Here is a 43,485-nt window from a genome sequence, read left to right on the forward strand (position 1 = left end):
GGGGCGTCGGCCAACCCCGGTTCCCCGCCGTCCTCCGCACGCCTGCCGGACAGGGCGTCGAGCAGGCGCACGAGTTGGCCGCGGTCGTCCCCGTCGAGGCGGTCCGTGAACGGCGCGAGGGTCGTGCGGACCTGCTCCTCGACCCGTTCCGTGAGCGCCCTGCCCTCCGGGGTGAGGGCGACGTCGGTCGCGCGGCGGTCCAGCGGTGACTTCCGCCGGGTGACGAGACCCCGCCGCTCGGCCCGCTCGACCAGGCCGGACATCGTGGACTTGTCGAGCCCCAGGAACGCGGCGAGGTCCGTCATGCGGGGACGGCGGTCGCGCAGCAGGCCGAGCAGCCGCAGCTGGGTCAGCGACAGGTCGTGCTCGGCGCCGATGCGGGTGAGCACGGCCATCACCCGGAACGAGATCCGGACCAGGGCGTCTTCGAGGTCGTCGTCGGGCGCGGCCACGGCGTGATCCTACTTGACATGGTTTGTAGTACCAACCACACTGCGGATAGTTGGTATTACAAACCACTTCGCGAGGAGACGCCATGCACGCCGCCGTCGTCACCGGCCCCGACGCCCCGCCCCGCTACCGCGAGCACCCCGACCCCGTCGCCGACGGCGGGCACGGGCTGGTGGTGGAGGTGCTGGCGGCCGGGCTGCACCGCCTGGTCCGGGCGCGGGCCAACGGCACGCACTACAGCGGCGCCGGCACGTTCCCGCTGGTCCCCGGCGTGGACGGCGTCGTGCGCGACGGGGACGGCAACCTCCGGTACGCGGTGCTGGAGGACACGGCGCTGGGCACGTTCGCCGAGCGGACCGTGATCGACCCCCGCCGCAGCGTGGCGCTGCCCGCCGACGTCGACCCGGTGCTCATCGCCGCCGCGATGAACCCGGCGATGTCGTCCTGGGTCGCGCTGCGCCGCCGCATCGCGTTCCGGGAGGGGCAGAGCGTCCTCGTCCTGGGGGCGACCGGCAGCGCCGGGCGCATGGCGGTGCAGATCGCCAGGCGGTTCGGGGCCGCGCGGGTGATCGCCGCCGGCCGGGACGCCACCCGCCTCGCCCCGCTGGTCGACCTGGGCGCGGACGAGGCGGTGACGTTCGACCGCGCCGCCCGCGTCGCCGACGTCGACGTGGTCCTCGACTACGTGTGGGGCGAGGCGTCCGCCCGCGTGATGACCGCGGTGGTCACCGCCCGGCGCGACCGCGGCGCACCGCTGGAGTGGGTCCAGATCGGGTCCGTCGCCGGCGAGACGAGCCCCGTGCCCGCCGCCGTGCTGCGCGCGTCCCGCCTCCGGCTCCTCGGCAGCGGCATCGGCTCGGTGCCGGCCCGCGACTTCCTCGTCGAGCTGCCGGAACTGGCCCTGGCGGTGCACCGCGGCGCGATCGACGTGCGGGCGCGGGCCGTGCCCCTCTCCCGGGTCGCCGAGACGTGGGACGCGGAGACGGACGACCGCGTCGTCTACGTCCCGTGACGTCCCGGGGGGCGAGCGGCCGCCGCCCCGGCGAGCCATCGCTAGGATCCGCCCGGTGATCGGACTTCGGGGGGTTCCGGCGCTGTGGCGCCGGCACGCGCTGTGGTACCCGGTGGCGGGGGTGTCGCTCTTCGTCGGGTCGCTCGTGCCCGCGCTGCACAACCACGGCACGCACTTCGGCGGCGTGCCCGCCCGCCCGTTCGACGCGCTCGCCATCGTCGCCATCGCGTTGCAGTGCGCCCCTCTGCTCGCGTGCCGCCGGTGGCCCGTCGCGTGCCTCGCCGTGGTGTCGCTGGGTTTCGCGCTCGACCAGCTCCGCGGCTACCACACGTTCGCGGGCACGGCGCTGGTGATCGCGGTGGTGACCGCGGCCTCGCGGCTGGAACGGCGGCGGGGCGCGGCGGCGCTGGTGTTCTCGCTGGCGTACGCGGGCTTCGCGTGCCTGTTCCCGTTGCGGGGCGCGGGGGAGCCGCTGGTCGAGGTGGTGACGTTCTACGGCGCGCTGGTGCTGTTGGCGACCCTCGGCTCGTGGCTGCGCGCCTCCAGGATCGCGGAGGCCGAACGCCGCCGCCGGGTCGCCGAGGACACCCGCGCCGCCGAACGCGCCCGCGTCGCCCGCGAGCTGCACGACGTCGTGACCCACCACGTGACCGCGATGGTCGTGCAGGCGGAGGCCGCCCGGTACCTGTCCGCGAGACCCGAGCGGCTGGACGAGTCGCTGACCGCCGTCGCCGACACCGGGCGGCAGGCGCTCAGCGACCTGCGGCACCTGCTCGACGTGCTGAACCCCGCGACCCCGTCCGCCGTCGGCCTGCGCCCGCTGGTGGAGCGGACCCGCCGCGCCGGCCAGCCGGTCGAGTTCACCGAGGACGGCACGGCCAACCCCGGCGGCAGCGCGGGTCCGGTCGTGTACCGGGTGGTGCAGGAGGCGCTGACCAACGCCCTCAAGCACGCTCGCGGCAGCCGCACCTCGGTGCACGTGAGCCACGGCGAGCGGGACGTCACCGTGCGGGTCAGCACGGACGGCGGCGCCGCCGCGCCGGCCGTCCCGCCCGGCGGCGGGCACGGCCTCGCCGGGCTCCGGGAGCGGATCGACGGCTTGGGCGGCGAGTTCAGCGCGGGCCACGACCCGGACGGCGCCTTCCACGTGCGCGCCCGCGTGCCGGAGGGCGTGCCGTGATCCGCGTGCTGGTCTGCGACGACCAGGTGCTGGTGCGCACCGGGCTCGTGACGATCATCGACGCCCAGCCCGACCTGGAGGTGGCCGGCGAGTGCGGTGACGGGCAGGCCGCGGTCGACCTCGCCCGGCGGCTGGAGCCCGACGTCGTCGTGATGGACGTCCGCATGCCGGTGCTCGACGGCATCGCGGCCACCCGCCTGCTCGCGGGCGCGGACGTGCGGCGGCCGGTCAAGGTGCTCGTGGTGACCACGTTCAACCTGGACGAGTACGTGTACGAGGCGTTGCGGGCCGGGGCGAGCGGGTTCCTGCTCAAGGACGCGCCGCCGGACCGGCTGCTGCACGGGATCCGCACGGTGGCGTCCGGCGCGGCGCTGCTCGACCCCGAGGTGACCCGGGAACTCGTCGGCCGGTTCGCCACGCGCATCCGGCCCGCCGCGCCGGACCCGAACGGCACCCCGCTGACGCCGCGCGAGCTGGAGGTGCTGCACCTCGTCGCGGACGGCCTGTCCAACCGCGAGATCGCCGCGGCGCTGGTGCTCAGCCCGGAGACGGTGAAGACGTTCGTGTCGCGCATCCTCGCGAAGCTCGGCCTCCGCGACCGCGTCCAGGCCGTCGTCTACGCCTACCGGCACGGCCTGGTCAGCTGACCGGCCCGGGTCGGGTCGCGCCCGGCGGACGCCGCCCGACCGGGCACCGCGCCGAAGACGCGCGCGGGGTCGTCGCGGACCTCCTCGCCCTCGCGCCGCCACGTGCCCGACCCGGGGCGGTAGGGGTTCTTGCGCGCCGGGGCCGCGACCTCCGCGACGTGCCGGCGCAGCGCCACCCGGAGCGGCCGGGCGAAGCCCCGGTACAGCGCCTCCCGCAGGTACGGGTGGCGGAACGCCAGCTCGTCGCCCGCCTCGACCAGCACCGAGGCGCGCACCGCCTCCTCCAGCACGCCCACCAGGTCCGGCGCGGAGCGCCCGGTGACCGCGCACAGCGCGTCCACCCGGAACGCCACCCCCAGCAGCGCGGCCGACCGCAGCACCTCCCGCGTGGCGGGCGACACCGAGTCCAGCGCGCGGTCCACCACGCCCGGCAACGACGGCGCCCGGTCGACGGCGGCCCGGTCCACCACGGCCACGCCGTCCACCACGCGCACGGCCCCGTCGCGCACCAGGGCGTGCGCGACCTCGTGCGCGTAGAGCGGGTGGCCCGCGGTGCGGCGGGCCACCTCGCGCAGCACCTCGCCGGGCCGCCCGCCGACCACCCGCCCGACCAGCTCCTCGGTGTCCCGGGCCGCCAGCGGTCCCAGGGCGAGCACGTGCCCGTGCCGCGCCTCGACGCCGCGCCGCAGGCCGGTCAGCTCCCGGCGGGCGGGATCGGGGCGGGACGCGGCGACCAGCAGCAGCGGCAACCGGCGCGTGGCGTCGAGCAGCCGGTACCACATCAGCAGGCCGGCGTCGTCCGCCCGGTGCAGGTCGTCGAGCACGAGCAGCAGCGGGCCGTCGGCGCAGATCCGGTCCACCAGGCCGAGCAACCGGTCGACCGCGGCCGGGAGCGGGTCCTGGCGGGTGCGGTCTTGGTGGGCCGGGTCGTGGCGGGCCGGGTCGTGGCGGGCCGGGGCGTGACGGGTCGGGTTCCGGTGGTCCGGGACGTGGCACGGCCGCCCGTCCGGGCGCAGGTCGAGGCAGTCGTGGACGGCCTGGAGCGGGAACCGCCTGCCGGACTCGTCGGCGACCGCCCAGCCGACCTGGCAGCCACGCCGCGCCGCGTCCGCCAGTGCGGCGGTCAGCAGCGCGGACTTGCCGATGCCCGCCTCGCCCTCGACCCACACCGCCGCGCCGCGCCCGGCCGCCACGTCCGCGACCAGGCCGCGCAGCAGCGCGATCTCGTCCCGCCGGCCGACGAACCCGTCCGCCCCGCCACCGCCACCCGCCGCCCCCGCCTCGCAGACCCGCTCCGCTTCGCCGTCCGGCACGCCCACGCTCGCCGCTCCGGTCTCCCGGGCCGCCCCGGCCACGTCCACTGCTCCGACTTCGCCGGCGAGCCCGGCCATGCCTCCCGCTCCGGCGTCCCGGGCCGTTCCAGGGGTGCGCGCCGCCTCGGCCACGTGCGGCGGCACGGTGAGCAGGCGGCGGTGTTCCGGTGTGCCGGTGACGATCCGCTGGTGCAGGTCCCGCAGCACGCGCCCCGGCTCGACCCCCTGCCCGTCCACCAGCGCCCGGCGCGCCTCGCGGAACGCCTCCAGCGCCTCGGCCTGCCGCCCGGAGCGGTCCAGCGCCACCATCAGCACCTCCCACAGCGACTCGCGCTGCGGGTGCTCGCCCACCAAGCCGCCCAGCTCGGCCACCACCTCCCGGTGCGCGCCCAGCTCCAGCGCCGCACGGGCCTTCAGCTCCACGGCGCTCAGCCGCAGCTCCTCCAACCTCCGCCGCTCGACCTCGGCGAACGGCCCCGGCACGCCGGAGTACGCCTCGCCGTGCCACAGGCCGAGCGCGTCCTCCAGCGCGGCGCGGGCGGCGCGGTGGTCGCCCGCGTCCAGGCGCAGCCGGGCGTCGGACCTGGCCCGCGCGAACACCTCCGCGTCCACCGCGCCGACCGCCAGGCGCAGCGAGTAGCCCGACGTCTGCGACACCAGCACGTCACGCGCCGGTCCGAGCGCCCGGCGCAGCCCGGACACGTAGGTGTGCAGGCTGCCGACCGCGCTGGCGGGCGGCGCGTCGCCCCACAGGCCGTCGACCAGCTCGTCCCGGGAGACCAGCCGGTTCGCCCGCGCCGTCAGCAGGCCCAGCACCGCCCGCTGCCGGGCGGGCCCCAACGGGCGCTCCTCCCCGCCGAGCCAGGCCCGCACCGGGCCCAGCACGCTCACCCGCACCCCGTCTCCGGAACTGGTCGACATCCCGATCCCCCGATCCCGTGATCCGCTCGTCAGACGGGTGCACGGGACTCCCGCGGATCCGGTTCACCTCTCGCGCCGCGTTCACCCGGCCGGCGCAGGGCCGCACCCGATCGCCCGGTCGGGCGAGGCAGAACCGGGGGTAAGGACGGGCAGAACGGGCCGCCCGGTCTTCTCCTCGGCGCGCGGCGTGTGGTGGGGTCGGTGCACATCCCCGGTACGGGGCGAACCTGGGGGCCGGGTCGCGACGGTGACCGGTTCCCGCGCGGAGGGTGCGATGGACGTGCGGTCCGATGGCGAGACGGGTGGCCCGGGTCGCGCCTCCCCGCCCGAGCGGTTCGCCGGCGACCTGTTCCTCCAGCTCGCCCGCCGCGGGTGGCTGGTGCTGGAACCCGCGCAGGCGCAGCGCGTGATCGGCGAGCTGGAGCGGACGCTGGACGAGGTCCGGTCGCGGCTGCGCAGGCTGGAGCTGTCGCGCAGGCTGCGCGACGCGTCCGGGGACGACGTGGCTCCCGACGTGGACCGGCTCGTGGTCGACGCGGTGTTCGCCGGGCAGCTCAACTCCGACAGCTGGGAACGGGCGCTGGTCGAGCTGCCCAAGTACATCGAGGCCCTGCGGATCGCGGGGCGCAACGCCGGGCGGCCGCGGTGACCGTCCCGGGACCGCCCGAGCCCGCGCGGTCGGAGCCGGACGGTGGCCGGGTCGAGCTGTCCCGGCTGGACCTGTGCGCCGAACTCGCGGCCGCGGCCGCCGAGCTGCGCCACCACCTGCTGCGGGGCGACCGCGACGTGGCGAACCTGCTCGGCGCGTGGATCGACACGCTGCTGGACGAGTGGAACCGCCGCCGCGACTGATCGCCGTGCCGCGCCACCGGACGACCCGGTGGTGGGCTCGCCCAGGACGTAGATAAACGCCTTCTCGGCCATGTGGATGGCGAGCCTGAGCCGTGCGCGGCGAACCCCTGTCCTCCCACGGCCGCCCTCGGGAAGGCTTGCCACCCCGCCGAAGACGGCTCGTCACGCACCCGGCAGCCCCGGCATGTGCGGCAACCACTCGCGTCGTGCCGGCGGACCGCGCCTTCGCGCACTCGTCGGGGCCGGGCCGGGGAGCACCCCGACCCGACCCCGACGCGGACCCGGACCACCTCGGGCCCGTCCCCCTTCACCCCCGCGGCAGGTCCGCGAGCGTGCCGCTGACGTTGAGCAGTTGCAGGCAGTTCGGGGCCTGCCGCCCGCCGGCCGGGGTGCCCGGCCGGGCGCACGTGACGGTCGCGCTCACCGCGCTGTTCTCCGGCACGTCGATCGGCGTCACCCAGTGGTAGTCCTGGTTGCGGAACGTCTCCAGCGCGATCGTGGTCACCGTGCGCTCGCCGAAGACGATGGTCAGCACGCCCTCGTCGCCCTGGTGGTTGGCCAGCACGAGGTCGGTGACGCGGAAGACCTTCCCGGCGGGCACGACGTAGCTGCCGGTGCCCTGGTCGCCGGTGTTCGTGCGGACCTCGATGGTGCCGGAGCTCTGCTGGCCGCCGCCCGTGGCGTTGCCCTGGCCCGGCTGCCCGGGCTGCCCCTGCTGCTGACCGCCCGGCGTCTGCTCGCCGCCCGGTTGCTGCCGCGGCTGGGTCTGTGAGGCGGCGGCCTGCTGCTCGCCGACCTCCACCAGCTCCTCGGCCCGGTCGTCGGCGGCCTCGCGCGCCGCGCTCTGCACGGCCGGCCGCACCAGCATCAGCCACGCCAGCACCAGGGCCAGCAGCAGCGCCAGCAACGCCAGCAGCCACTTGGGGAACACCGGGAGTTGGAGCAGCTCGCCCTCCAACTCCTCGGCGTGCGCGGTCTCGGCGGACGCGGCGGCGGCGTCGGCTGAGGTCGCGGTCACCCGCACCGGCCAGGACACCGGCGCGCCGAACCACAGCACCTTGCCGACGCGCACCCGCACCGGCAGCTCCACCCGCACCCCCGGCCCGGCGATCGCGGGCCGCTCGGGCACCGTGACGCGCAGCCGGTCGTCGGCCTCGGCCGCGACCAGCCCCACCGCGATCGGGGTGTTGCCGTCGTTGCGCACCTCGACGTGGAACCGCGCGCTGCGCCAGGCCCGGCGGCGTTCGGGCACCAACTCGGCGTGCTGCTGGAGGAACGGCTCGACGACGACCGTGGTCTCGGAGACCACCGCCGTGTCCGGCCGCTCCGCCGGCAGGACGCGCACGCCCAGCGGCACCTCGCCCGCCCGCACCTCCGGCGACCGCGGCGGCCGCAGCACCACGGTCACCTGCTCGGACGTGCCGGGGTACAGCGAGAGCCGCGCGGGCTCGACCGAGGTCCACGGTGCGCACTCGCCCACCACCTCGAACTCGTACGCCTCGACTATGTCGCTGTCGTTGCGCACCGTCAGCTTCGTGCTCGCCTCCGAACCGGGCGTGACAACCACGGTCGGGAGACCGAATTCGGTCGTTGTGGTCACCGGTCGAACGGTAGGCAGGCCGGAACCCCTTGCGGCAGGGAGAAAAGGGCACACCGGGGGCAAACAAGTGCACCGGCTGCCCCCGGACCTCCCGCGGCCCCGGCCCCGGTGCGCAGGATGGCGGCACGGGGACCGCCGGCGCGGTCCCGTTCTCGCCAGGGAGGCGGTCATGACGAGGATCCCGGTCGCGGTGTACGCCGAGGACCCGGTGCTGCGCACGGGTGTCACGCACCAACTGCGCCCGCGACCCGAGGTCGAGGTGCTCGACCCGCGCGAGCACGACCGCGCGCAGGTGTCGCTGGTCGTGGTGGACGAGGTGGACGACGCGGCGGCGTTCCTGCTGCGGCGGCTGCGGCGCTCGTCCGGCACGCGCACCGGGGTCGTGGTCGGCCGCTTCGACCAGGACGCGCTGCAGACCGTCATCGACTGCGGCGTGGCGGCGGTGGTCCGCCGCGTCGAGGCCGACCAGGACCGGTTGGTGGCCACCGCGGTCGCGCTCGCCAAGGGCGAAGCGGTGCTGCCCGGCGACCTGCTCGGCCGGCTGCTGGACCACGTGGGCCGGTTGCAGCGCGGCGTGCTCGACCCGAACGGGCCGACGCTGTCCACTTTGACCACTCGTGAGGCGGACATGCTGCGGCTCGTGTCGGAGGGGTACGACACCGCGGAGATCGCGACCCGGATGTCGTTCTCCGAGCGCACGGTGAAGAACGTGCTGCACGAGGTCACCACCCGGCTCCAGTTGCGCAACCGGGCCCACGCCGTGGGCTACGTGATGCGCCACGGCCTGATCTGACCCGCCGTGCCCCGACCGTTGCCCGAACAGCCCCCGGGGTCTTCCCCGGACGTGCCCCACCGGACCTGTCGGGCGCACGCCGCCCGCGGCGACGATCGCCTGCGACAGGCCCGTGACCGGAGGTGGAACCTTGTCCAGAAGGGCGCGTACCCGCACCCTCGCCGCCCTCGCGGCGGTCGTGGTGGCGTGCGGGGTGATCGCGGTGGTGCGTGGCGTCACCGACCCGCCCGAGGCGTCCGGCCAGCCGGGCGGGCCGCCGTCGCCCGGTCGCATCGCCTACGCGGGCACCGGGCACCGCAGCCTCGGCTACGCGGTCGACCCGCAGCCGGACCGGCTCGACCCGACCACGCCGGTGATGGGCGACGGGCCGGCCCACCACGACGACCACGTGTCGGCCCGCGGCGGCCTGCTGGTGTTCACCAGCCTGCGCGACGAACCCCGGCCCCAGGTGTACGTGCGGGGCGCGGACGGCGGCGTGCGCAAGCTGACCGAGGGCCACGACGCCGCCAACCCGCAGCTCTCGCCCGACCTGCGCACCGTCGTGTTCGCCTCGCGCGGCGACCTGTGGCTGGTCGGCGCGGCCGGCGGCGAGCCGCGGCGGCTCACCGACACCGACGCCGACGAGTCGTGGCCGACGTTCTCCCCGGACGGCTCCCAGGTCGCCTACTCGGGCGACCGCGACGGCGGTCGGGAGATCTACCGGCGGCCGGTGGCGGGCGGTCCGGAGACCCGGGTGACCGACGAGCCGGTCGGCGACGCCGACGAGCCCGCGTGGAACCCCGTGGACGGCCGCATCGCCTACACGCTGCGGGTCGACGGGGTGCCGCGGGTGCGGGTGCTGAGCGGGACCGGGGTCGGCACCCCGCTGCTGGGCGGCGACCAGGCCGCGTGGCGGGGCCACTGGCCCGCCTGGCTGCCCGACGGGACGCGCCTGCTGTTCCTGAGCCTCGACCAGACCTGCTCCTGCACGGCCGACCCCGCCGCGGTCAAGGTCTACCGGGCCGACACCGCGCCCGGACTGCCGCTCACCGCGCCGCCCGACGTGCTGCTGGGCGAGAACCGGCAGCTCAGCTCGCCGAGCTGGCAGGACGACGGCTCGGGGCCGCGGCTGCTGGTGTCCCGCACCAGCGCCCCGACCTGGTTCACCGCCACGCTCCAGGACATCCGCCCGGACGGGTCCGACCCGCGCGACCTGGGCGTGACCGTGCTGCGCGAGGACCCCGAGGCGGTCGACGACCCCAACCTGCTGTTCCGGCCCAGGGCCGGGTTCGACACGTGGGCGACCCGCCAGTCGTACTCGCCGGACGGGCGGCGGATCCTGCTCAGCCGGTTCGAGGACGAGGGTGGGCGGCGGGTGCAGCGGCTGTGGTTGGTGGACGCCGACGGCGGCAACCCGCGCCGGGTGCCCGTGGCCGACCGGCAGCCCGCGGACTGGGAGTTCGACGCCACCTTCTCGCCCGACGGCCGGTTCATCGCGTTCGCGCGGCGCTCGCCCGGCGGTGTGCGGCCCGACGGCTCGGCGAGCCGGATCGTGGTCGTGGAGGCCGACACGGGGACAGTGGCCGGTGTGCTGCGGCCGCCGCCCGAGGTCGCCGACCAGGAGGACACGCAGCCCGCGTGGTCGCCCGACGGGACCACGATCGCGTTCACCCGCGGCGTCATCAGCGACGGGCCGACCGGCGAGGTGCGCGACAACCACATCTGGACGGCGCGGGCCGGCGCGCTGGACCGGCAGCGCGACCTGAGCGCGTTGGCGTGCGGTGGCGACTGCGCGGTCACCGACGACAGCTCGGCGTTCAGCCCGGACGGGCGCGAGCTGGTGTTCAACCGCGAGTCCGACGGCCTGCTGCGGGTGCCGCTGGACGACCCGGGCCGCTGCGAGGTGCTGCTGGGCGGCGGCACGTGCGCCGGGCCCGTGGCCAACCCGGCCGGGCCGTTCCAGCCGCGTGACGCCGCGTACGCGCCGGACGGCCGGATCGTGCTGACCACCCGGCGGGCCGGCGACGCCCGCTCGCCGGAGGAGCTGGCCGTGCTCGACCCCGGCACCGGGGCGCTGGAGCGGATCGCCACCCGCCTGCCCGGCAGGCAGAAGGAGCCCGCCTGGCAGCAGTCGGTGGACCTCGCGGTGGACGCGCCGCCCGCCGCGTCGGTGGACGTGGGCGAGACCACGCCGGTCACCGTGGCGGTGCGCAACCGGGGCCCGGCGGCCTCACCGGGCACCGCGCTGACCGTGGCCGTGCCCGGCGGGGTGCGCCTGGGCGGGCTGCGCGCGTCGAGTGGCACGTGCGTGGCGGAGGAGCTGCGCTGCGACCTCGGCGTGGTGGGGCCCGGCGCGTCGGTCGAGGTGGTGGCGGACGTGGTCGGCGTGGTGCCGGGCGAGCACCGGCTGGACTGGTCGGTCACCGGTTCGGTGCTCGACGCGCTGCCGACGGACAACGCGGACGACACCGTGCTGACCGTGGACGAGCAACCGACTCCCACGACCGTGCCGCCGACCACCACGACCACCACCGCGTTGCCGCCGCCACCGCCCGCGCCGCCGGCCGGGCCCGCGCTGGCCGTCGTGGTGCAACCCCAACCGTCCTATGTGGGCGGTCGGGCGGTGGTGGGCTTCACCGTGCGCAACGGCGGCGGAGCGCTGGCGACCGGCCTGCGGCTCGACTTCGCGCTGCCCGCGCGGGTGCCGGTGGCGAGCCTGCCGCCGGGGTGCGCGCCGACCAGCTGCGTGCTGCCCGACCTGCCCGTCGGCGCGGCGCAGGTGGTGCAGATCGTGCTCGCGCCGGACGCCCCGGTGCGGACCGAGGTGCGCGGCGTGCTGCGCACCACCGGCACCGACGCCGACCCGGCCGACAACACCGCCGTCGCGCCGATGACCGTGCTGCTGCCGAGGATCGTGGCCGTGCCGCCGATCGGCGAGCCGGGGTTCGTGACCTCGGTGCGCGGCGAGGACTTCCCGCCGGGCGCTCCGGTGGCGCTCACGTGGTCGCCCGGCATCACCGCGGCCGCCGCGCCGACGGTGCCGCGCCCGGACGGCCGGTTCACCGCCCAGCTGCTGATCCTGGCCAAGGACCAGACCGGACCCCGCACGATCACCGCGACCGGACCCGGTTTCCGCCCGGTCGGCACGCCGTTCCTGGTGGTGGCCGCGTCCATCGGGCCGCCGGACATGGTGGCGCGCCGGTGACCCCGACGACGAGGAGGCGTTCGTGATCCACGAGGTGGACGAGGCGATCCGGCGGATGCTGACCGCCGCCGGGGTGCCCGGCGGCGGGGGCGAGCTGTCGTTCGACGCCCCGACCAAGGACTGGTCCGCGCGCCGCAACGCCCCCACGGTCAACGTGTTCCTGCACGACATCCGCGAGGACGTGGCGCGCCGGCACGCGGGCGGCATGGAGGTCCACGACGACGACGGCGTGCTGGTCGGCTGGCGCGGCCCGGCGCGGTGGTTCGAGCTGGCGTACCTCGTGACGGCGTGGACCAACCGGCCGCAGGACGAGCACCGGTTGCTGTCGGAGGTGCTGGCGGTCCTGGTGCGCACCGAGCGGATGGCGAACGAGTGGCTGACCGGGACGCTGGCGGAGCTGGGGCTGGGCGTGGTCCTGAACTCGGCCCAGCCGCCGGACGGGCGGGCGACCTCGGAGATGTGGTCGGCGCTGGGGGGCGAGCTGAAGCCGTCCATCGACCTGAAGGTGATCGCGCCGCTGGCCGGCGAGTGGACCCAGGCCGGTCCGCCGGTGACGGAGGGCGTCGTGCTGGAGGCGGCGCAGGCGGGCGAGCGCTCACGGCGTCTGCGCTACGAGGGGCCGACGACCGCGGAGGGCGACGGTTTCGCGGCGACCAGGCCACGGCCCGTGCCCGGTCCGAGGCGGCGTCGCGGGGGAGCGATCCGATGACGGAGACGATGACCGGCGAACCGACCGTTGACCCGGGGCCGGTGCTCGACGGCCACGCCGCGCCGGCCGGTTCCGCCCGCGAAGCGGACCTGCTCTACCTCTGGGCGCGGCTGGGCGCGGTCGAGTGGCGGGTTCGGCAGGCGGTGGCCGAGGCGGCCGCCGCCGACCCCGAGCACCACCGCGACCCCTACCGCGGCCTCTACCTCACCCCCGACGCCGTGCGCCGGGTCCTCGACGGGCCGCGTCGGCCGCTCTTCCCGCCGCGCGACGACCTCGACCTGGACGCGTTCGCCGCCGACGTCCCGCCACCCGGCCCCCGCCTCGCCGCGCTGGCCGAGGACTTCGCCCTCGACCCGCTGGACGTCGAACTCCTGCTGGTGGCGCTGGCCCCCGACGTGGACGCCCGCTTCGAACTGCTCTACGCCTACCTCAACGACGACGTCACCCGCCGCCGGGCGACGGTCGGCCTCGCCCTGCGGCTGTGCGGCGCGCCCGCCGCCGGACCGGGCCGGTTCCGGCTGAGCGCCACCGCGCCCCTGGTCGCGGGCGGCCTGGTCGAGGTGCGCGACCCGGCCGAACCCGCGCTGGGCCGGTCGCTCCGCGTGCCCGACCGGGTGGTGGCGCACCTGCTCGGCGACGACACCCCCGACCCGGCCGTGACCGCGCTGGTCCGGATCGTGCCCCACCGCGACGCGCCGGCGGCCGAACTGCCCGCGCGGCTCGCCACCGGGCTGCGCGCCGGTCCCGTGCACCTGCGCGACACCGGCGGCACCGCGGGGGCCGCGGCCGTGGCGGGACTGGCCGCCGCCGGGAGGGGCACGGTGGTGGTCGACGTGATCGCGTTGGCCGACCACGAGCGGCCCGACCTGGCCGCGGTCGTCCGCGAAGCACGCCTGCGCCGCGCGGGCGTCGTGCTCGGACCGCTGGACCCGCTGGTGCCCGAGCGGACGCGGGTGGTGCGCGAGGCGGTCGCGCTCGCCGGCGACGTGCCGGTCGTGCTGCACAGCCGGCAGCACTGGGACCCCAAGTGGACCACGCGGCCCGTGCTGTCGCTGCCCGTCCCGTCACCGCTGCCCGCGGAACGGGCCGCGTGGTGGACGCGCGCGTTCGGCGGCGAACCGGCCTTCCTGCCCGACCTGGCGGGCTACCGGCTCGGCGCCGAGGAGGTGGACCGGGCGGTGGTCGTGGCCACCCGGCTGGCCGCCGTCGAACGCCGACCGGTGGCGCTGGAGCACGTGCGGGCCGGGGTGCGGGCGCAGAACGGGGCCGGGCTGGACCGCCTGGCCCGGCGGATCGTGCCCGGCGTCGGCTGGGACGACGTGGTGCTGCCCGAGCAGACCCGCGGTCAGCTCGCCGAACTCGTCGTGCGCGCGAAGCACCGCGAACGGGTGCTCGGCGAGTGGCGGATGCGGCCCGGCGGTGGCCGCGGGCGCGGGGTGGTGGCGTTGTTCGCGGGCGAGTCGGGCACCGGCAAGACCATGTCCGCCGAGGTGGTCGCCGCCGAGATCGGCATGGACCTGTACGTGGTGGACCTGTCGACGGTGGTCGACAAGTACGTCGGCGAGACGGAGAAGAACCTGGAGCGGATCTTCACCGAGGCGGCCGGCGTGCACGGGGTGCTGCTGTTCGACGAGGCCGACGCGGTGTTCGGCAAGCGGTCGGAGGTGCAGAGCGCGCACGACCGGTACGCCAACGTCGAGTCCGCGTACCTGTTGCAGCGCATGGAGTCCTTCGACGGCATCGCCGTGCTCACCACCAACCTCAGGTCCAACGTGGACGAGGCGTTCACCCGCCGCATCGACGTGATCGCCGACTTCCCGGTGCCGGACGCGGCGCAGCGCCTCGCGCTGTGGGACCGCTGCCTGGGCCTCGCGCTGCCCCGCGCCGACGACCTCGACCTGGAGTTCTGCGCGGAGCGCTTCGAGCTGGCCGGCGGGTCGATCCGGGCGTGCGCGGTGACCGCGGCCTACCGGGCCGCCGCCGGCGACCGGCCGGTGTCCATGGCCGACGTGGTCACGTCGGTGCACCTGGAGTACCGCAAGCTCGGCCGGCTCGTGCTGGAGAGCGAGTTCGGGCCGTGGTTGTCGCGGTCGAGTTGACGGTTCGTCCCGGCGGAGGTGGGCGATGAGGCACGACCATGATCACCGGCCCGACGAGGGCGCGCGGCCCGTGGTGGCGCGGTACCCTGAGGAGGGGGAACGAACCCCGGGCGGGCTGGTGGAGCTGCAACGCTCCGCGGGCAACGCGGCGACCAGCCGGCTCGTGGACGACGTGCTGGGCGGGCGGGGCGAGTCGTTGCCGTCCGACGTGCGGCGCGTCGCCGAGGCGGGCTACGGCGAGGACTTCTCCGGGGTCCGGGTGCACCGGGACGCCGCCGCGACCCGGTCGGCGGAGGAGTTCGACGCGCGGGCGTACACCTCGGGCGAGCACGTGGTGATGCCGCCCGGCAACGACGACCTGCACACGTGGCTGCACGAGCTGGACCACGTGCGCCAGCAGCGCCGGGGCGCGGTCGAGGGCACGGACCGCGGCGACGGGGTGCGCGTCAGCGACCCGTCGGACCGGCACGAGCGGCAGGCCGACGCCAACGCCGCCGGCGTCCTGCGCGGCGACCACCCGGCCGCCCCGACCGGCCACGCCTCGACCCGACACGCGCCCGGCCACGCCCCGACCGGACAAGGCACAACCGGACACGGCCCGGTCGGTCGGCCCGGAACCGCCGTCCAGCGGGTGCTCTCGATCGGCGGGACCGCCCTGCCCGCGTCGCCCGGCCACAGCCCGCAGGCGCGGCGGGTGTGGACCCGGGTGGCGGCGCTGCCCGCGTTCCAGGCCCGCAGCGCCGAGGACCAGCAGGCCATGGAGGAGCAGTTCTGGAAGTGGGTGGAGGACACGCCCGGCACGCCCACCGGCCACTCGCCCTGGGGGCGCAAGCAGCAGCAGCGCAACTACAGCCGGATCGAGGACCTGGAGGCGGGCCTGCACGGCTGGGTGGCCGCGAAACCGGAGCGGCACGCGGAGAAGGAGTACGCCGCCGTGATCGCCGACGACCCCGACGTGGAACTCCAGCTCAACAGCGTCCTGTACCGCGTCGCGCAGATGATCGACAGCCTGGCCGACAGCGACGACGAGGACGTCCGGACCAGGCAGCGCCAGATCCTGCGCGAGCTGCAGCAGACCACGACGCTCGGCCCGCAGCGGGGGAACCCTAACCTGCCGCAGGTCGAGCGGCCCCGCGGCTGGTACGAGTACTACCTCACGATGAGAGGCGGCCAGGCCGACCCGCAGATCCTGCACAACATCAGCCAGGGCGTCCTCGACGTCGTGCTCCGGCCGACGGGCTACACGTTCCTGGACAAGATCGTGGTGCTGCACGACCTGATGGAGTACTTCGGCGACCAGCGGCCGTGGAACCCGACCGGCGCGGGCACCGGGATGCTGCCGGCCGTGGAGCCGGAGCTGACCTACAGCACCAAGGACATCCGGGACGGCGTCCGCAGCACCACCCCGGACCGGGGCCGGACCGACCAGGGCACGCGCAACGAGCAGGCGAGCAGCACCAGGTTCGCCCGGCGGCACAACCTCCCGGTGTGGTCCGGCGCGTCCAACACCACGGTCCACCTGCTCAACCTCGCCCGCTGGGTCGACGCCACCACGCGGGAGATGACGGCGTTGGCGCACAGCATCTTCGCGTTCTGGCGGCTCTACTACGACCACACGTCGCTCGCGCCGCACACGCTGCACGAGGTCATGGACGTGGCCCAGAACTTCAACGTGCCCTACGACCCGCTCAACCGGTACGAGGGGCTGGACCACGACGACGTGGCCGCCGAGCACGCCTCGCTCCGCGACAGCGTGCGCGCGCGCATCGACGACGTGGAGCAGATGCTCGGCGAGCTGGAGGAAGTGTGGGAGGGGAGCGACGACCCGAGGCTCGCGGCGTTCCTCCAGCAGCGGAGCCAACTGCTGACCACCTTGCGGACCTTCACCGCCGACTTCGAGGCGGCGGACACCCCGGAGGCGCGCCGCGCGCTGATCATGCGCGCCATGCACGCCGCCACCCACACCGACCTGGCCATCAAGCGGTTCGTGCGCGAACTCCAGGCCGGCGGGTTCTTCGACACCGGCTCGGGCTCCGAATCCGGATCGGGGGAGCAGTAGACCCGCTCCACGACCGCACCGCACCCCGACCACCACGACGCACCGGGCAGGAGATCCTTGATGCACTCGCACGACCACCGACGCGGGAAACCGACCCCGTCCGACGCCCGACCCGTCCCGGCCGGACCGCCCGGCCACGCCCGGCACCACGGGACCAACGAGGTGCTGTACCTGCAACGCTCCGTCGGCAACGGCGTGACCAGCCAATTCGTCCAACTGGCACGGCAGGCGGGCGAACTGGGGGAGGAGCCCTCGGGCGGGCGGTCGAGCGTGCACGAGGTGTTGGGCAGTCGGGGCCAGTCGTTGCCGGCCGACGTGCGCCGGATCGCGGAGGCCGGTTACGGCGAGGACTTCTCCGGGGTGCAGGTGCACCGGGACGCGCTCGCGGTGCGGTCGGCGAAGGAGTTCCGGGCACGCGCCTACGCTTCGGGTGACCACGTCGTGATGCCGCCGGGCAACGACGACCTGCACACGTGGCTGCACGAGCTGGACCACGTGCGCAAACAGCGCCGGGGCGTGGTGGCGGGCACCGACCGCGGTGACGGGGTGCGGGTCAGCGACCCGTCGGACGAGCACGAGAAGGAAGCCGACGCCAACGCCACCCGGGCGCTCCAGGGCCACGCGGCCCACGTCGGCCACGACCACTCACAGCCCGGGCACGGTGCGGCGCATCCCGGCGGCGCGCCCGCCGTGCAGCGGACGCCGGCGACCTGGAGCTACGAGCCGTCCGTCCGGGCGGCGGAACGGCTGCAACCCGGCCGACCGGGTATCGGCCAGCAGCAGTCGTTCTGGCCCCCCATCGTCGCCCTGATCCAGGAGTACGCGGGTCTGAGCAGCCCCGACACCGCCGGTCGCACCGACGTGCTGGACCGGCTCGACAGAGCGATCCAGGCGTGGGAGCAGAACCAGGGCCGCCGCGGGATCGCCGTGTTCAACCAGTCCGCGGCCGAGCAGAAGCGGAATGTCATCCGTGAACTGCGCAGGGTGATGGACCACGAGCGCCGGCAGATCACCGCCCTTGAGGAGCAAGAGGCGAACCCGCCGCGCACGCCGTCGCCGGAGGGTGGCGCGCAGGCGGCCGACACCGGTCGCAGCACGCCGGAGCAGTCCTCGTCCGGCGACGACGAGTCGATCGGCGAGATCGGGCCCGGCAGGCTGATGAGGACCCGCGCCCGGTTGGAGAACGTCGAACCCCTGCCTCCCGGCGTCCAGATCTACGCGCACTTCACCGAGCAGGAGAACCTCTACAGCATCAGGGCGGAGGGTCTGCGCCCCGGGGCTTCGAAAGGGATCGGGCTGCCGGAAGGCGGTTCGGACGCCTACCACACCTATGTGGTGTCGGGTTCGCCGGACGCGCTCCCCTTCGTCACCAGCGAAGCGGGTGAGGGCGTAGTCGGTGTCATCGGCTCGGGGGTCAACCCCGACCGGGACGCCAACTACGGCGGCGGCGCCTACCGGTTCCCGGGCGGAATGCCACCCGTGCGCCGTGCCGGTCGCACGGAGGGCGGTGGACCGTTCTCCTTCACGCTGCCCGCGTCGGCCAAGGAGCGGCAGGGCATCCACACCTTCGTCAACCAGGTGCTCGCCGCCTCGGATCAGGAGCCGATCACCGAGCGGGAGGCGTACCTGCGGGTGCTCGCCCACCTGATGAGGCGCATGCCCCTGAACGTGGCCGATGCCGCGAGCGCCGCGCTCGGCGAGGAATAGCACCCGTCGGCCTGACCCGCGCCCCGGTGCCGCCCGGCGCCGGGGCGCTTCGCGTGCGCGCGGCGCGGATGTCTTTTGGGGCAACGGCTCTGCCCCCGGTCGAGGTCCGGCAGCCCTGCCCGCGCGAGGCGGGTCGCAGCAGGCTGGGAGGTGCCAGAGCGACATCAGCCGCCAGAGCGGGAAGAGACAGGGAGCGACCATGCCGCAGTACCTCTCACCGGGCGTCTACGTGGAGGAGGTCCAGTCCGGGGCGCGGCCGATCGAGGGCGTCGGCACCGCGGTGGCCGCCTTCATCGGCTTCGCCGAGCGGGGACCCTTCCACCGGCCGACCCTCGTGGCGAACTGGAACCAGTACGTCCAGCTCTTCGGCGGTTTCACCGAGGACGCCTACCTGCCGCACTCCGTCTACGGCTACTTCGCCAACGGCGGCGGCGCGGCGTACGTGGTGCGCGTCGGCGGCGAGGCGACCGACGCCGACGCCGAACCCGCCGCGCCCGCGCCGGCCGAGCTGGGCGGCCTGCACGTCGCGGCCCTGCCCGGCGCGGGCCCGGACCTGTCGGTCGAGGTGGCCGACGCCGACGGCGAGAACCCGCCCGACGACCGCTTCAGGTTGCTGGTCAAGCAGGGCGGCAAGGTCGTGGAGACCTACGACGTCTCCACGAAGAAGAACGTCAAGAACTACGTCGTGACGCAGGTGTCCGAGCGGTCCAAGCTCATCACGGTCAGCGAGCGGTCCAACGGCGCGCTCGCCCGCCCGGACAAGCAGCAGGTGGCGCTGCCCGCCGAGCCCACGCCGTCGAAGGCGCTCGCCCGGCTCGACGCCAAGGAGTACCTGGGCGACCCGGACGAGCGCACCGGCATGGGCGGCCTGGAGAGCGTGGACGAGGTCACCATGGTGGTCGCGCCCGACCTCATGAGCGCCTACCGGCGCGGCCTGATCGACCTGGAGGGCGTCAAGACCGTCCAGCTGGCGATGATCTCGCACTGCGAGCAGATGGGCGACCGGGTCGCGCTGCTCGACGCGCCGCCCGGGATGAACGCGCAGAAGATCCGCACCTGGCGGCTGGACGAGGCCAACTACGACTCCAAGTACGCGGTGCTGTACTACCCGTGGATCAAGGTCTTCGACCCGGCCAACGGGCGCAACACCCTCGTGCCGCCCGCCGGGCACATCGCGGGCGTGTGGAGCCGCAACGACAACGAGCGCGGCGTGCACAAGGCGCCCGCCAACGAGGTCATCCGCGGCGCGGTGGACCTGGAGATCAACATCAGCAAGAGCGAGCAGGACCTGCTCAACCCCATCGGCGTGAACTGCGTGCGGTCGTTCCCCGGCCGCGGCATCCGGGTGTGGGGCGCGCGCACGCTGTCGTCCGACCCGGCGTGGCGCTACCTCAACGTGCGCCGGCTGTTCAACTTCCTGGAGGAGTCGATCCTGCTGGGCACGCAGTGGGTCGTCTTCGAGCCCAACGACGACCGCCTGTGGGCCAGCATCCGGCGCAACATCACCGGGTTCCTCACCGAGCAGTGGCGGCGGGGCGCGTTGTTCGGCCGCACGCCGGCGGAGGCGTTCTACGTCAAGTGCGACCGGGAGAACAACCCGCGGGAGTCGATCGACCTCGGCCAGGTCGTGTGCGAGATCGGCGTGGCCCCGGTCAAGCCCGCCGAGTTCGTGGTCTTCCAGCTCTCCCAGTTCTCCGACAGCACCAGCCTCGTCAGCGAATGACCCCGCCCGCGCGGGCGTGAACGAGAAAGGCGGCACCACCCATGGCAGAGGGCGATGCTCTTTCCACCCACATCTTCGGCGTCCAGCTCGGCGGGTTCACCGTCGAGTCGCTCCAGGAGGTCAGCGGGCTGACCGTCGAGGAGGACGTCGTGGAGGTCTCCCAGGTGACGGAGACCGGCAAGCCGGTGCTGCGCAAGCAGCCGGGCGCGCAGAAGGGCGGGGAGGTGACGCTCACCCGGGGCCTGGACCAGAGCGTCACGTTCACCAACTGGCTCAAGGAAACCCTGGAGAAGGGCGCGGTCACCGCCGCCCGCCAGGACATCACCATCGAGGTCAAGGACACCGAGGGCAACACGGTCCGCCGCATGACGCTGTACCGCGCGTGGGCCAGCAAGTGGGAGGGGCCGTCGTTCAAGGCGGGCGAGTCCAGCGCGGCCACCGAGAAGGTGACGCTCGTGTTCGAGGAGATCACGGTCGAATGAGGCGGCGGACGATCGCGCTCGACCAGCTCGACGAGCTGGTCGAGCCCAAGGACGAGCCGGAGCGGGGCACGGCGCGCGGCGGGCTGCGCACCGAGTTCGACTTCGAGCTGCCGCGGGGTTACGTCGACCCCGACGGCGTGGTGCACCGGCACGGCCGGATGCGCCTGGCCACCGCGCGCGACGAGCTGCGGCCCCAGATCGACCTGCGGGTCAAGGAGAACCCCGGCTACCTCAGCGTGGTGCTGCTCAGCCAGGTCATCACCCAACTGGGCACGGTCCGCGAGGTCCACGCCGGGGTGGTCGAGCAGATGTACGCGACCGACATCGCGTTCCTCCAGGACTTCTACCGGCGGATCAACAGCGAGGGGCACACCCGGGCGGGCGTGACGTGCCCGTCGTGCGGCACCGCGTTCGAGGTGGACCTCGCGGGTGGTCGCCTGGGGGAATCGTGACGTACGCGGCCGACCGGCTGCTCGAAGAGGTCGCGTACGTGGCCTACCACTTCCACTGGCCGCGCGAGGAGATCCTCGACCTGGCGCACCACGAGCGCCAGAGCTGGGTCCGCGAGATCGCGCGCATCAACACGAGGGTGAACGAGGGGAGGTGAACCGGTGGGGTTCCGGGACTGGTTGCGGCGCGGGAAGCGCGCCGCGGACGGGGCGGGTGGCGCGGAGGCGGTTGAGCCCGACCGGGTCACCGCTCCGACCCGTCCCGCCTGGGACGGCGGCTGGCGCGCCGTGCCGCCGTTGGACGGGGTGGTCCGGCGCGGCGGCGTGGCGGTGGGGGACGGGCTGCGGTTCCGGGACGGGTTGACGTCCTGGCGCGACCACCGGCTCGGGGGTGAGCTGGGGCACTCGGTGAGCGCGAGCGCGCCGTCCGGGCTGGTCGGAGGGGTGATCGGGCCGGAGGTGTCGGACCGGTCGCGCTACTCGGGCGGCGGGCCGTTGCTGGTGGCGTGGCGGAAGGAGGACGGCGGACCCGCGGCGCGGGGGGACGTCGGTGGCGCGGGCGGGAACGCCCCGACCACCGGCCCGGCTCGGTCCGGCAAGGCCGCACCCGGTCCGAGCCGGACCGCCCGCACCGCCGCGACGAGCCGGGGCACCGGGTCGGCCCGGTCCGACGGGCCTGCCGGCGCCGCGGGGACCGGTCGAACCGCTGGAACTGCCGGAACCGGCGAGACCGCCGGCGCTGCCCGGACCGCCGGGACTGTCGGGACCGCTCGGACGAGCGGTGCCGGCGAGACCTCCGGCACCGGTGCGGCGTCCGGCGCTGCCGGGACCGGTCGGACCGCCGGGATCACGGGGTCGGACGGGACCGCCGGGAGCACGGGGATGGACGGGACCGCCGGGATTCTCGGGACGGCGAGCGTTCCCGGGGCCGCCGGCGGGACTGGTGCGGCCGCGGGGACAGCGGACGGGGCGGGCGGGAAAGGCGCTGCGGCGGGGCCGAAGGCTGCCACGACACCGCTCGTGGTCTCGCGCGCCGCACTGCCGGCCAACCGGCACGCTGCCTCGCCTGCCTCGCCTGCCTCGCCTGCCTCGCCTGCCTCGCCGGCTGGTCGGTCTGCCGGCACGCCGGGCACCTCGTCGGGTGGCCGGTCCAGTGCTCCACCCGCCCCGCCGACCGGCCGCCCCACCGCCTCGCCCGCCACGCCAAGCGATCGGTCCGCCGTCCCGCCTGCCTCGCCGAGTGGTCGGTCCGGCGTCCCACCCACTTCCCCCACTGGTCAACCCGGTGCGTCGCCTGCCTCGCAGGCCGGCAAGCCTGGTTCGCCGAGTGGTGGGGCCGGCGCTTCGCCCGCCTCGACATCCGGTTCGTCCGCTACCGCGGCTGCGTCGCCGGGTGGCGGGTCCGCTACCTCGGCGGCTGCGTCGCCGAGCAGCGGGTCTGCGGCTTCAGCCGCTGCGCCGCAGGCCGGTTTGCTCTCGGCCTCGACGGGCATCCCGACAGCCACCTCGGCGAGTGGTCCCTCTGCCGCCTCGCCCGCCGTCCCGCTCACGCCCCCGGCGGCAGGTCCGGCTTCCGCCGCGCCACACGTCCTGCCGGTGATGCGCTCGACCGCGCCGCCCACCGGCTCGTCCGTGTCGGGGCCCGCGCGGTCGTCCACCGGCTCGGCCGTGCCGGGGTCCGGGGCGTCGCCCACCGGTTCGCCCGTGGTGCGAGCCACGCCGCCCGCTGCCCCGACACCTGCCGCCTCGCCGGGGGCAGCGCCGACCGGAGGGCGGCAGGCGGTGCGGAGCGGCAGCGCGGCGGGGCCGGCGGCACCCGGCGCCAGGGCAGTCCGACTCAGCCCGGTGCGACCGCCGTTGACGCTCGCCAGGCCGTCGATCCCACCGGCCCGCGCGCTCCCCGTGGTGGGCGCCGCGCCACCGAAGCCCGCCAAGGCAGCCGAGCGGCCCGCGTCGCGTTCCGCGCCGGTGCTGGGCGAGCCGCTGACGGCCCTGCCCCCGACCGCGTCGGCCGGCGGCCACGGCGGGGTGGTCCAGCGCAGCACGGCCCCGACGCCCCCGGTGGCCCGTGTCCAGCGGGGGACCGGGATCGGCGAGCCCATGTCGGAACTCCCGGCCACCGCGTCGCCGGTGAGGGCACGTCCGCCGAAGACACCGGACCGCAAGGCGCCCGGCGGCAAGGCACCGGACCGCAACGCGCCCAAGGCACCGGACCGCAACGCGCCCGACGGCAAGGCCCGCGACGGCAAGGCTCAGGTGGCCCCCACGGCTCCAGCCGGGCGGCCGACGCTGGACCGGCCGGTGCCGCGCGTGCGCGCCAAGGCACCGGAGGCCGGTCCGAGCGTGCAGCGGCTGCCGGTGGTCGCGGTGACCCGGCTCCCGGCCGGGCAGGCCACCGCCCCGCCCGCGCCAACCCGACCCGTACCCGAACCCCGTCCCCTGCCCCTGATCGCCGAACGCCCCCTCACCACCAACACGGGCCTGCCCGAACCGCTGCCGCACAAGGCAGCCCGCCCCGTGGTCCGCCCTCGGTGGTCGGGCACGCCGAACCCGACACCCCCGCGGCCAACCGGCGCACCCGGCCGCACGACCACCCCACCGGCCCCGCGCGTGCACGTCCAGCGGCACACCGGCGGACCCGGGCACACCGCGCCGGCGGTGGTGCGCCCGACCCCGCCCCGACCGCTCGACCACCCCCCGAAGCTCCCCCCGGCCGCGCACCCGCACCCGTCCGGCACCCCGGTCGAACCCCGGCGCGACCGGACCTCCACCGCGCCGGCCGACGCCCCGCGCCCGACGCCCGGGAACGTTCCGGCGAAGTGGCCCGCCACCACGACCGTCCAGCGGACCCCGTCGACCACCAGGACCACACCCGCCGGCGCCGACACCTCGACCGCGGAACGCGGCGACGACAACAAACCGCTGCCCCCGCTCGACCTCGACGACCTGGCCCGCAGGCTGCTCGACCCGGTCGGCCGGCTCCTGCGCGCCGAACTGCGCGAGGGCCGCGAGCGCAACGGCCGACTGCACGACCGCCGCCGCTAGCCGGCCGGCCCGACCAAGGAGCACCAGTGAGCGACGACGTGTTCGCCAGCAGCGTCTTCTTCCGGCTGACCATCGCCGACGACGACCTCGGCATGTTCCACACCTGCGACGGCCTCGGCGCGCAGGTCGAGGTCGAGCAGTACGCCGAGGGCGGCAACAACAACTTCACCTGGAGCCTGCCCTCGCGCATCACCTGGTCCAACATCACCATGACCCGCCCGGTGACCGCCGACTCGGCCAAGGTCCTCAAGTGGTTCAACGAGATCATCAAGGAGGCCGACCGCGAGGACGGCGAGATCGTCGCGCTGGCCCCGGACCTCACCCCGATCGTGAGCTGGCAGGTGATGGGCATCATCCCGGTCCGCTGGCAGGGCCCCAGCTTCGACCCGAACCAGTCCCAGGCCGCCGTGGAGACGCTGGAGTTCGCCCACGAGGGCCTGCACGCGTCCGGCGACGACTGAGCGCGCGAGCGGGGAAGGGGAGGGGACCGTGGCATCGAAGTTCCAGGCCGGGGCGGTCAAGGCGGGCAAGGCCGTCCAGGCGTACTTCGGCTCCGGGCTCGTCAAGGCGCAATTGGTGATCATGGAACCGCCGGCGACGAGCGGGGCCAAACCCGGTGCGCGGCTGGCCACGGTCAAGTTCCAGTTCAACCCCAACCGGCTGTCGCTCAGCAAGAGCGTCGAGTGGCGGCGCAAGCCCGCGCGGATGGCCGACCAGGCGTCGCTGCCGGAGTTCGTCGGCAGCGGACCGCGGTCGCTGAGCGTGGACGTGTTCCTGGACGCGACCTCCGAGCACGACAACTCGGTGGAGGAGGGGGTGGAGAAGCTGATGATCGCCTGCGTGCCGACGAAGGCCAGCCTGCGCAAGGAGAAACCCGCGAGCCCGTGGGTGCGCTTCGAGTGGGGCACCGCCAAGTCGGTGTCCTTCGACGGCGTGCTGTCCAGCCTGTCGGTGGAGTACTCGCTGTTCGACGTGGACGGCAAACCGCTGCGCGCCACCTGCTCGCTGTCCATCGAGGAGGCGGGCGCGGGCACGCCCGGCCAGAACCCGACGTCCGGCTCGCGCGAGGCCCGGCGCACGCACCGCGTGGTCGCCGGGGACAGCCTGCCCCAGCTCGCGTGGCGCGAGTACGGCGACGCGACCGCGTGGCGGGTCATCGCCGAGGCCAACGACATCGACGACCCCATGGTGCTGACGCCCGGCACGGAGCTGCTGGTCCCGGGCACCGCGGGCGGGACGGAGGAGGAGCGGTGAGCACGCCGAACGCGATGGGTGACAGCCACGCCGCGAGCGCGGTGGTCACGGTGGACGGCAACGAGCTGCGGGACGAGGCGAAGTTCCTGGTCCGCTGCGTCGTGGACGAGAACGTCGGGCTGCCCGACAGCGCGGTGCTGACCTACCGGGACGCCAACCGGGAGCTGCTCCGGCGGGCCGACATCCGGATCGGCAGCCGGGTCGAGGTGTCGATCGCCGCCTCCGTCGTGACCGCGCCCGAACCGGTGTTCACCGGCGAGGTCACCGCGCTGGAGATGGACTACGACAGCCCGGCCGTGCTGGTGGTGGTCCGGGCGATGAGCCGGGCGCACCGCCTGATGCGCGGCCGGAAGGTGCAGGCGTTCCGCAACATGTCCGCCTCGGCCGTGGTGCGCAAGGTCGCCCTCGGCGCGGGCCTGACCGTGGGCCGGCTGGACGTCGCCAACGTCACCTACCGGCACCTGAGCCAGGCCGGGGTGTCGGACTGGGACTTCCTCCAGACGCTCGCCCAGGAGCACGACGCCGTGGTGCGCGTGGACGACGGGGGACGGCTGGAGTTCGTCAAGCTCACGCCCGCGAGCAAGGCCCCGAAGGCGTCCGCGTCGGGCGACCCGCACGTGCTGAGGTTCGGCGCCAACACCCACTCCCTGCGCGCCGTGCTCACCACCGCCGACCAGGCCAACGGCGTCGAGGTGCGGAGCTGGGACGTCGCCACCAAGAAGGCGCTGGTCGCGGTGCAGCCCAACACCCCGAGCAAGATCGTGCGGCCGGGGCTGGCCGCGAGCACGGCCAACGCGAAGTTCCCCACGACGGCGCCCCTGCTGGTCACCGACACCCCGTACGCGACCCAGGCCGAGGCGACCCGCGTGGCGCGCTCGCTGGAGGCGTCCACCGGCGCGGGCTTCGGCGAGCTGGAAGCCGTGGTCGACGGCAACCCCAAGCTCCGCGCGGGCGACCCCGTGACGCTGGTGCGGTACGGCCCCGACTTCGACGGCAGCTACACCGTGACCGGCGCTCGGCACGTCCTCGGACCCGAGACCGGCTACCGCACCACGTTGACCGTCAGCGCCTCCTACGACCGGTCGCTGGCCGGCCTGGTCACGGGCGGCAACGCGCCCGCCCGCAGCCAGCGGATGCCCGGCCTGGCGACCGGGATCGTCACCGACATCAAGGAACCCGGCCGGGACCAGCGCGGCTGGGTGCGCCTGAAGTTCCCCTGGCTGGACGACACCTACGTCACCGACTGGGTGCGCACCGTGCAGTGGGGCGGCGTCGGCGGCGGCGGGGTGTTCAGCCCCGAGGTGGACGACGAGGTGCTGGTCGGGTTCGAGCAGGGCAGCCTGGACCGGCCCTACGTGATCGGCGGGCTCTACAACGGCGTCGACAAGCCCTCCCCGCACGGCCGCGCCCTGGTGGACCCCCTGCGCGGCAAGGTCAACCGCCGCTCCGTCGCCGACCGCAACGGCAACCGGCTGGAGCTGCTGGACAGCCGGGCCGCCACCGGCGTCCGGCTGGTCACGGGCGACGAGCGGCTGGAAGTCCTGCTGGACGACAAGCAGAACCGGATCGAGGTGTCCGTGCGCGGCCCGCGAGGCGTGGCGGCGCTCAGCTCCGTGACGCTCACCGGCACCTCGGCCACGGTCAAGGCCGGCCCGGGTTCCGTCACGCTCGACAGGTCCGGCATCACCATCGACGCCGGCGTGGGCGTGCTCACGCTCAAGGGCACCCTCATCAAGCTCAACTGACCACGTGAGGAGAGTTCCGCCATGCCCATCGCCGCCCGTCAGGGCGACCTGACCGTGCACGGCGGCGCGATCGGCGCGCCGCTCAACCCGCTCTCGGCGGCCCGCCTGCTCACGGTGCTGATCGAGGGCAAACCCGCCGCGACGATCAACTGCGTGCACGTGTGCGCCGTGGTGCCGCACAACGCCGTGCCCAACATCGTCATGCCGACGCCCGCCGTCGCGCGCCGGGGCGTGCTCATCGGCGGCCTGCCCGCCGCCGGGGCGCTGGACGAGACCTCGTGCAAGGCGAAGATCTCGCCCCGGCCGGGCACCGTGATGATCGGGGGTGCGCTGTGAGCGCCGACTTCGTCGGCCGCGGCTGGGGCTTCCCGCTGCGCGTCGGCCCCACCGGCGGCATCGGCATGGTCGACCGGGACCAGGAGATCCAGGAGGCCATCCGGCTGATCCTCGGCACCGCGCCGGGCGAGCGCCCGATGCGGCCGGAGTTCGGGTGCGGCATCCACGACCTGGTGTTCGCCACCGCCGACGGCGCGACCGCCGGGCACGTCTCGCGCGAGGTGCGCGCGGCCCTGGACCGCTGGGAACCGCGCATCGACGTGAGCGACGTGGTGGTGGCGTTCGACTCGGTCGACGTCGGCACGCTCTACATCGACATCCGCTACACCGTGAAGTCCACCAACGACCAGCGCAACCTGGTCTTCCCGTTCTACACGATCCCGTCCGAGGAAGGGGAGGCCGACTGATGGCGATCCCAGCGCCCAACCTGGACGACCGCCGCTTCCAGCAGTTCGTGGACGAGGCCAAGCGCTACGTCCAGCAGAGCTGTCCGGAGTGGACGGACCACAACGTGTCCGACCCCGGCGTCACGCTCATCGAGACCTTCGCGCAGATGACCGACCAGCTCGTGTACCGGCTGAACCGGGTGCCGGAGAAGAACTACCTGGCGTTCCTCGACCTGCTGGGCGTGCGCCTGTTCCCGCCCACCGCGGCCCGCGCGCGGGTGACGTTCTGGCTGTCCGCGCCGCAGGCGGAGACCGTGTCGCTGCCCGCGGGCACCGAGGTCGCCACCATGGGCTCGGAGTCCGCCGAGGCGACGGTGTTCGCCACCACCGGCGAGCTGCCGATCGTGCCGTGCGACCTGGCGCGGCTGGTCACCCGGTCCGCGTCCGGCGAGCACGCCGACCGCACCCGCGACCTGGAGGCGGGCAAGGACGTGCCGTGCTTCCAGCACGCGCCCGCGCCCGGTGACGCCACCCTGTTCGGGCTGACGGCCGCCGTGCCGAACTGCGTGGTGGTGCTGCGGCTGGAGAGCCGCGTCGAGGGCATCGGCGTCGACCCCCGGCAGCCCCCGCTGGTGTGGGAGGCGTGGACCGGCGCGGACTGGGCCGCGTGCGAGGTGGACGAGGACGGCACCGGCGGCCTCAACCGGCCGGGCGAGGTCGTGCTGCACGTGCCCGGCGGCCACACCACGTCGGTGATCGCCGGGCAGCGCGCGGGCTGGCTGCGCTGCCGGGTCACCGCGCCGGCGCCCGGCCAGCCGTTCTACTCCGAGTCGCCGACCGTCCGCGAGGCCGAGGCTTACACGATCGGCGGAACCGCCACCGCCGAGCACGCCGAGACCGAGGTCGACGTGCCGCTGGGCGAGTCGGCGGGCGTGCCCGGCCAGCGGTTCCGCGTGCCCCGGGCCCCGGTGCTGCTGGACGGCGACCCGGTCGTGGTCCAGGTCTCCGCCGGGGACGGCTGGGAGGACTGGTCGGTGGTCGAGGACTTCGGGGCCTCCGGGCCCGACGACCGGCACGTGGTGCTCGACGCGTCGATCGGCGAGTTCCAGTTCCCGCCCGCGGTCCGCGAGGCCGACGGCGCGCTGCGGCGCTACGGCGCGGTGCCGCCGAAGGGCGCGGTGGTGCGGGTGCCGCGCTACCGCACCGGCGGCGGGCGGTCGGGCAACGTCGCGCGCGGCGTGATCTCGGTGCTGCGCAGCTCGGTGCCCTACGTGTCGGCGGTGGAGAACCGGGAGGCCGCGATCGGCGGCGTGGACGCCGAGACGGTCGCCGAGGCCAAGCTCCGCGCGCCGAACCAGCTCCGGGTGCAGGACCGCGCGGTCACCGCCGAGGACCACGAGCTGATCGCCCGGCAGGCCGCGCCGTCGCTGGCCCGCGTCCGCTGCCTGCCCGTGGCGGGGGAGGCGGGCGCGGCACGGGTGCTGGTGGTGCCCGACGCGGTGGCCGACGAGGGCGACCGGCTGCGGTTCGAGCAGCTCATCCCCTCCGACGAGGTGCTGGCCGCGGTCTCGCGCCGGTTGGACGAGCGGCGCCTGCTCGGCACCCGGCTGGTCGTGGAACCGCCGCGCTACCAGGGCATCACGGTGGTGGCCCGGCTCACCGCGGCCGACGTGGACCAGGTGCGCGAGGACGCCCTGGCCGCGCTGTACCGGTACCTCAACCCGCTGCGCGGCGGGCCGGACGGCCGGGGCTGGGGCTTCGGCAGGCCCGTGCAGTTCGGCGAGGTGTTCTCCGTGCTCCAGGCGGTGCCCGGGGTGCTGCTGGTGGACGAGATCCGGATGTTCCCGGCGAACCCGGTGACCGGGGCGCGGGGCGGGCCGGTCGACCGGCTGGACGTCGCGCCCAACGCGCTGGTGTTCTCCCACCAGCACCAGGTCGCGGTCGGTGCGCCGTGACCAGGGCGGCGTTGCCGGAGCTGCCGAGCAGCCACCCGTTGGGGGACATGCTGCCCGCGCTGTACGCGGCGGACGACTTCGCGCAGCGGTTCACCGCCGGGCTGGACGCCGTGCTGTCGGCGGTCTTGTCCACTTTGGACAACCTGGCCGCGTACCTGGACCCGGCGCTCGCGCCGGAGGACTTCCTGGCCTGGCTGTCGTCGTGGGTGGCGGCGGGGCTGGACCCGGCGTGGCCAGAGCCGTTGCGGCGGGCGCTGGTGCGCCGGGCCGTGGAGCTGCACCGCAAGCGCGGCACGGTGCGCGGGCTGGTCGAGCGGCTGGAGCTGTCGCTGGGGGTGCGCGCGGAGGTGGCGGACGGTCCCGGGGTGCGCTGGTCGGGCTCCCCGGACACGCCGCTGCCCGGCGCGGCGGCGGAGGTGGTCGTGGTGCGGGTGTGGGCGGGCTCGTCCGGTCCGGTGGACCGGGAGCGGGTCGAGGCGCTGGTGGAGGCGGTGTGCCCGGTGCACGTCCGGTGCGCGGTCGAGGTGCCGGACGCCCCGCCCGCGGGTGGGGGGTGACGGCCGTGGTGCGCCCGTGCCCGCAGTGCGGCGCGTCCGTGCAGGACGGCGACGACTTCTGCGGCAACTGCGGAACCTACCTGGGCTGGTCCGCCGAGGCCGCCCGACCGGCCGCGGGGCCGGGAACACCCCCGCCCGTCGAACCCGCGCCGGTCGCTACCGCGCACGGCTCGGCGGCGGAGCCCGGAACGGCCGGGCCAGGGCCGGCCGCGAACGCGCGTGCGGCGGGGGATCCGGCCGACCGGCCGGCCGCGGGGCCGCCGGGACGTGCCGCCGGGACCGGAGCGGGTGACGGTGTGGCCGGGGGGCAGCCCACCGCGGGCGGTGAGCCGGCCGGGCGGCCGTCCGCCGCGCCGCAGCAGGAGCGACCGGTGGCGGATCCCCTGGCGTCCCGGGTCGAGGCGGCCATCGCGGAAGGGCCGCCCGACCCGGAGGAACCGGTCGCCGCCGCGCGCGAACCGGAAGACCCCGCCGCCCGCCCGAGCCTGTGGGCGCGCTGGCGCGCCTGGGTCCGGTCGCGCTTCGGCAAGGACGGCGCGGCACCGCCCGCCGAACCCGGGCCCCGCGCCACCGAACGCCCGGAAGCGGCCCGCGTCCGGACCACCGCCGGGTCGGAGGCGGCGCTCGCCGAGGGCCGGTCGGACGTGGTGCTCGGGCCCGTGCTGCCGGCCCGGCCGGAGGCCAAGCGCCCGTTGCCGACCACCGCCGCCGAGGTCGGGGTGGACGGCCCGCCGTGCCCGGTGTGCGGCACCACCAACCCGCCGGGCCGCCGGTTCTGCCGACGCTGCGCCACCCCGCTCCAGGGCGCGGCCCCCGCCCCGGCCGAGGGACGTCGCCGACGGGTCCGCCGCCACGGCGACACGTCCCGGTGGCTGCGCCGGTTGGCCGCGCTGCTCGTGGTCGCCGCGCTGGTGGTCGCCGGGATCCTGTTCCACCCCCGAGGGGTCGAGCTGTTCGAGGACCTGCGCGACCGGCTCGCCACGCCCGCGCCGATCGCGCCCGTCCGCACCGCGGCCACCGCCGAGGTGCCCGACCACCCGGCCGGGGCCGCCGTGGACGGGCTGTCGAACCGGTACTGGGGCGCGCCCGCCGTGGGCGACGCGATCGAGTTCGGCTTCGACCGGCCGTTCCGGCTGCTGTCGGTCGTCGTGCACACCGGCGCGTCGGCGCAGCCCGAGCAGTTCCGCGAGCAGGCCCGGCCCACGGCCCTGGACCTGGTCGTCACGGTCTCCGGCGGCGGCACGCGCACCATCCCGGTGACGCTCAACGACCAGCCGGGACCGCAGCGCACCGACACCGGCATCGGCGACGTGGTGGCGGTGCGCCTGGTCGTGAAGTCCGCCGCGGGGCTCGGCGCCGGCCGGCACGTGGCGCTCGGCGAGGTCGAGTTCTTCCGCCGCCCGTGACCGGACCGGGGCACAGGACTGGCGCGCGAGGGGTTCGCGCACGGATGGAGAGGAGCACCCCGTGGACATCGCAGTGGTCACCGGCTCGGCCGGGCTCGTGGGCGGCGAGGCGGTGCGGCGGCTCGCGCCGCGGTTCGACCTCGTCGTCGGCCTCGACAACGAGATGCGGCAGGAGTTCTTCGGCCCCGCCGGGTCGGTGGCCCGCCGCCTGGCCGAGGTCCGGCGCGTCCCGAACTACCGGCACCACCGGGCGGACGTGCGCGACCAAGCGGCCGTGGACGAGGTCCTGCGCACGTGGGGTCCGGACGTCCGGCTGGTGGTGCACGCGGCCGGGCAGCCCAGCCGCGACTGGTCCGCCGAACGGCCACTGGTCGACTTCGGCGTCAACGCCGTGGGCGCGGTCACCGTGCTCGACTCCGTCCGGCGGCATTGCGGCGAGGCGGTGTTCGCCCACGTGTCCACGGCCAAGGTCTACGGCGACGTGCCGGACGCGCTGCCGTTGGTGGAGACCGCGACCCGGTGGGAGCTGGACCCGTCCCACCCGTTCCACGAGCACGGCGTGGACGAGTCGCTGCGGCTGGACCGGGCCGACCGCACGTTCCTCGGGGTGTCGAAGCTGGCGGCCGACCTCGCCGCCCAGGAGTACGGCCGCCGCCTCGGCATGAAGGTGGGCGTGTTCCGGTGCGGCAGCGTCACCGGCCCGGGGCAGGCGGGCGTGCGCGAGCACGGCTTCGTGTCCCACCTGGTGCGCAGCGCCGTGCGCGGCACGCCGTACCCGGTCCTGGGCCACGGCGGCAAGCAGGTGCGCGACGTGCTGGACGCCCGCGACCTGGTGGACGCCGTGTGGCAGTTCTCCCTCGACCCCCGGCCCGGCGAGGTCTACCACCTGGGCGGCGGCCGGGAGCGCGCCGCCTCGGTGCTGGAGCTGATCGCCCGCTACGAGCACCTGACGGGCGTGGAGGTGCCGTTCGACTACTCGCCGCGGGCCCGGTTCGCCGACCCGCGGTGGTGGATCAGCGACACCCGCAAGTTCCGGCGCGACTACCCCGCCTGGTCGCCCGCGCACGACCTGGACGACGTGCTGCTGGCCCTGCACGAGCACTGGACCGCGGCGGACGACGTCGTCCAGGCGTGATTCCTCTTGACCAGGGGATATGCCGGGGTGTTGAGTGCTGGGCGAGCGTCTACACGGCGCTCTTCACGCCGCTCGGCCGCCATGAAGAACTCTTGTAGAAGCGCTTGAGAGCGCCTGAAGTCGCACCTCGCAGACTCGGTGTCGGGGAACCGGATCTGTGGGAGGCAGCGGTGGAACGAGTTCGGGTCGTCGTCCAGGCGGCGGATCACCTGAGCCTGGCTGGGCTGACCAGCTACCTCGGCTCGCGGGCCGAGGTCGTGCTCCTGGACCGGGACCAGCGGGCGCACGCCGACGTGGTCGTGGTCGCGGTCGACCGGATCGGCCCCGAGGTGCTGACCGGTCTGCGGCGGGTCGCCGCCGACATCGGCGCGCCGGTGGTGCTGGTCCTCGACGAGATCGGCGAGAACGACGTGCTGGCCGCCGTGGAGTGCCGGGTGGTGGCGATCCTGCCCCGGGCGGCGGCCACCGGCGAGCGGGTGCTGCGCAGCGTCCTGGCGGCCGCGTCGGGCGGCGGCGTCATGCCGCCCAGCCTGGTCGCGGAGCTGCTCAAGCACGTGGAACGGCTCCAGCGCGAGCTGGTGTCGCCGGCCGCGAATGTGCCGAAGCTGACGCCGCGCGAGGCGGACGTGCTGCGGCTGATGGCCGAAGGGCTGGACACCGCCGAGATCGCCGGCCGGCTGTCCTACTCCGAGCGCACGATCAAGAACGTCTTCTACGGGTTGACCACCAGGCTCAACCTGCGCAACCGGCCGCACGCGGTCGCCTACGCCCTGCGGAAGGGGATGATCTGAGGTGGACGAGACCTTGGTGGCCGAGCGGGAACGCGCCAAGCTGCGGCGGGTGGTCGACCTGGTGCGGCGGGGCCTGAGGTCCGGGACCACGCGCGGCGCACGCCCGGACCGCGGCTGGGTGATGTCGGCCGACGGGGTGATCGGCGCGCCGGCGGCGGCCGACGACCAGCCCGCCGCGACACCGGGCGGGTGACGCGCCCGCCCGGCCACGAGCCGGTTGAACACCACGGAGCGCTTGTGGTGTGGGCGGCCGTGTCGCCGGTCGACTGCGCGCCGGTCCCGCGTCGTCGAGCGCCGGTGCTCCGGGGCAGCCGCGTCGGCGGTCAGCCGACGCGGGCGGTGGCCCGCCGGATGTCCCAGGCGGCACCCAGGTCGCGGTAGACGCCGACGGCCTGGCGCAGCGCCGCGCCGGCCTCCTCCGCCCGCCCGCGCCGCGCGAGCAGCACCGCGCGGTCCTCCACCGTCTGCGCCGACTCGAACACCCGCCCCACCGACCGGTAGTGCGCGGCGACCTCCGTGAGCCCGTCCGGGTCCTCCTCCAGCACGCAACGGCAGCGCCGCGCCGCCGCGGCGGCCCTGGCAGGGGTCTTCTCCATGGCCGCCTCCGCCTCGCACGCCTCCACCGCAGCACGCGCGGTCGCCAGGTCGCCGCAGTCCAACGCCACCCGGACCAGGTCGGGCAACCACTGGTGCCGCAGCATCATCCGGGCGTACTCGGTGTCGAGGATCCCGCCCCACACCTCGATCGCCCCGACGTGGTCGCCGTTGCGGTACGCCGCCGCGGCCCGTGCGGCGACCAGGAAGTCGTTGTTCTCCCGGTTCGCCGCGGTCGCCAGGGACAGCGTGAGGCCGTCGTGCAGGTGCCGCTTGAGGGTGACCTCGTCGTCCCGGTGCGCGGCGATCAGCGCGGCGACGCCGTGCAGCAGCATCAACCCGCCCTCGCGCAGGCCGAACCCGGTGATCCCGGAGTCGTCGCCGAGCACCGCGTCGAGCCGGTCCACCGCCTCGTCCCAGCCGCCGAGCCAGAACCGGTGGACGGCCGCGCCCACCTGGAGCGCCGCCACGGGCGCGCCGTGCCCGGCCGCGTCGAACGCCTGCCGCATCGTCTCGGTCGCCTCGTCCAACCGGTCCAGGCACTGGAGCGTGAACACCCGGTTGTCCAGCAGCACCAGCCTCAGGTCCGTGAGGGCGAAGTCGGTGCCCACGATGTCCAACGCCTGGTCCAGGTAGGCCAGCGCGCTCACGTAGTCCCGGCGCGCCGCGTCGACCTGCCAGAGCACCTCCAGGGACTGGCCGATCGCGAACGGGTCGGCCGCGCGTTCCCCGACCGCGATGGACTCGCGCGCGCTCGCCGCCGCCGCGTCGAGGTCGTCCAACCCGGCGCGCTGCACCAGCGCCAGCAACGACAGCAGCCGGGCCCGCCACGCGCCCGGCAGCACCGGGTCCGCCAGCGTCTCCCGCAGCGACGCCAACGCCTGCTCCGGCCGGGACGCGCGGAACGGCACGTAGGCCGACGTCCACCGGACCTCCGCGATCCGGTCCGGGTCGCGCAGCCGCGGCAGGGCCCGCCGGGCCTGGTGCTCGGCCTCGGCGTCCCGGCCGATCCGGAACAGCGCGCTGCTCAGGTGCGCCCGCAGCGTCGCGGCCTGCTCCTCGGGCACGGCGGTGGACCGCAGCGCCCGTTGCAGCAGCTCGACCGCGACCAGCGGCGCTTCGTAGACCAGCGCGGGAGCCCGTGCCAGCAGCCAGTCCACCACCCACGCGCCGACGTCGCCGGCCGCGGCGAGCAACTGCTCGGCCACGTGGTGGACCGGCGCGCCGGCGTGCGCGAGCGCTTGCGCGGCCTGCTGGTGCAGGGCGTTGCGCAACGCCGCGGGCGTCCGCTCGTACAGCGCCTGCCGCAGCACGGGGTGCCGGAACGCGATGCGCGACCCGGCGTCGCGCAGCACGCCCGCCGCCGCGGCCTCCTCGAACGGCGTCACCAGCTCCGCCACCGGCCGGGCCAGCACGACCGACAGCCCGTCGACGGAGAACTCGCCGCCCAGCAGCGCCGCCCACCGCAGCACCTCCCGCGTGGGCGCGGAGACCAGGTCGAGCCGGCCGTCCACCGCGGACACCAGCGAGCCGGGCACCCGGTCGAACGCGTGCTCGCCCACCTCGGCCACGTCCTCGCCGACCACCACCAGCCGCTCGCGCAGCAGGGCGTCCGCGACCTCCCGCACGTACAGCGGGTTGCCGCCCGCCCGCGCGGCGATCTCGCGCAACGCCGGACCGGGCGGCGCGCCCACCAGCCGTCCCACGATGTCGGCCACGTCCGAGTCGCCCAGCGGCGCGAGGTCCAGCACCACGCCGCCGCCGGACTCCACGACCCGGCGCAGCCGGACCACCTCCGGCCGGCGCGGCACCGGTCGCGCCGCGCCCATCAGCAGCAGCGGCAGCCGCCGGGTCAGCGCGCCGAGCCGCCGCCACACCTCCGTGCTGCTCTCGTCGGCCCACTGGAGGTCGTCCAGCGCCAGCGCCAGCGGCGCGTCCGCGCACAACCGCTCCACCAGGTCGACCAGCCGGTCGACGCCGCCCGCGACCGGGTCGCCGTTGCCGAAGATCGACCCGGCCGGCTGCCGCTCGCGCAGCGCCCGCGCCACGGCCGCCCGGCGCGGGTCGGCGGCGGTGGGATCGACCCCCAGCGCGTCCAGCGCGAGCCGGAGCGGGAAGCGGCTGTCCAGCTCGTCGGCCACGGCGTGCGCGGTCTGGTGACCGGCCAGCGCGGCGCGGGCCAGCGCGGCGGCCAGCAGCGCCGACTTGCCGATGCCCATCTCGCCCTCGACCCACAGCGTCCCGCCGCGCCCGGCGGACAGGCCCTCGACCGCCCGCGAGACCGCGGCCAGCTCGGCGTCCCGGCCCAGCAGCACGGGTTCGTCGGACGCGCCGACCACCGGCGCGGCGCGGTGCGGTGTGACGTGGTGCGGTGCGACGCGGTCGGCCGGCGACGGCGTGGCGCGCGGGGGAGTCGGGGCGGATCCCGTGCCGCCGAGCACGAGCCGGTGCGCCGCGCGCAGCCCCGGCCCCGGCTCCACGCCCAGCTCCGCGACCAGCACCCGGCGGGCGTCGCGGAACACCTCCAGCGCCTCCGCGCCGCGCCCGCCGCGGTGCAGGGCCAGCACCAGCAGCTCGCGCGCCCGTTCCCGCAGCGGCTCCTCGGCGACCAGCGCGCCCAGGTCCGCGATCACGTCGGTGTGCGTGCCGGTCGCCAGGGCCGCCTCGGCGCGCAGCTCCCGCGCGGCGGTCCGCTCCGCCGCCAGCTCCCGCCGCCGGGACTCGGCGAACGGCCCGGTCAGACCCGCCAACGCCTCGCCGCGCCACAACGCCAGCGCCGCGTCGAACGAGCCGAGCGCCGCGTCCGGGTCACCGTCGGCCAGGTGCCGCTGCCCCCGCGCCCGCAACGCCCGGAACTCGGCCAGGTCGGAGTCGTCCGGGTCCCACCGGAGGCGGTAGCCGGACCCGACCGACTCCAGCAGCTTCGAGGCCGTGCCGCGCGGCCGGTCCGGCTCCAAGGCCTTGCGCAGCAACGAGACGTAGGTGTGCACGCTGCCCTCCGCGGTGGCCGGCGCGTCCTGACCCCACACCCCCGCCACCAGGTCGCCCCGCCGCACCGCCGCGCCCGCCCGTAACGCGAGCATCGCGAACACCGCCCGGGGCCGCGCGGAACCCAGCGGCACCTCGCGGTCCCCGACCCACGCGCGCACCGGCCCCAGCACGGCCAACCGCAACGCCGACATCTCGCCTGCCCTCCCAAGGCTCGTCCTGTCGCGCGACGCGTCCGCACCCCGCGACGGCGCGCGTCCGCACGCCGGTTCCCGGAGGTCGCCCGGTGCCGACGCGCACGTCCCTCCCCTTCCCCGCACCTCTCGGTGCGGGCCGTCCACGCCGCACGACCGGGCCCCGTCCCGCCCTGCGCCTCCGCTCCGCCCCGTCGGCCGGGCCGTTCGCGCGGCGCGACCCTTCGCTCCGCCGGTCGGTGCGGGTGTCCGGGCGGCGCGGCGCTTCGCTTCGCCGGTCGGTAGGGGTGTTCGGGCGGCGGAACCCTTCACCTCCCCGGTCGGCGGGGCCGTTCGGGCGGCTGGCCCCTGTGCTTCCCCGGTCGGTGGGGGTGTTCGGGCCGTGCGATGCCTTCGCTTCCCCGGTCGGCACCGCTCGGCGGAGGCGTTCGGGCGGCGCGACCGCGCGCAGGCCCGCCGCACCTCCGCTCCCCGTCCCGGTCGGCCCTGCGGGGTGGGAGCGATCACGTGGCGCGACCGCGGCCCGGCCCGCCGCGCGTCCCTTCCCCGCTCCGCCCGGCGCTCCCCGGTGCGGGCCGTTCACGCGACGCGGCGCAAGCGCGCCTCGACCCGCCGCGCCTCCGGCTCCGCGCCGACACCGCGGTACACCGCCACGGCCTCCCGCACCGCCGCGGCGGCCCCGGTGTGGTCGCCGTGCCCGGCCAGCAGCACGGCGGCGTCGTCCAGCGCCTCGGCCAGCTCCACCGGCCGACCCGCCTCCCGGTACCGCGCCGCCGCGTCGAGCACGACCACCGGGTCGCGCTCCACCAACCCCCGGCAGTGCGACGCCACCGCGCCCGTCCCGGCCTGGCCGGCCGCGCGGGCCGCCAGGTCGCCGTCGCCCGCCCGCAACGCCAACCGCGCCAGCAGCGGCAGCCAGCGGAGACGGGGCGACACGCGGTCGGGCGCGAGCAGTCCCGCCACCGCGGCGAGCGCGTCGTCCACCCGCCCGGCGCGCTCGGCCAGGAGGGCCTCGGCGGCGGCGCGGAAGTCGTCCAGGAAGTCGTCCGGGTGGTCGGCGGCGGCCCCCAGGTGCCGCAGCGCCGCGTCCGGCCGGTCCTGGCGGACCGCGACGAGCGCGGCGACGCCGTGCGCGGGCGGGGTCGGCCCCCGGTCGCACGGCCACGGGCCCGGCGTCGGCTCCCGGTGGCCGTCGACCAGCGCCACCACGTCCGCCCAGCGGCCCCGCCAGTAGTGCTGCGCCACGGCGGCGGAGTGCGGCCGGGTCGTGCGCAGCAGCTCGTCCGCCTCGTCCAGCCGGTCGAGGTGCTGGAGCGTGAACACCTTGTCGCCCACCAGGTCCGCCTGGATTTCCGGGACGACCGGCACCGCCAACGCCTCCTCGACCTGCCGCAACGCCTCGGCGTGGTCGCCGCGCGCGGTCGCCGCCCGCCACAACCCGCGCCGGGCGCGCGCCACGGCGAAGTCGTCGCGCACCTCCCGCGCCAGCCGCAACGCCCGCCGCGCCGCCGCCTCGCCCTCGTCGCCGGTCACCACGCCCGCCGTCAACGCCTCCATCCGGGCCCGCCAGACGGGCGGCGTGGTGTGGTCGGCGACCGCCGCCCGCAGCACCTCCACCGCGTCCCCGGAGTGGCCCTCGCGGTGGTGCGAGGCGGCCAGGACCCAGCGCATCTCGGCGACCACGTCGTGGTCGTGCGCGCGGGCCAGCGCGTACCGGACGTCGGCCTCGGCCCGGAGGCCGAGCCGGAACACCAGGCGCGCCAGCTCGGCGGCCAGCCGTTCCCGGTCGCCCGCGGGCACGTCCGGCTGCGCGATGGCCGACCGCAGCATCGACACGGCCAGGTCCGGATCGCGCGCCGCGACCGCGGCGGCGTGCTCGACCAGCCAGTCCACCGCCCAGCGGTCGACCGCGGTCGGCGCGGCGGCCAGCTGCCGGGCGACCAACCCCACCGGCGACCCGGCCGCGGCCAGCGCCTGGGCCGCCTGGCGGTGCAACGCCGCCCGCACCGCGGCCGGGGTGCCCAGGTAGAGCGCCTGGTGGACCAGGTGGTGCCGGAAGGCGAACTCCGCGCCCGCCTCGACCAGCACGCCCGCCGCCGTGGCCTCCTCCACGGCCGCCACCAGCTCGGACACCGGCCGACCCGCCACCACCGCCGCGTCGCCGGGCGCGAACGCCGCGCCCAGCAGCGCCGCCCGGCGCAGCAGGTCCAGCGCCTCCGCCGACAGGAACTCCAACCGCCTGGTCAACGCCGCCACCAGCGACGCGGGCACGTCCTGGCCGGTCACCGCCGCCTCGGCGAGCCCGTCGCGGATCTCCACCGCGTGCTCGCGCAGCAGCGCGTCGAGCACTTCCCGGACGTAGAGCGGGTTGCCGCCCGCGCACCCGGCGAGCCGGTCCAGGCCCTGACCGGGCGGCGCGCCCACCAGCCCGGCGACCAGGGCGGGCACCTCGTCCTCCGCCAGCGGCGGCAGCACGACCAGGTCACCGGTCTCCACGACGGCGCGCCGCACCCGCGCCACGTCCTCGCGGTGCGGCACCGGCCGCGCCACCGCGATCAGCAGCAGCGGGATCCGGTGCGACAGGCGCACCAGCCGGTGCCACAGCAGCACGCTCGCCTCGTCGGCCCACTGGAAGTCGTCCAGCGCCAGCACCAGCGGCGCCGCCGCGCACAGGTCGCCGACCAGGTCCACCAGGCGGTCGATGGCGGCGAGCACGGGGTCGCCGTCGCCCGCCGGGGCCGACAGCTCCCGGGCCAGCTCGACGCGGCGCGGGTCGGGGGAGGTGACCGACACGGCGAGGGCGTCGAGCGCCACGCGCAGCGGGAATCGGGCCCCCAGCTCGTCGGCCGCGGCGCGGGCGACGCGGACGTCCGCGCCGGCCAGGGCCGCGGCCAGCAGGGACGACTTGCCGATGCCCGGCTCGCCCTCCAGCCACAGCGCCCCACCGCGGCCCGCGTCCACTTCGGACACCGCGCGTCGCACCAGCTCCAGCTCCCGGCGTCGCCCGACGAAGTGCGCCGCCGCCGGGGGAGGGGGATCGGCGGGCGCGGCGGTCGGGGCGGGCCGGTGGTGGACCGCCTCGCCCTCCAGCACCCGGCGGTGGGCCTCCCGCAGCGCCGGACCGGGCTCGATGCCCAGTTCCTCCGCCAGCACGTGCCGGGCGTCGCGGAACACCTCCAGCGCCTCGGCCTGCCGGTTGCCCTGGTGCAGCGCGGACATCAGCAGCGCCCGCAGCCCTTCCCGCAACGGGTGCTCGACCACCAGCCCGGACAGCTCCGCCACCACGTCGGCGTGCCTGCCCAGCACCAGCCCCAGCTCGGCGCGCCGCTCCACGGCGGCCAACCGCAGCTCGTGCAACCGGGACCGCTGGGACTCGGCGAACCGGCCCGGCACGGAGAACAACGCCTCGCCCTCCCACAGCGCCAGCGCGGCGTCCAGCTCCGCCACCGCCCGCTCGGGGTCGTGCCGCGCCAGCTCCTCCGCCCGTTCGCGGTGCCGGTCGAAGCGGTGCACGTCCAGCGCCTCGCGGTCCAGCCGGAGCGCGTACCCCGCGCCGGAGGAGGTGAGCACCACCCCGGCCGACCGCTTGGACCGCTCCGGCTCCAGCGCCCGGCGCAGGCCGGAGACGTAGGTGTAGAGGCTGGCGCCGGCCGTCGCGGGCGGCGCGTCGCCCCACACGCCGTCGATCAGCTCGTCCCGGGAGACCGCCTCGTTCGCGCGCAGCGCCAGCAGGGCGAACACGGCGCGCCTGCGCGCGGTGCCGACGTCGACCTCGGTGCCGTTGCGCCACGCGCGCACCGGCCCGAGCAACCTGACCACCAGCGAAGCGGTCGTGCTCATCGACATCGGGACACCCCCCGTGTGGAAATAGGGGCCGAGTGGCGTGCTCTCGCAGATGGCGTACCTGCTCCGCCGCGCGTCGACTGGTACTCAGTTCCTACTCGTCCGCCACGTTAGCACGGCGTCGTTGCCGCAAGAGTGTCCGCGAAGTCCGTCTCAATGGGACTTTTCGCTGGTCGCGGGATGATGCGTGCGCGTTGCCCTGATCGGCGCAGTGATCTTCGCGGCAGTTTCGGGAAAAACCCGCCATTCCTCTCTCGGTGGAATACCCCCGATGGCCGACGGCGGTGTTCACCGCAATGGCGGCCGGCCGCGGTCGCTCACGACTCGGGAGCGCACATCAGCGGGCAGCCGGCCACCTGCGGGCAGGTGACCAACTGCCGGCAGCCGCACGCCAGCGTCGAGTTCAGCGTGGTCAGCCACGCCTGCCGCTCGGCGATCTCCCGCTCGATGCGGGCGCGGCGCTGGTCGGCGATCTCCTGCCAGGAGCCGCCGGACTCCTCGGCCTCGTCCAGCAGCGACGAGATCTCGGTCAGGCTGAAGCCGATGTTCCGGCACGTGCGGATCACGGACAGGCGGTCGAGCACGTCACGCGGGTAGTGCCTGCGGCCGCCGATCTTCGGGCCTTCCTCCAGCAGGCCGACGCGCTCGTAATAGCGCAGCGCGGACGAGGCGACGCCCGACGCCTTGGCCACTTGGTCGATCGGCAGCAGGTCTCCTGTCATGATCGTCCCCCAGCTCGTCGGCCCGGCAGACCCGCCGTGCGGCGCGCCGGCGTCGATCTGTCGGTACTGGATGCATCTTGAACGGTACGTCTCCGGACCGGAAGTACGCCGTTGTGCTGATGGTGGCCGGCCGACTGCTACCGAGAGATGAATTCCCGGCTGTTTTGTGGCCTGAGTCACAGGTCGTTCCGGGTGAAGTGCGCTCCCGGGCCCCAAGATGCGCGTTCCTCACAGCTACGGCGCGTCGCCGTCACCCGGCCGACGGGATTGCCACGGGTGTGCCGCGGGTGCGGAACTCCGAAGTGGCGCGCCGAACAAGTGGGCCGCGCATCGGCGGCACCGCCCACGTGGTGGGACGACCGGACGGGAGCGGGCGGCGCGGGTCAATTCCGCATTTCGTTCGGAACGGGCGCGCGTTCCATTCTGCCCGGACGCGTGTCGGGGTGATTCACCGATCGTCCGGGCGGTGGTGCGAAACAATTGCGCCCGGTTCCGCCCGGTTCGGATGACATGAATGCGCCGCACCGCGCCGACAACGTCGGGCGGCACGATCCGCCAATTCCACACCACGCCGGGGTCGTGCGCCGGAAACGCATCTCGGATGCCCGGTGCGGGGTGATCGGCGCGTCGGGTTGTGCACCCGGTGCGCGGTGGTCGACGCATCCGTCGTCGTCGGGTGCGCGGTCAGCGCGTCGGGTCGCCGCCCGCCGGAGCGCCGAACACGGCGAGGAACAGGTCCGCCGCCTCCTCGGGCGCGTGCGCTTCGAGGACCAGTTCGCCCGCCGTGAGGTGGAGGGTGAAGTCGAAGAACGCGCAGCAGCGCTGCTCGGCCGCGGCCAGCTCGGCCGCCTCGCCCGCCCGCGCGCCGGGCAGCCGCCACCGCAGCCCGTCGGCGATGCCCTCGGGCCGTGCGCCGGCCAGCAGGTCGCGCCACTGGCCGATCCGCTCCGCCTGCCGGTCGCCGGTCAGGGTGCAGGCGATGGGCGCGCCGCCGGACGGCTGGAGGTCGAGCAGGCGCGCCGAGGGCAACGGCCCCGGTGAGCCGGCGGCGTGGCGGTCGGTGGCTCCGCCGGGCGCGCGGGACCGCTGCTCCGTCCGGCTCACTTCCGTGGTCATGGATCCACGGTAAACCTTGGAGCGAGGACCAAGGCAAGGCTCACCCACACGAAGGGATGAGGTCTTCCGGGTGTCGCCGGCGGGCCGGGCGACGGCCGGCCCCGGCCCGCGACACCGCGGACCGGGGCCGGGGAGTCGTCGCTAGTAGCGGTAGTGCTCGGGCTTGTAGGGGCCGTCCACGTCGACGTCGATGTACTCGGCCTGGTCCTTGGTCAGCTTGGTGAGCTTGCCGCCGAGG

General features: G+C 75.6%; 36 protein-coding genes and 1 pseudogene. 28 read left to right on the forward strand and 9 right to left on the reverse strand.

The window, feature by feature from the left end; genetic code table 11:
- A partial coding sequence (locus ACWEFJ_RS26300) for a MarR family winged helix-turn-helix transcriptional regulator (RefSeq protein ID WP_378088932.1) occupies positions 1-452 on the reverse strand: 452 nt, incomplete at its 3' end.
- 83 nt (positions 453-535) lie between these two features.
- Between ACWEFJ_RS26300 and ACWEFJ_RS26305 the strand changes: the two genes are divergently transcribed.
- Genes ACWEFJ_RS26305 through ACWEFJ_RS26315 form a run of 3 tightly spaced genes read left to right on the forward strand, consistent with a single transcriptional unit; the run spans position 536 to position 3,289 of the window.
- Positions 536-1,462 carry a quinone oxidoreductase family protein gene (locus ACWEFJ_RS26305; protein ID WP_449715369.1) on the forward strand — a complete coding sequence of 309 codons (927 nt, stop codon included), beginning with the start codon at positions 536-538 and terminating at the stop codon, positions 1,460-1,462.
- A 55-nt stretch (positions 1,463-1,517) separates the two neighbouring features.
- The gene (locus ACWEFJ_RS26310) at positions 1,518-2,642 is read left to right on the forward strand and encodes a sensor histidine kinase (protein ID WP_449715370.1); all 1,125 of its coding nucleotides are present in this window, start codon (positions 1,518-1,520) and stop codon (positions 2,640-2,642) included.
- Positions 2,639-3,289, forward strand: coding sequence for a response regulator (locus ACWEFJ_RS26315; RefSeq protein ID WP_449715371.1), 651 nt, complete (start codon positions 2,639-2,641; stop codon positions 3,287-3,289). The genes ACWEFJ_RS26310 and ACWEFJ_RS26315 overlap by 4 nt, the downstream gene beginning before the upstream one ends.
- On the opposite strand, the gene ACWEFJ_RS26320 is transcribed toward ACWEFJ_RS26315, so the two are convergent.
- Positions 3,265-5,523: a BTAD domain-containing putative transcriptional regulator gene (locus ACWEFJ_RS26320; RefSeq protein WP_449715372.1), complete on the reverse strand. Its 2,259-nt coding sequence runs from the start codon at positions 5,521-5,523 to the stop codon at positions 3,265-3,267. The two genes, ACWEFJ_RS26315 and ACWEFJ_RS26320, sit on opposite strands and share 25 nt — an antisense overlap.
- A 280-nt stretch (positions 5,524-5,803) precedes the next feature.
- On the opposite strand from ACWEFJ_RS26320, the gene ACWEFJ_RS26325 reads away from it, so the two are divergent.
- Both ACWEFJ_RS26325 and ACWEFJ_RS26330 read left to right on the forward strand, forming a co-directional pair.
- The gene (locus ACWEFJ_RS26325) at positions 5,804-6,172 is read left to right on the forward strand and encodes a hypothetical protein (RefSeq protein ID WP_449715373.1); all 369 of its coding nucleotides are present in this window, start codon (positions 5,804-5,806) and stop codon (positions 6,170-6,172) included.
- Positions 6,169-6,375, forward strand: a complete 207-nt coding sequence (locus ACWEFJ_RS26330) for a hypothetical protein (protein WP_378088943.1) — start codon at positions 6,169-6,171, stop codon at positions 6,373-6,375. Before ACWEFJ_RS26325 ends, ACWEFJ_RS26330 begins: the two co-directional genes overlap by 4 nt.
- Positions 6,376-6,682: 307 nt before the next feature.
- On the opposite strand, the gene ACWEFJ_RS26335 is transcribed toward ACWEFJ_RS26330, so the two are convergent.
- Positions 6,683-7,975, reverse strand: a complete 1,293-nt coding sequence (locus ACWEFJ_RS26335) for a COG1470 family protein (RefSeq protein WP_378088945.1) — start codon at positions 7,973-7,975, stop codon at positions 6,683-6,685.
- 169 nt (positions 7,976-8,144) lie between these two features.
- Between ACWEFJ_RS26335 and ACWEFJ_RS26340 the strand changes: the two genes are divergently transcribed.
- From ACWEFJ_RS26340 to ACWEFJ_RS26385, 10 genes are all read left to right on the forward strand, one after another.
- Positions 8,145-8,768 (forward strand): helix-turn-helix transcriptional regulator, encoded by a 624-nt coding sequence (locus ACWEFJ_RS26340; protein WP_378088947.1) that lies wholly within the window; start codon positions 8,145-8,147, stop codon positions 8,766-8,768.
- Positions 8,769-8,898: 130 nt separating this feature from the next.
- Positions 8,899-11,952: a hypothetical protein gene (locus tag ACWEFJ_RS26345; RefSeq protein ID WP_449715374.1), complete on the forward strand. Its 3,054-nt coding sequence runs from the start codon at positions 8,899-8,901 to the stop codon at positions 11,950-11,952.
- Positions 11,953-11,974: 22 nt separating this feature from the next.
- A complete protein-coding gene (locus ACWEFJ_RS26350; protein ID WP_378088952.1) occupies positions 11,975-12,661 on the forward strand; it encodes a DUF4255 domain-containing protein in 687 nt (228 codons plus the stop codon).
- Complete coding sequence (locus tag ACWEFJ_RS26355; RefSeq protein WP_449715375.1) at positions 12,658-14,760, forward strand: AAA family ATPase; 2,103 nt, start codon at positions 12,658-12,660, stop codon at positions 14,758-14,760. The genes ACWEFJ_RS26350 and ACWEFJ_RS26355 overlap by 4 nt, the downstream gene beginning before the upstream one ends.
- 25 nt (positions 14,761-14,785) lie before the next feature.
- Positions 14,786-16,819 carry an eCIS core domain-containing protein gene (locus tag ACWEFJ_RS26360; RefSeq protein ID WP_449715376.1) on the forward strand — a complete coding sequence of 678 codons (2,034 nt, stop codon included), beginning with the start codon at positions 14,786-14,788 and terminating at the stop codon, positions 16,817-16,819.
- 60 nt (positions 16,820-16,879) lie between these two features.
- Positions 16,880-18,526: an eCIS core domain-containing protein gene (locus ACWEFJ_RS26365; RefSeq protein WP_449715377.1), complete on the forward strand. Its 1,647-nt coding sequence runs from the start codon at positions 16,880-16,882 to the stop codon at positions 18,524-18,526.
- Between the two features lie 199 nt (positions 18,527-18,725).
- The gene (locus tag ACWEFJ_RS26370) at positions 18,726-20,249 is read left to right on the forward strand and encodes a phage tail sheath family protein (RefSeq protein WP_449715378.1); all 1,524 of its coding nucleotides are present in this window, start codon (positions 18,726-18,728) and stop codon (positions 20,247-20,249) included.
- Positions 20,250-20,290: 41 nt separating this feature from the next.
- Complete coding sequence (locus ACWEFJ_RS26375; protein WP_233815714.1) at positions 20,291-20,731, forward strand: phage tail protein; 441 nt, start codon at positions 20,291-20,293, stop codon at positions 20,729-20,731.
- Positions 20,728-21,183 (forward strand): hypothetical protein, encoded by a 456-nt coding sequence (locus ACWEFJ_RS26380; protein WP_366201755.1) that lies wholly within the window; start codon positions 20,728-20,730, stop codon positions 21,181-21,183. The genes ACWEFJ_RS26375 and ACWEFJ_RS26380 overlap by 4 nt, the downstream gene beginning before the upstream one ends.
- A complete protein-coding gene (locus ACWEFJ_RS26385) occupies positions 21,180-21,338 on the forward strand; it encodes a DUF6760 family protein (RefSeq protein ID WP_176947121.1) in 159 nt (52 codons plus the stop codon). Before ACWEFJ_RS26380 ends, ACWEFJ_RS26385 begins: the two co-directional genes overlap by 4 nt.
- Positions 21,339-22,457: 1,119 nt before the next feature.
- On the opposite strand, the gene ACWEFJ_RS26390 is transcribed toward ACWEFJ_RS26385, so the two are convergent.
- A complete protein-coding gene (locus tag ACWEFJ_RS26390; RefSeq protein WP_449715379.1) occupies positions 22,458-22,898 on the reverse strand; it encodes a hypothetical protein in 441 nt (146 codons plus the stop codon).
- Between the two features lie 127 nt (positions 22,899-23,025).
- On the opposite strand from ACWEFJ_RS26390, the gene ACWEFJ_RS26395 reads away from it, so the two are divergent.
- The 13 genes and pseudogenes from ACWEFJ_RS26395 to ACWEFJ_RS26455 all read left to right on the forward strand — a co-directional run bounded on the left by ACWEFJ_RS26395 (position 23,026) and on the right by ACWEFJ_RS26455 (position 33,983).
- Complete coding sequence (locus ACWEFJ_RS26395; RefSeq protein ID WP_449715380.1) at positions 23,026-24,225, forward strand: hypothetical protein; 1,200 nt, start codon at positions 23,026-23,028, stop codon at positions 24,223-24,225.
- Between the two features lie 26 nt (positions 24,226-24,251).
- Complete coding sequence (locus ACWEFJ_RS26400) at positions 24,252-24,686, forward strand: phage tail protein (RefSeq protein WP_378088966.1); 435 nt, start codon at positions 24,252-24,254, stop codon at positions 24,684-24,686.
- A 28-nt stretch (positions 24,687-24,714) separates the two neighbouring features.
- On the forward strand, positions 24,715-25,479 hold the full coding sequence (locus ACWEFJ_RS26405; RefSeq protein WP_378088968.1) for a CIS tube protein: 765 nt from the start codon (positions 24,715-24,717) through the stop codon (positions 25,477-25,479).
- Positions 25,476-27,224 (forward strand): VgrG-related protein, encoded by a 1,749-nt coding sequence (locus tag ACWEFJ_RS26410; RefSeq protein WP_449715381.1) that lies wholly within the window; start codon positions 25,476-25,478, stop codon positions 27,222-27,224. The genes ACWEFJ_RS26405 and ACWEFJ_RS26410 overlap by 4 nt, the downstream gene beginning before the upstream one ends.
- Positions 27,225-27,245: 21 nt before the next feature.
- Complete coding sequence (locus ACWEFJ_RS26415) at positions 27,246-27,560, forward strand: PAAR domain-containing protein (RefSeq protein ID WP_378088973.1); 315 nt, start codon at positions 27,246-27,248, stop codon at positions 27,558-27,560.
- The gene (locus tag ACWEFJ_RS26420; RefSeq protein WP_378088974.1) at positions 27,557-27,967 is read left to right on the forward strand and encodes a GPW/gp25 family protein; all 411 of its coding nucleotides are present in this window, start codon (positions 27,557-27,559) and stop codon (positions 27,965-27,967) included. Before ACWEFJ_RS26415 ends, ACWEFJ_RS26420 begins: the two co-directional genes overlap by 4 nt.
- Complete coding sequence (locus ACWEFJ_RS26425; protein ID WP_449715382.1) at positions 27,967-29,901, forward strand: putative baseplate assembly protein; 1,935 nt, start codon at positions 27,967-27,969, stop codon at positions 29,899-29,901. The genes ACWEFJ_RS26420 and ACWEFJ_RS26425 overlap by 1 nt, the downstream gene beginning before the upstream one ends.
- A complete protein-coding gene (locus ACWEFJ_RS26430) occupies positions 29,898-30,458 on the forward strand; it encodes a phage tail protein (protein ID WP_449715383.1) in 561 nt (186 codons plus the stop codon). The genes ACWEFJ_RS26425 and ACWEFJ_RS26430 overlap by 4 nt, the downstream gene beginning before the upstream one ends.
- Before the next feature lie 8 nt (positions 30,459-30,466).
- Positions 30,467-30,532 (forward strand): annotated as a pseudogene (locus tag ACWEFJ_RS26435) (zinc ribbon domain-containing protein); the annotation flags it as partial.
- Between the two features lie 297 nt (positions 30,533-30,829).
- A complete protein-coding gene (locus ACWEFJ_RS26440; protein ID WP_449715388.1) occupies positions 30,830-31,864 on the forward strand; it encodes an NADase-type glycan-binding domain-containing protein in 1,035 nt (344 codons plus the stop codon).
- Positions 31,865-31,925: 61 nt separating this feature from the next.
- On the forward strand, positions 31,926-32,999 hold the full coding sequence (locus ACWEFJ_RS26445) for an NAD-dependent epimerase/dehydratase family protein (RefSeq protein ID WP_378096370.1): 1,074 nt from the start codon (positions 31,926-31,928) through the stop codon (positions 32,997-32,999).
- Positions 33,000-33,169: 170 nt separating this feature from the next.
- On the forward strand, positions 33,170-33,790 hold the full coding sequence (locus ACWEFJ_RS26450; protein WP_378096373.1) for a helix-turn-helix transcriptional regulator: 621 nt from the start codon (positions 33,170-33,172) through the stop codon (positions 33,788-33,790).
- A gap of 1 nt (position 33,791) precedes the next feature.
- Entirely contained in the window at positions 33,792-33,983 is a 192-nt protein-coding gene (locus tag ACWEFJ_RS26455) for a hypothetical protein (protein ID WP_378096376.1), read from the forward strand.
- A gap of 130 nt (positions 33,984-34,113) precedes the next feature.
- On the opposite strand, the gene ACWEFJ_RS26460 is transcribed toward ACWEFJ_RS26455, so the two are convergent.
- The 5 genes from ACWEFJ_RS26460 to ACWEFJ_RS26480 all read right to left on the reverse strand — a co-directional run.
- The gene (locus tag ACWEFJ_RS26460; RefSeq protein ID WP_449715384.1) at positions 34,114-37,566 is read right to left on the reverse strand and encodes a BTAD domain-containing putative transcriptional regulator; all 3,453 of its coding nucleotides are present in this window, start codon (positions 37,564-37,566) and stop codon (positions 34,114-34,116) included.
- 579 nt (positions 37,567-38,145) lie between these two features.
- Entirely contained in the window at positions 38,146-41,406 is a 3,261-nt protein-coding gene (locus ACWEFJ_RS26465) for a BTAD domain-containing putative transcriptional regulator (RefSeq protein ID WP_449715385.1), read from the reverse strand.
- 320 nt (positions 41,407-41,726) lie between these two features.
- Positions 41,727-42,131: a helix-turn-helix domain-containing protein gene (locus ACWEFJ_RS26470; RefSeq protein WP_378096385.1), complete on the reverse strand. Its 405-nt coding sequence runs from the start codon at positions 42,129-42,131 to the stop codon at positions 41,727-41,729.
- A 684-nt stretch (positions 42,132-42,815) separates the two neighbouring features.
- Positions 42,816-43,247: a hypothetical protein gene (locus ACWEFJ_RS26475; RefSeq protein WP_449715386.1), complete on the reverse strand. Its 432-nt coding sequence runs from the start codon at positions 43,245-43,247 to the stop codon at positions 42,816-42,818.
- A gap of 141 nt (positions 43,248-43,388) precedes the next feature.
- Positions 43,389-43,485, reverse strand: a 97-nt coding sequence (locus ACWEFJ_RS26480) for an adenosylhomocysteinase (RefSeq protein WP_449713052.1), incomplete at its 5' end; no start/stop codon positions are given.

It is taken from the genome of Actinosynnema sp. NPDC004786 (assembly GCF_053601135.1).

Coding starts and splice junctions, on each gene's coding strand:
- ACWEFJ_RS26305 (WP_449715369.1), top strand. CDS start 536: ATGCACGCCGCCGTCGTCACCGGCCCCGACGCCCCGCCCCGCTACCGC.
- ACWEFJ_RS26320 (WP_449715372.1), bottom strand. CDS start 5,523: ATGTCGACCAGTTCCGGAGACGGGGTGCGGGTGAGCGTGCTGGGCCCG.
- ACWEFJ_RS26340 (WP_378088947.1), top strand. CDS start 8,145: ATGACGAGGATCCCGGTCGCGGTGTACGCCGAGGACCCGGTGCTGCGC.
- ACWEFJ_RS26355 (WP_449715375.1), top strand. CDS start 12,658: ATGACGGAGACGATGACCGGCGAACCGACCGTTGACCCGGGGCCGGTG.
- ACWEFJ_RS26360 (WP_449715376.1), top strand. CDS start 14,786: ATGAGGCACGACCATGATCACCGGCCCGACGAGGGCGCGCGGCCCGTG.
- ACWEFJ_RS26365 (WP_449715377.1), top strand. CDS start 16,880: ATGCACTCGCACGACCACCGACGCGGGAAACCGACCCCGTCCGACGCC.
- ACWEFJ_RS26370 (WP_449715378.1), top strand. CDS start 18,726: ATGCCGCAGTACCTCTCACCGGGCGTCTACGTGGAGGAGGTCCAGTCC.
- ACWEFJ_RS26375 (WP_233815714.1), top strand. CDS start 20,291: ATGGCAGAGGGCGATGCTCTTTCCACCCACATCTTCGGCGTCCAGCTC.
- ACWEFJ_RS26380 (WP_366201755.1), top strand. CDS start 20,728: ATGAGGCGGCGGACGATCGCGCTCGACCAGCTCGACGAGCTGGTCGAG.
- ACWEFJ_RS26415 (WP_378088973.1), top strand. CDS start 27,246: ATGCCCATCGCCGCCCGTCAGGGCGACCTGACCGTGCACGGCGGCGCG.
- ACWEFJ_RS26425 (WP_449715382.1), top strand. CDS start 27,967: ATGGCGATCCCAGCGCCCAACCTGGACGACCGCCGCTTCCAGCAGTTC.
- ACWEFJ_RS26460 (WP_449715384.1), bottom strand. CDS start 37,566: ATGTCGGCGTTGCGGTTGGCCGTGCTGGGGCCGGTGCGCGCGTGGGTC.
- ACWEFJ_RS26465 (WP_449715385.1), bottom strand. CDS start 41,406: ATGAGCACGACCGCTTCGCTGGTGGTCAGGTTGCTCGGGCCGGTGCGC.
- ACWEFJ_RS26470 (WP_378096385.1), bottom strand. CDS start 42,131: ATGACAGGAGACCTGCTGCCGATCGACCAAGTGGCCAAGGCGTCGGGC.
- ACWEFJ_RS26475 (WP_449715386.1), bottom strand. CDS start 43,247: ATGACCACGGAAGTGAGCCGGACGGAGCAGCGGTCCCGCGCGCCCGGC.